We start from the raw sequence: 57,060 nt of genomic DNA, 5'->3' as shown, positions 1-57,060 counted from the left end.
CTAGCGACAATCTTACTGGGTGGCTTGGCGTATTCAGAGCTTCCTATCAAATCATCATCGATGCTTCCTAAAATGCATCGCCCACTTGATTTCGTTATCGAGCCACTGCCTAACCACCTATTTACACGCGATACTTCGTGTTGGGTTTATGGCGGTGTGTCGCTAAACCCAATGATGAAGCCAGCACGTCAACGTGAGACAAACCATCTACGCGCTATCTATCGCTGGCACCCTGTGTTTGCAGGACAAGACTTCATTAAGTACTTTGGTGATGAGGACCTTCATTACGACAACGCCAACATTGAAGGTGGCGATGTACTGGTTATTGGTAAAGGCGCGGTACTTATCGGTATTTCTGAGCGTACCAAACCACAAGGCGTTGAGAACTTAGCGGCGAGCCTATTTAAGTCAGGGCAAGCAACCGAAGTGATCGCTATCGATCTACCGAAGCACCGTTCATGTATGCACCTTGATACGGTGATGACACACATGGATATCGATACCTTCTCTGTTTACCCAGAAATCGTTCGTAAAGATTTAGACACATGGCGCCTAACACCAAAAGAGAATGGTGAGATGCGCGTAGAGAAAGCGGAAAACTACCTGTCAGCGATTGAAGGTGCGCTTGGACTTGATCAACTTAAGATCATCACCACTGGTGGTGACAACTACGAAGCTGAACGTGAGCAGTGGAATGACGCAAACAACGTACTCACAGTGAAACCAGGTACGGTTATCGGTTACGAGCGTAATGTTTACACCAACGAGAAGTACGACAAGGCAGGTATCGAAGTTCTAACGATTCCTGGCAATGAACTGGGTCGTGGCCGTGGTGGCGCTCGTTGTATGAGCTGCCCTATCGAAAGAGACGGTATCTAGGCTGATAGCTCAATAGCGTAAAAATACAATCACTCAACTAGGCCAGTACCGTTGTACTGGCCTTTTTCATAAAATGAATAAAATAAATATTCACAAATATAGCATTTTTATGTTTAACTAAGTTCTTCATTGATTCTATATACGCAAGGAGCGAAAGATGGCCTTTAATCTTCGCAATCGTAACTTTCTAAAACTACTCGACTTTACTCCTAAAGAGATTCAGTTTTTACTCGACCTGTCAGCTGACCTAAAAAAAGCTAAGTATGCAGGTACTGAGCAAAAGAAGCTTACTGGTAAAAACATCGCTTTGATCTTTGAAAAGGCATCCACACGAACTCGATGCGCGTTTGAAGTCGCCGCTTTTGATCAAGGCGCTCAAGTGTCTTACTTGGGTCCTTCGGGCTCTCAGATCGGTCAAAAAGAATCAATGAAAGATACTGCACGCGTATTAGGCCGTATGTACGATGGCATCGAGTACCGTGGCTTTGGTCAGAGCATCGTCGAAGACCTTGGCGCTTATGCTGGTGTTCCAGTGTGGAATGGCCTTACTGATGAATTTCACCCAACTCAGATCTTGGCTGACTTCCTGACCATGATCGAACATGGTCGCGGTAAACAGCTACATCAAATCAGCTTTGCTTACCTAGGTGATGCTCGTAACAATATGGGTAACTCTCTATTAGTAGGGGCTGCCAAGATGGGCATGGATATTCGCCTTGTCGCGCCAAAAGCTTTCTGGCCAGAAGAGCAGCTTGTCGAAGAGTGCCAAGCTATCGCGCAAGGTACCGGCGCTAAAATCACGCTGACTGAAGACGTTGCTGAAGGCGTAAAAGGCTGTGACTACCTCTACACCGATGTTTGGGTATCGATGGGCGAAGCGCCAGAAGCTTGGGACGAACGTGTGGCAGTGATGAAACCATATCAAGTGAATATGGATGTGATTAAGCTAACGGGCAACCCTCAAGTGAAATTTATGCACTGCTTACCCGCTTTCCATAATAATGAGACCGTCATCGGTCAGCAGGTGGCTGACAAATATGGTATGAACGGTTTGGAAGTGACGGATGAAGTGTTTGAATCTGACTACTCTATCGTGTTTGATGAAGCGGAGAATCGCATGCACACCATCAAAGCTGTCATGGTCGCAACACTCGGTTAATTGAGAATAGTGAAATTAAAAAAAAGCTTGATGTAATCGCTTGCGCTCACAAATTGAAAGCGTATAATTCTCGGCAATTTGTCTGAGAGTAGTGAAAATGACGCCAACCAATATTGTGATCACACATAATAAAATTGTGAAAACACCTAATATTGCTCGCAAGCTAGCATGCTTGCCAGGCGGTCTATTCTGCTTTTCAGCACTTTTTTAAAGCCTCCCATTATGGGGGGCTTTTTTGTGGCCAATACATTATTGTGGGGAAGAAGATCATGGCGAATTCGCTCTATCAAAAGCACATCATCTCAATTCCAGAGCTTTCTCGTGAAGAGCTAGAATTAATTGTTCAAACAGCTGGTCAGCTTAAAGCAGAACCGAACCCAGAACTTATCAAGAACAAAGTTGTGGCTAGCTGCTTCTTCGAACCTTCAACACGAACTCGTCTCTCTTTTGAAACTGCGATTCAACGCATCGGTGGTGATGTGATTGGTTTCGACAGCGGCGGTAACACCTCACTGGCGAAAAAAGGCGAAACGCTAGCAGACTCAGTACAGGTTATCTCTTCATACGTTGATGCGTACGTAATGCGTCACCCTCAAGAAGGTGCAGCGCGCCTAGCGTCTGAGTTCTCTAACGGTGTACCAGTAATCAACGCTGGTGATGGTGCTAACCAACACCCAACACAAACCCTGCTTGATCTATTCTCTATCGCTGAGACACAAGGCCGCCTAGACAACCTTAATGTCGCGTTCGTTGGTGACCTTAAATACGGCCGTACGGTTCACTCTCTGACTCAAGCACTGGCTAAGTTCGATAACATCTGTTTCTACTTTGTAGCGCCAGAAGCATTGGCTATGCCTGATTACATCTGTGAAGAGCTTGACGAAGCTGGCATCAAATACCAACTCCTGACCGACATGGAAGATGTGATTCCTGAGCTGGATGTTCTATACATGACTCGCGTACAGAAAGAACGCTTTGATGAGTCGGAATACGCACACATCAAGTCAGCCTACATCCTAACGGCTGCTCTATTAGAAAATGCACGTGATAACTTGAAGGTACTGCACCCGCTTCCTCGCGTTGATGAAATCACTGTCGATGTCGATAAAACACCTTACGCTTACTACTTCCAGCAAGCTGAAAATGGTGTTTACGCGCGTGAAGCATTACTAGCCCTTGTTCTTAACGAAACGCTGTAGAGGAGAGATATCATGTCTAAAGAGACTCAATTAAAAGTTGAAGCAATCAAGAACGGTACCGTTATCGACCACATCCCAGCAAACATCGGGATCAAGGTGCTAAAACTGTTTGATATGCACAACTCTCATCAGCGTGTCACTATTGGTTTAAACCTGCCTTCTTCAGCACTTGGCGGTAAAGACTTACTTAAAATTGAGAATGTGTTTATCACCGAAGAACAAGCAAACAAGTTAGCACTGTACGCACCTCACGCGACGGTAAACCAAATCGAAGATTACGAAGTGGTTAAGAAGCTAGCGCTTGAACTTCCAGAGCAAATCAACGATGTGTTTGAGTGTCCTAACACCAACTGCATTACTCACAACGAGCCGGTTGAGAGCAGCTTTAAGATCTTTGAGAAGAATGAAGATATTCGCCTGAAATGTAAGTACTGCGAAAAAGTCTTCTCTCGCGAGATCGTGACAGAAAGATAAGCTTCGCGTAGCACGTGATTAATGTAAAAACTATGAAATACCTCGCCCGTGCGGGGTATTTTGCGCTTTACCTAGCCACGGTTTGTAGGCACACTGAAAAACGATTTTTATCTAATAACTGATGGAATAAACCAATGACTAAAGTACTTCACACAGAATCGGCTCCAGCTGCAATCGGCCCATACGTACAAGGCGTTGACCTTGGCAACATGGTACTGACTTCTGGTCAAATCCCAGTAAACCCAGCAACTGGTGAAGTATCTGCTGATATCGCAGAGCAAGCACGCCAATCTCTAGACAACGTGAAAGCGGTTGTAGAAGCTTCTGGCCTGACTGTAAAAGACATCGTTAAGCTAACTGTATTCGTTAAAGACCTAAACGACTTCGGCACAGTAAACGAAGTTTACGGTAAATTCTTTGATGAGCACGGCGTTGCAAACTACCCTGCACGTTCATGCGTTGAAGTAGCTCGTCTACCAAAAGATGTTGGTATCGAGATCGAAGCTATTGCTGTTCGCAAATAGGTTTCACTCTATTTAGTCAGTGGCTTAGTGCTGAGCTAAGCACTGATGAGATACAAAAAAGGTTGCCAACTGGGCAACCTTTTTTATTATTCGTTTTCTGCGTTTAAGCTACTTCTTATTAAGCTCAATCACTTCTTTGTCTAGCTCTTCCAACTTAGCCGCCATCTGTTCACGAGTTAGGTTTGCTAATTCACGAACATTCGACTTGTCGTAACCTTCGGTATTAATTGGGGCTAACATTTCCACAATCACATGACCATTGTTCCAACGGTTTAGCTTAACGCCACCTGTAGAGCTACATACGATAGGTATAATAGGTAAGCCTGCGCCAATTGCCGCATGGAAAGCGCCAGTTTTAAATGGTAACAGACCACGGCCTCGTGAACGCGTTCCTTCAGGGAACATCCATACCGAAACATCGCTGCCTTTCAGATTATCGACCACTTGATCAATCGTACCAACCGCTTTGCTGCGGTTTGCACGGTCGATTAGAATATTACCCGTCAACCAGTAAAGCTGACCAAACAGAGGCATCCACGCTAGACTTTTCTTACCAACAGTTACCACTTTAGGCGTCACAGCCGATGATACCGTGAACAGGTCCCAGTTATTCTGATGGTTCGCAACATAAACATGTTGACCACGAGAGTAAGCATCTTCAGGGATACGCAGCTCTAGCTTGATACCAAACACTTTCGACATACGACCGAAGTAACGACCAAAGGTAAATACGTGCTTTGGGTTACGTGGGCTAAGTAGACAATAGCCACAGCCGAATACAAACATAAGAATCGCAAATATCGCCAATGCGAAAATACGTAATATTGCTATCATTTTGTTCCTCACAACCGCAAAGCTTACCCACCTATTCACTTTATAATAAGCAAACAGGTTCACTTGCGGTAAATACAACTATAAAAAAGCCGAAACCAAGGTTCCGACTTTTGTGTTTTCATTTTACTGATTCATGAATTAACTAACCTAAGTTAGTTTGAGTCACGAAATCGGGTAATGTTTGCGCCCAGCGCTGAAAGCTTATCTTCAATCTTATCGTAGCCACGATCGATGTGATAGATACGGTCAACGATGGTTTCGCCTTGTGCGATACAACCAGCAATAACAAGGCTCGCTGATGCACGAAGATCCGTTGCCATTACTTGAGCGCCGCTCAACTGCTCGGTTTCACCACAGATAGCTGTATTACCTTCAATCTCCGCTTTTGCACCCATTCGCTGAAGTTCAGGAATATGCATGAAACGGTTTTCGAAGATGGTTTCAGTGATCACACCGCTACCTTTCGCCATCATGTTAAGCAGAGTAAACTGAGCTTGCATGTCGGTTGGGAAACCAGGGTGTGGTGCCGTTACGATTTTCACCGCTTTAAGCTCACGACCTGTCATATCAAGACTGATCCAGTCTTCGCCCGTTTCAACCTTCGCACCCGCTTCTTCAAGCTTCGCTAAGGCAGCTTCAAGAAGATGAGCGTTAGTGTTACGACAAACGACTTTACCGCCAGAAACCGCTGCAGCAACAAGGAAAGTACCCGTTTCAATACGGTCTGCAACCACAGAGTGTTGACCACCACCTAGACGCTCAACGCCCTCGATAGTAATCGTATCTGTACCTGCGCCAGAAATCTTAGCACCCAGTTTGTTAAGGAAATCAGCCGTATCAACAATCTCAGGCTCACGCGCTGAGTTATCTAATACTGTTTTACCTTCTGCGAGTGTTGCTGCACACATGATAGTGATCGTAGCGCCTACGCTTACTTTATCCATCACGATGTGCGCGCCTTTCAAACGGCCATCAACACTTGCTTTCACATAACCATCTTCCAATGTAATGGTTGCACCTAGTTGCTCTAGGCCATGGATATGCAGATCAACAGGGCGAGCACCAATTGCACAACCGCCAGGAAGTGACACTTGGCCTTCACCAAAACGAGCAACGAGAGGACCTAAAGCCCAGATAGAAGCACGCATTGTTTTTACTAAATCGTAAGGCGCACAAAATTCATTAATTTCGCTGCCATCAACATGAACGCTTCCGTTACGTGATACTTTCGCGCCTAAACGCTTTAGCAGTTCCATCGTAGTATCGATGTCACGTAGATGAGGAACGTTACTTACTTCCACTGGCTCTTCAGCAAGAATTGAAGCAAATAGGATTGGTAGCGCTGCGTTCTTTGCGCCAGAGATCGTCACTTCACCGCTTAACGGCTTGTCTGATCCAATAACTCGAAACTTTTCCATCATAAACCTTAAAGTGACATCAGTTTCTTATCACGTTCCCACTCTTCCGGCGTAAATGCCTTAATAGAAAGAGCATGGATGTCATTGCGTTGAATGTATTCCATTAGTGGGCCGTAGATTAGTTGCTGCTTCTTAACTCGATTCATGCCGTCAAAACATGGATCAACCGCAACAACTTCGTAATGACTGCCTTCACCCTTCACGATAATTTCTTGAAGGTTCAGTGCCTCTGCTAATAATTCTTGTACTTTTGTGCTGTCCACAAATAGCTCCTGCCTAATTTTTTATGTGTTCTGCCATCATTGGCTGGATATTGCTCAATTGGAACAACGTTCGTAATTGTTCTGGCACGAAACTGAGCATTATATGACAGTTTTGATTTTTTGCATGCTCTAATAAGTGAATTAGCATCACCATTCCTGCTGAATCGACTCGATTTATATGGCTAAGGTCAATTTCAACGCTCGATTCCGTTGTTTGCCACTTTTCCAATATACGCCAGATTGCAGGAACACTATCTCGGTCGATATCTCCGAGAAGCTGATACTCTTTAGAGCTTAGCGCTTGCCATTGAGATTGGCTCATTATTTATTACTCTCAAAGCGAATCGGTTGTGCAGCCAGTTTTTCTAGCTCGTCAGCAACCGCTAAGATACCGTCTTGACGAATCTTAGTATTCCACTCTGATTGCTTACTCGACAGCAGGCTGATCCCCTCCGCAACCATATCAAATGCTTTCCACTCGCCAGACTTTTTGTCTTTGCGAAGCTTAAATTCAAGTTTGATGTTAGGTCGTGGTGAATCGATGATATCGACCTTGATGCTGGTAATACGACTGTCTGCTTTGATTTTTGGCTCAGGACCAAATTCAATTGTCTGATCTGTGTATTGAGTCAGCACTTGCGCGTAAGAAGAAACCAAGTATTTACGGAATGAGTCGATAAATACACGCACATCTTTTCTATCTGCGCCTTTCAAGTTTGGCCCAAGCAGCTTAAGTGCTGCATATTGAGCATTCACATAAGGCATCAACTCTTCTTCCACGATCACCTTGAGTAATTCTGGATCTTTGTGGATATTGTCTTGTTCGCTCTTCAAACGCTCAAATGCCACCTCAGCGACTTGCGTCATCATTTGGTAAGGCTGCGTTTTATCAATAGTTGCATCCGCAAAAGCTTGAGTTGAAACCAACAAGGCCATTACAGCGAAAAAACCTATTTTCAAGTGTTTCATCGTTTTCAACATCATCTTATTCCTCAGCGTTATTGTCATCAGAGCCGCCAACGCTATACAGCACTTGGCCAATCAAATCTTCGAGTACCAATGCCGATTTAGTGTCTTCAATCGAATCACCATCAACCAACATCTCTTCATCGTCAAAAATGAAGCCTGGAACTAAACTGATGTACTGCTCACCGATTAAACCTGACGTTAAGATTTGAGCACTAGAGGTATCAGGAAACTGTGAGTACTTCGCACCAATCGACATTTCAACCACAGGTAGATAGCTTTCGGTATCAAGCTCAATGCTTTTCACACGACCAACAACTACGCCACCAACCTTCACTGGAGAACGAACTTTTAGGCTACCAATGTTGTCAAAGGTCGCTTTCAGATTGTAAGTATGGTTTGAACCCAGCCCTTTTACGTCAGCGACTTGAAAGATCATGATTAAGATTGCGCAAATTCCGGCTATAACAAAGGTGCCGACCCATAATTCTAACTTTCGAGTTTGTTGCATGATTAATTCCCAAACATCAATGCGGTAAGAACAAAATCTAGCCCTAATACCGCTAGAGAAGAGTGTACTACTGTACGTGTGGTTGCTTGACTAATACCTTCAGAGGTCGGTACCGCATCATAACCATTGAAAAGAGCGATCCAAGTTACGGTGATGGCAAACACCATGCATTTGATCATGCTGTTACCGATATCTCGACCTAGCTCAACAGAAGACTGCATCGCTGACCAAAAGCTGCCGTGATCAATGCCTTTCCAATCAACACCGACTAACTGGCCGCCCCAAATACCGACCGCCATAAAGATCATCGCCAGTAGAGGCATAGAGATAAGCCCAGCCCACAAGCGTGGTGCAATAATGCGCTTTAGAGGATCTACCGCCATCATTTCTAAACTGGAGATCTGCTCCGTTGCTTTCATCAAACCGATTTCAGCCGTCAGTGCTGAACCAGCACGACCAGCAAACAGCAATGCAGTAACCACAGGGCCAAGTTCACGTAACAATGAAAGTGCGACCATTTGGCCAAGGTTGCCCTCAGCGCCGTAGTCAATTAACACGACATAACCTTGCAGGCTTAATACCATGCCAATGAACAAGCCCGAAACTAAAATAATAGCCAATGACTGAACGCCAACGCTATAAAGTTGTTTAACTAATAAAGGGAAGTTTTTTAGTCGCGGGATGCCAAACAAAGCCCCGAATAACATCAGGCTTGCTCGACCAAATGACTCACAGATCGCAAGTGTTCGCTTACCGACACCTGCAATAGTTTTAGCAATCATATTAAAACAAATCCTTTTCAAGACTTTGCGCTGGGAACCTAAATGGCACAGGGCCATCAGCTTCGCCTTGCAAAAATTGTTGCACTCTCGGATCGTCATTGTTGTACAACTCTTCCGGTGACCCAGCAGCAATGATTTTGCCATCTGCGAGTAGGTAAACCCAATCCGCGATACTCATCACCTCAGGAACATCATGAGAAACGACGATAGACGTTAAGCCCAAGGCTTGATTGAGGTTGCGAATGAGCTCAACCAACACACCCATTGTAATTGGGTCTTGGCCGACAAAGGGCTCATCGTACATGATAAGTTCAGGATCCAGCGCGATAGCACGCGCCAATGCGGCACGCCTTGCCATTCCGCCAGACAACTCACTCGGCATTAACTGCGCTGCACCACGTAACCCTACTGCCTCAAGTTTAAGTAACACGATGGTACGAATGAATTTTTCGTTAAGTTCAGTGTGCTCTCGCAGTGGAAACGCGACATTATCAAACACATTGAGATCCGTAAAAAGTGCACCCGATTGAAAAAGCATGCTCATTTTTTTACGTGCTTGATAAAGCTTTCGACGAGATAGAGTTGGGATATTGTCGCCATCAAACCAAACTTCACCTTCATCTGGAGGCAACTGCCCGCCAATCAAACGCAGTAAAGTTGTTTTACCGATCCCTGATGGCCCCATGATGGCAGTAATCTTACCTTGAGGGACCTCTAAACTGATGTCGTCAAAAATAACGCGATCACCGCGTGAGAAGCTAAGGTTCTTAACTTTTACAAGTTCAGTATTCGACATACTCTTGTAGTTTCCTTGCTTTAAAAAACGCCAATTATGGCTGCAATAATAATGAGTCTACTTTAGAATTAAAAGCACTGTTCAATTAATTCATATTAAACAGGAATCTATGCAGGGATTTGAAAGCATTAGAAAATTATCTTTTCAGATCTCTTTCTCAGTCGCTAAGTGGTAATTAATTTGCTGAGTGACTTCCCTTTTATCTACCAACAGGTCAAAATTAGCGGTTAATTCTCCGTTTTTTATTAATTTTTTAGGAATCATCATGCTTGAAGCGATTGCGTTTCTTATTATCGGTCTAGGTTTTTTGGTGTGGAGTGCAGATAAGCTGGTTTACGGCGCCGCAGCTCTTGCTCGCAACTTCGGTATCTCACCATTAGTTATCGGTATGACGATTCTTGCAATGGGCTCTTCAGCTCCAGAAATGATGGTTTCTGCAACCGCTGCACTTGATGGCAAAACAGATACTGCAGTCGGAAATGTTTTAGGCTCAAACATTGCCAACATTGCGCTAATTTTAGGTATCACTGCGCTTATCAAGCCGCTATCAATCAGCTCCGCTGTGATTCGCCGTGAACTACCACTCATGATTGGTGTCACTTTACTAGCTGGCGCACTGCTTTGGGATAACCACTTAGGTTTCTACGAAGGCGTATTGCTATTTGTTCTGTTCGGTGCGTTTTTGTTTGCCATGCTGCAAATCAGCCGCAGTGAGAAAAAGAACGGCGATGCGTTTCTTGATGAACAAGAATCAGAGATTCCAGAGGGCGTTAGTAACCCGAAAGCTGCAATGTGGGTCGTAATTGGTCTTATCATCCTTCCTTTAGCCGCTGATATGCTGGTTGATAATGCCGTGATCATCGCTAAGTTCTTCGGCATGAGCGACCTTGTGATTGGTTTAACCATTATTGCCGTTGGTACCAGCCTACCTGAGCTTGCTGCATCACTTGCTGGTGTAATGAAAGGCGAAGACGATATGGCCGTGGGTAACATCATTGGCTCAAACGTATTCAACATTCTGGCTGTTATGGGTATTCCAGGCATCCTAAACCCTTCGATCTTGAGCGAATTTGCGATGGGTCGTGACTTCTGGGTAATGCTAGGTGTATCTCTGCTGCTTGTTGTGATGGCGCTAGGTAAATCACGCAGTGTGAATCGTATTGAAGGTGGCGTGTTAATCGTGACGTTCGTGGCTTACCAAAGCTACCTACTAATGAACATGTCGGCTTAATTGTTGACTTAACTTTCCGTACTTGGAGTATTTGATGTCTCAGCCATTTGATTATCGCAGTGTTGCCAAACAAGTTTTGGAAACCGAAGTTGCAGGTCTCACTCAATTGGACCAATATTTTAATGATGATTTTTGCAAAGCTTGCGACTTAATCCTAAACAACAAGGGTAAAGTGGTTGTGATGGGCATGGGTAAATCCGGCCATATCGGCAACAAAATCGCAGCAACGCTAGCAAGTACGGGTACATCAGCTTTCTTCGTTCACCCAGGTGAAGCGGCACACGGTGACTTAGGCATGATCGAACCGGGTGATATCGTGATTGCAATATCGAATTCAGGTGAATCAGGTGAAATTCTTAGCTTGTTTCCTGTGTTGAAGCGTTTGAACATCAAGATCATCAGCATGACAGGTAAGCCTGCATCGAATATGGCGACCTTGTCTGATATCCATTTACAAATTTCGGTGCCGGAAGAAGCGTGTCCGCTAGGTTTAGCGCCAACAACCAGCACCACTGCTACCCTAGTAATGGGTGATGCATTAGCCGTTGCACTTTTACAAGCTCGAGGCTTCACGGCTCAAGACTTTGCCCTATCTCACCCGGGTGGCGCTTTAGGTCGTCAGCTACTATTGAAACTAGACGACATCATGCACACAGGCGATGCACTCCCTGTCGTTGCACCTGATGCTCTAGTAAGAGATGCTTTACTAGAAATATCTCAGAAAGGCTTGGGCATGACAGCCATCGTTGATCAAGATGGTCAAATGGCCGGTATTTTTACCGATGGTGATTTACGCCGTATCTTAGATAAACGCGTTGATATTCATAGCACTCAAATTGGCGATGTGATGACGCTAAACCCTACGGTTGCCGATCCGAACATGCTTGCGGTTGAGGGTTTAAACTTAATGCAAGCTAAAAGCATCAACGGCTTGATGCTATGCCAAGATGGCAAACTAGTTGGTGCTCTAAACATGCATGATTTATTGAAAGCTGGAGTAATGTAATGACACAGACAGTCGAAACTCTCTACGGCACTGTTGACTCAGATGTATTTGCTATCGCAAAAGACATCAAACTCCTAATTTGCGATGTAGACGGCGTATTCTCTGATGGTCGTATCTACATGGGCAACAATGGTGAAGAGCTGAAAACCTTTCACACTCGTGACGGTTACGGCATCAAATCACTGATGAACGCGGGCATTGAAATCGCAATCATCACAGGCCGTAAATCTCAGATTGTTGAAAATCGAATGACAGCTCTCGGTATCAAACTTATTTATCAAGGCCAAGACGATAAAGTTAAGGCTTACCAAGATATTTGCGATAAGCTTTCTGTTAATCCTGAGAACACTGGTTACATCGGCGATGATCTGATCGACTGGCCGGTAATGGAAAAAGTTGGCTTGAAGGTTTGTGTAGCAGATGGTCACCCGCTACTTGCACAGCGAGCAAACTATGTGACAACCATCAACGGTGGTCACGGTGCAGTACGTGAAGTCTGCGACCTTATTTTACAAGCAAGAAATGAACTCGACGTGCATAAAGGTTTAAGCATATGAGTTTTACTCGTATTATCTATTTAATACTAATATTTATTGCCTCTTGGTCGACCTACTACTTGTTCGACAAAGAGCAAACATCGACGATACAAGTGGCTCCTAATTTGGAGCTACCTGCTTTTAGCGGCAACAGCCTAAACAACATCAGTTACGATGAATCAGGCATTCGCAGCTACCAAGTTGAATCGACGTATTTAGAACACTTCTCAGTGGTTGGCGACACGCACTTTCAAAACCCTGTTCTCTCGGTATTCCGTGAAGGGCATACGATTGAATGGCAAGTCACCGCTGATCGCGCGATTATGGATGAAAATCAAGTTGTCACTTTTTATGACAACGTTGTGGCAAAGAATCTACTGCCAGGGGCAAGCTTCGATACAATGACCACTGAAAAAATGGTGATTGAGCTGAAAAGCCGAGATTTTTATTCAGATACTCCGGTCCATATGATCGGTACATTTTTTGAAAATGAGGGTCAAGCAATAAAAGGTAACTTCGGTACCAACAATGCGACTCTCTTTAATTCTGTTCAAGGTAGATATGAAACTCTTACACCTTAGTTTATTCGCTTTGACTCTTGCGGCACCAAATGTCTACGCCCTATCTTCGGATAGTGAGCAACCTGTCTACATTGACTCAGACAGCCAGCAATTGGATATGAAAAGTAACCAAGTAACCTTCATTGGTGATGTAAACCTGAAACAAGGCAGCATCAATATCAATGCCGATAAGGTGATTGTTACCCGCAATGCCGTAAATGGTGAGATTGAAGAGATTCAAGGCTTCGGTAAACCAGCGACCTTCTCTCAACTGACTGATGATGGAAAGACGCTCTACGGTGAAGCTGACGACCTACATTACCAGCTTGTTGCTGACAAACTGATCATGACCAAGAATGCGATGCTATCTCAAGATGGCAGTATCATCCGAGGCTCTAAAATCACTTACCAGATTGGCTCTCAGAAGCTAGTCGCTGACAGTGGTGAGAACAAACGAGTATCAACGGTTTTACAACCAACGGAAGTGAATAAGTAGCCATGGCCGTTCTAAAAGCACAAAACCTAGCGAAAACATACAGCAAACGTAAAGTAGTGACTGACGTAAGCCTGCAAGTTGAGTCAGGCCAAATTGTCGGCTTGCTTGGTCCTAATGGTGCCGGTAAAACGACTTCTTTCTACATGATTGTAGGCTTAGTTGCACGTGACGAAGGTACCATCAGCATTGACGACCGAGATATCAGTATCTTACCAATGCATAGCCGTTCGCGCCTTGGTATCGGTTATCTGCCTCAAGAAGCGTCTATCTTCCGCAAGCTGTCTGTAGAGAACAACATCATGGCGGTGTTACAGACCCGTGATGAGATGACCAATGAGCAGCGTCAGGATAAGCTAGAAGACCTTCTAGAAGAGTTCCACATCCAACATATCCGTCACAGTAATGGTATGGCCCTATCGGGTGGTGAACGTCGTCGTGTTGAAATCGCTCGCGCTCTTGCAGCAAACCCTCAGTTTATCTTGCTAGACGAACCGTTTGCTGGTGTTGACCCGATCTCGGTTATCGATATCAAGAAAATCATCGAACACCTGCGCGATCGCGGTTTGGGTGTTTTGATTACCGACCACAACGTTCGTGAAACATTAGACGTGTGTGAAAAGGCCTACATCGTGAGCCAAGGAAACCTGATCGCAGAGGGTACTCCTGAAGATGTTCTCAATAACGAACAAGTTAAACAAGTTTATCTAGGCGAACAATTCCGTCTATGATTATATAGAGAGTATCGAGAGTTCTAAGAATAATAACTAGGTAAGTAACACTGAATGAAACCCTCATTACAACTTAAGCTAGGCCAACAGTTAGCAATGACTCCTCAATTGCAGCAAGCGATTCGTTTGCTGCAATTGTCTACTTTAGATTTGCAACAAGAGATCCAAGAAGCACTTGAATCTAACCCACTACTCGATGTCGAAGAAGGCAATGAAGAAACGCCATCATCGGAAGAAAAGCCTAGTCGTGACGAGAAAGAAACAGTTGAAGTCGCAGAACAAGACTTACCTGACAGCTCAGACTTAATCGAAAAATCAGAGATTGGAAACGAGCTCGAGATCGACACAACTTGGGAAGATGTCTACAGCGCAAATACAGGTAACACTGGTATTGCTATCGATGACGACATGCCTGTATATCAAGGTGAAACCACCCAAAGCCTGCACGATTACCTACTTTGGCAACTCGACCTCACACCATTCACAGAAACAGACCGAAGCATTGCATTCGCGCTAATCGATGCCATCGATGACTATGGCTATCTCACCGTATCTTGTGAAGACATCCTTGAAAACTTCGACAGTGAAGACGTAGAGCTTGATGAAATCGAAGCTGTGCGCAAAAGAATCCAACAGTTTGACCCATTGGGTGTTGGTTCACTAAATCTTCAAGATTGCTTACTGCTACAACTGGCGACTTTCCCACAAGACACACCTTGGCTTGAAGAAGCTAAGTTAGTGCTTACTAGCCATATTGACCAACTCGGTAACCGTGATTACAAACTCGTGATCAAAGAAACTAAGTTGAAGGAAGCAGAGCTACGTGAGGTTCTGCAGCTCATTCAACAACTGGACCCACGACCTGGCAGCAAGATTACGCCAGACGAAACCGAATATGTGGTTCCTGATGTGTCGGTATTTAAAGACCTAGGTAAATGGTTAGTGACCATTAACCCGGACAGTGTGCCAAAGCTGAAAGTCAATCAGCAGTACGCTGACTTAGGCAGTAAAGGCAACAGCGCCGATAACCAATACATTCGCTCGAACTTGCAAGAGGCGAAGTGGTTAATCAAAAGCTTAGAAAGCCGAAATGAGACGCTACTCAAAGTTGCGCGATGCATTGTTGAACATCAGCGCGATTTCTTCGAACATGGCGAAGAAGCGATGAAGCCAATGGTACTCAACGATGTTGCTTTAGCCGTTGATATGCACGAATCCACGATCTCTCGTGTGACGACTCAAAAGTTCATGCATACGCCTCGTGGCATCTTCGAACTGAAATACTTTTTCTCGAGCCATGTCAGTACTGACAATGGCGGTGAATGTTCATCGACAGCAATTCGAGCACTCATTAAGAAGCTTGTTGCGGCAGAAAATACCGCTAAGCCTCTCAGTGATAGCAAGATAGCTGCTTTACTGGCTGACCAAGGAATTCAGGTAGCTAGACGTACGATAGCGAAATACCGTGAGTCTCTGGGCATTGCCCCATCGAGTCAGCGTAAACGCCTGCTATAAGCTAATTTAATAGCTTTTTGTTTAATAGCTATTATCAGGCACCAACTGAAAAGGAAAGTCTATGCAAATCAATATTCAAGGCCATCACGTTGATCTTACCGATTCAATGCAAGACTATGTTCACACCAAATTCGACAAACTTGAGCGCTTCTTTGATCATATCAATAGTGTTCAGGTTGTATTAAAAGTTGAGAAAATCAATCAAATTGCAGAAGCGACCCTTCATGTAAATCAAGGTGAGATTCATGCAACAGCAACAGATGAAAGCATGTATGCTGCGATTGATTCATTGGTTGATAAACTCGTCCGCCAACTCAACAAGCACAAAGAAAAGCTAAGTAGTCACTAACATGCAATTAAGCGAAGTACTTTCATTGGACTGCACCAAAAGTGCAGTCCAATGCACAAGCAAAAAAAGAGCCCTTGAGCTCATCAGTCAAATCGCAGCAGAGAGCTGTGGTCAAGATTCAACAGAGCTATTTGAGTGCATGTTGAGCCGCGAGAAGATGGGCAGTACCGGTATTGGTAATGGTATCGCCATTCCTCACGCTCGTATGAATGTCAGTGATAAAGCCATCGCTGTATTGCTGCAATGCCAAGATCCGATCGAATTTGATGCGATTGATAACCGTCCTGTCGACCTACTATTTGCCTTGCTTGTTCCTAGCGAACAGTGCAAAGAGCATCTAAAAACCCTTTCTTGTATGGCAGAACGACTAAACGACAAGCAGACTCTTAAACAGCTGCGTAATGCTCAGAGCGATCAAGAGCTTTACGACATCATGATTCAAGTGCCAACTTGCGAGCAATAACATGCGATTAATCGTGGTTAGTGGCCAATCAGGGGCCGGTAAAAGTGTTGCGTTACGAGTCCTAGAAGACTTGGGGTATTACTGTGTCGATAATCTACCAGTAAACCTGCTCAACAACTTTGTCGAATCGGTACGCGAAAGCAACCAAAACGTTGCGGTAAGTATTGATATACGTAACCTACCGAAAGAGCCTCAGTTAGTCACCGACACGCTCGAGCAACTCGAGTCAGCTACAAACATCGATATTGATGTATTGTTCCTCGATGCCAGCAAGCAGACACTCCTGAAGCGCTACAGCGAAACCCGAAGAATCCACCCTTTATCAATTGGCCAAGAGAAACTTTCTCTAGAGCAGGCTATTGATTTAGAAAAGACACTTCTCAGCCCTCTAGCAGAGCAAGCCAGCATTGTTATTGATAGCAGTGACTGCAACCTCTACGAGTTGAGTGAAAAAGTGCGCTTTAAAGTCGAAGGCAAAGAGAAGCAAGAGCTAATCATTGTCTTTCAATCTTTCGGCTTTAAATTTGGTCTGCCAAGCGATGCCGACTACGTGTTTGATGTTCGCTTCTTACCAAACCCTCACTGGGAACCTGACTTACGACCAATGACAGGCCTTGATGCTCCGATTCACTCCTTCCTAGAGCAGCATCAAGAAGTGATTGAACTCAAACAACAGATTCAAGGCTTCGTTGAGCAGTGGCTACCAATGTTAGAGAAAAACAATCGCAGTTACCTAACGGTAGCCATTGGTTGTACTGGTGGTAAGCACCGCTCGGTGTATCTAACGCAGAAAATTGGCGAATACTTCGAACAACTTGGTCATCAAGTTCAAATCAGACATGCCTCTTTAGAGAAGCACCAACAGGGCTAACCATGGAATTAACTCGAACTGTACTGATCCAAAACCGTTTGGGTCTTCACGCTAGAGCGGCCGTAAAGTTGGTTGAGCTTGCACAAAGCTTTGATGCCACTATCACAATTCATAGTGAAGAAGATAAAAGTGCCACCGCAGACAGCGTGATGGGACTATTGATGCTGGAGTCAGCCCAAGGCCAACACATCACGATTCAAGCTTCGGGCACTGATTCACAACAAGCACTTGATGCCGTTTGCCACCTTATCGAAGATAAATTTGATGAGGGTGAGTAGCCAAGACGCTTAACTCGTAACGCCGCAAACTCAAACGGTAAACCAACCTATATTAAATCTTAGTTCTACCTAAGTTTATGATTTAAATAAGCCCTAGAATTAAGTTACTATTCCAAGCATTGTAAGAATAATGAGATAGGAGGAAAATATGGCAGAGCAATTAGAATTCGACCAAGCTCACCAAACCCTCCAAGAAGTCAGCGAAGCCCTAGAAAACGGCCGATTTGTTCACGTACGCCGACAACTTCAGGACATGGAACCTGAGGATATTGCACACCTTTTAGAAGCCTCCCCTCGCAAAAGTCGTGACGTACTCTGGCAACTCACCGATCCAGAAGACTACGGTGAAATTCTTGATGAACTAAACGAAGACGTCAAAGATGCTCTTGTGTCAAAAATGGCACCAGAGACCTTGGCCGAAGCAACCGAAGGCATGGAGACCGATGACGTCGCGTACGTACTTCGAAGCCTGCCCGACGATGTTTCTCGCGAAGTCCTTTCTCAAATGGACTCCGCCGATCGTGCACTAGTTGAAACCGCCCTGTCGTACCCAGAAGATTCTGCCGGTGCGATCATGAATACCGACGTAATCACGATTCGTGGTGATGTCGATGTCGATGTTGTACTGCGTTATTTGCGTATGCGTGGCGAACTGCCTGATGCAACCGATGCTCTGTATGTCATTGACGAAGAAGAGCGTCTTATTGGCAACTTGTCACTGACGACACTGATTACGACTCAGCCTGATATTGCAGTTTCAGAAGTGATGGACGATGCAGATGAAGCCATCTCTGTAGAGACCAGCGCTTCAGATATCGCTAGCTTATTTGAACGTCGTAACTGGGTTTCAGCACCGGTTGTCGACAGCAACCAACATCTCGTTGGTCGTATCACCATCGATGACGTGGTTGATGTTATCCGTGAAGATGCCGAACACTCAATGATGAGTATGGCGGGTATGGATGATGACGAAGATACCTTCGCACCAGTCGTAAAATCGGCTCGTCGTCGTAGCGTCTGGCTTGGTGCTAACGTTCTAGCAGCGCTTGCTGCCGCATCTGTTTCCAACATGTTTGAAGCAACGCTCGACCAAATGGCTGCGATTGCGGTTCTGATGACGATTGTACCGTCGATGGGTGGTGTTGCTGGTAACCAAACCGTTGCTCTAGTGATTCGTGGTTTAGCACTTGGTCACATCGGTGACAGTAACAAACGCGAACTACTATTCAAAGAGGCAGCTATCGGCTTCCTCAACGGCGTTCTATGGGCCGTTATCATTGGTGGTATTGTGGTAGCTTGGAAAGGCAATTGGATACTGGGAGGCATCATCTCAGCCGCAATGATGACCAACTTGATAGTGGCTGGTATCGCCGGTGTAACCATTCCAGTGATGCTTAAGAAGATGAATATCGACCCAGCATTAGCCGGTGGTATGGCACTGACAACAGTAACCGATGTTATTGGCCTATCGGTGTTCTTAGGCTTAGCGACGATACTTATCTAAGTTTTCGTCATAAGCTACTTTAACTACGAAACACTGCATACAAAAAAGGGAGCCATCGGCTCCCTTTTTTAGTTCTTTAGGTTGGCGTTAAGTGAATTACTCGCCTGCCACTTTCATAGACTCAAGCAGGATAGAACCCGTCTGAATTTGAGAGCGTGTTTCAACGTCGTTACCCACTGCAACGATCTGGTTGAACATGTCTTTTAGGTTACCCGCGATCGTCACTTCCGATACTGGGTATTGGATTTCTCCATTCTCAACCCAGAAACCTGCAGCGCCACGAGAATAATCACCCGTTACGGTATTCACGCCTTGCCCCATCACTTCAGTTACGAGGAAGCCAGTACCCAACTCTTTAAGCATCTGCTCAAAGTTTTGACCTGTCGACTTAACGAACCAGTTATGAATACCACCAGCATGACCTGTCGGTGTCATATCCATTTTACGTGCTGCGTAACTCGTTAGTAGATAAGTGGCTAAAACACCGTCAGTGATGATTTCACGATCTTGAGTGAACACACCTTCGCTATCAAATGGGCTTGAAGCCAAACCACGCAGGATATGAGGGCGCTCAGAGATGTTGAACCAATCTGGCAAGATTTTCTGACCTAGATGATCCAATAGGAAGGATGCTTTGCGATACAGGTTACCACCGCTGATCGCCATCACTAGGTGACCAATAAGGCCAGTCGCTACATCATTGGCGAACATGATCGGGTATTGACCTGTTGCTAGCTTTTTAGCATCTAAGCGGCTAATGGTCTTTTCTGCTGCTTCTTGACCTACGCGCTCAGGCGTCCATAGCTCATCACGGTGACGTGCAACGGTATAGCTGTAGTCACGTTCCATTTCACCATTAGCACCCTGACCAATCACGCAACAGCTCGTGCTATGACGGCTAGATGCATAACTTGCTAGCAAACCGTGGCTGTTACCATAGACCTTAACACCGTAGTGGCTGTCGTAACTCGCGCCATCACTTTGTTTGATCTTGTCGCTATAAGCTAATGCTTGCTTCTCAGCAGCAATCGCAATCTCAGCGGCATAGTCTGGGTTTGGTTCATCAGGGTGAAAAAGGTCCAAGTCTGGAATCTCTTTCACCATGTATTCTTTTGCTGCAGGGCCTGCGAACGGGTCTTCTGAGGTGTACTGAGCGATATCGAGTGCAGCTGCGACTGTTTGAGCAATCGCTTTTTCACTCAGATCAGATGTAGATGCACTGCCTTTTTTCTGGCCGCGATAAACAGTAATGCCTAGCGCACCATCACTATTAAATTCAACGTTTTCCACTTCACACATGCGTGTTGAAACACTCAAACCCGTTGACTTAGTAATAGCGACCTCAGCGGCGTCGGCACTCACAGAGGCCATGTCCAACGCTTTTGCAACTGCGGCTTCTAGATCAACTCTTTGCTGGGCGACTTGCTGTTTTACATCCATATCTATTCTAATTTTGTAGGTCAATATTACGTAGGATAACAAGAATTTCGCTTTCTCCCCAAGATTCTTGCTAAAATAGGCAATATATTCGTTTGAGATAGTGACATAGGCAGAAAAGATGGCTCGCAAAAACCAAAAAGCTCCATGGGAACCAGAAGAAGAAATCATCTGGGTAAGTAAAACCGAAATGAAAACGGACATGGAAGCCCTACAGAAACTAGGGGAAGAACTTGTTACCCTAAAGCCATCAGTATTAGAGAAATTCCCTCTGTCTGAAGATTTGGCACTCGCGATTAAAGACGCACAACGCTTTAAGAACGAAGCAAAACGTCGCCAGCTTCAATACATTGGTAAGATCATGCGTAACATCGACCCAGAGCCGATTCAAGCGGCTTTGGACAAGGTACGTAACAAGCACTCACAAGCAACAGCTGAGCTACACAAGCTTGAGCAACTGCGTGACCGTATCGTTGAAGAAGGTGATGCTGCTATTTCAGAAGTCATGGAAATGTATCCTGAAGCAGACCGTCAACGTCTTCGCCAATTGGCGCGTCAAGCTAACAAAGAGAAGAAAGCAAACAAGCCAGCAAAGGCTTTCCGTGAGATCTTCCAAACTCTGAAAGAGCTAAAGCAAGACGATTAATCCGTCATCGTGTTATCAGCTCCCTAAAAAAAGACCTAGCACACGCTAGGTCTTTTTTGATTCTGTTGTTCATTGAGTACTACTCGCCAGCTCTAACAAACGAGCTGAGCTCTGGCTGAGGGTGGTCGACAGTGAGTACCTCAATTGAATCCTCAACCAATACCTTCCCCAAAGCAACGAACACAAATTTATTCGCAATGCTACGCGCATCACCTAAATGGTGCGTCACCATCAAAACCGTAATATTTCGCTCTGCCGCTAATCGCTTCACTAAGCTAAGCATCTCTTCTCGCAGCAAAGGATCAAGTGCAGAGAAAGGTTCATCAAGTAGCCAAATATCATGAGGCTGAACGAAACAACGCGCTAAGGCGACACGTTGGCGTTGACCGCCAGATAAGTGCTCAGGCAATCTATCCAAATACTCAGCAACACCAACTTGCGCTGCGGCTTGTTCCACAGATTGCTTTTGGGTTGCGGTAAGCTTTAACCCAGGATGCAACCCTAAACCAATATTTTCACGTACCGTGAGGTGAGCAAATAGGTTGTGTTCTTGAAACAGCATTGCCAAAGGTCGCTGATGTGCTTCTTTGCCAATAAGCGACTGGCCGGCCACTGAAATCTCACCCGATGTTGGCTCAATAAACCCAGCAACCAATGCGAGTAGGGTTGATTTACCCGCGCCGCTTGGTCCCATCAAAGCAACAATATCACCCTGCTCGGCTTGGAAATCAAAACTAAACAACTCTTGGTGGTAGTGGTAATCCACATCTTTCATCACTAACATCATAGGTTCCTTAACTCTTTAGCTTTGAGCTTTGAGCTTCGAGTAAACAAAAATTCAATCAGACTAAAGCTGCCAACACTCAGCAACAGCAAACTCACTGACACCACAGCAGCCGCTTCCATTTGATAGCTACCTAACAATTGGAATAGATACAAAGGCAGAGTTCTAAAGTCTTGGCTACCAAACAAGGCAATTGCACTTAAGTCGCCCATCGCCAGCATAAAGCTGATTGAGAAAGCCTGCGCCATCGGTTTACGCAATGCACGCCACTCCATTAACCTAAAGCGAGTAAAGCCAGTCATACCTAAACTGGCACACACATATTGATATTGCTGAGACAGATGCAACATAGGTTGGGCAAGTGTCTTAATCACATAAGGCAGCGCCATTAGGCTATTTACGGCAATCACAATAAAGAAAGCCAAACTGAACACATCGGTAAATGAACGTAGCAATAAGAAGATACCTGTGCTGATCACTAATCCCGGCGTCACCAAGATAATAGTGCCGATCAGCTCGATTTTATCGGCTCTGATCGTCTTGTTTTGCAAGCGCCACGCACGACTGGTGAGCAATATAGCGATACCTATGCCAACAGCAATAACACTCGCCAATAAAGCGACTCTCACCGAAGTCATCAGCGCCGCCCAAAATGGCTCACTGCTGAGTACCGTCAAAGCTTGAGCGTTAATACCACTAACAAGCACCATCAACAGTGGCGGTAATACGAGTATTGATACCATGATGATCCAAAAGCTATCCCAAGCTTTTGACCACCAGCTGTCTTTAACCAAATACTTCTCTTCCGACAGCTGACTCGCCGTCACTGAGATCGGCTTAGATAGGCGCTGAATACTCACAGCTAACACGCCACATAACAGCATTTGCCATATCGCCAGCAAAGCCCCCGCTTGCAGATCAAAGTCGAATTTAATCGCCTGATAAATAGCGAGCTCGATAGTGGTTGATTTAGGTCCACCGCCCAGCGCCATCACAGTTGCAAAGCTGGTAAAGCACAGCATGAAGACTAAGCCACATACATGGGGTAGCTGTTGTCTTAAGCGAGGCCATTCAACCCATTTGAATTTATTCCAATGACTCATACCTAAATGCGCACACAACTTGTGCTGCTCAGCAGGCACGGTATCTAAGGCTTGCAGAAGTAAGCGACTAGCATAAGGCAGGTTGAAGAAGACGTGTGCCAACAAAATACCATTCAGGCCATAAATCGAGAATGGGAGCTCAATGTCGAAGTTCGCCAAGGATTTAGCTAACCACCCACTGTTGCCGTAAATCGCTAACAAACCGAATACACCGACCAACACAGGCAGAACTAAGGTCGACGCAAAGAGCCTTAACAGTAGTGCTCGCCCAAAAAACTGTCTGCGACACAGGGCGTGTGCAATAGGTATAGCAAAGCCAACACTCAGCACCGTTGAGAGTGTCGCTTGATAAAAACTGAACTTCGTTACATGCAAATAGTAGGGATCGGACCATACTTGGCTGATATCAAGAGAAGGGGCATTGCTAAACAATGCCCCTACTGCTGAAACCACGAAGGCGGTAATGAGTATCGCGACCCAAATACCGACCTTAGGCGTTTTCTTTATCATAAATTGATTATTACCGTAAAAAGTCCATTCCAAACATAAAGAATGGCTTTAAATACAGGTCGTTCATTCTTTTAAAAGTAAATTAAAAAGTAAGCGCACTCTGCCATTCACGAATCCAAGGCTTACGCTTCTCGGCGATCTCTTCAGAGCTAAAGCTTAACGCTTGCTGAGGTACCGTCAGTTGTTCGAAACCTTTAGGTAGCTCAACATCTGTCACTGGGTACATCCAGTTGCCTGTCGGCATCGCCGATTGGAATTCATCACTTAGGATAAACGCCATAAACTCATCAGCAAGCTTTTCATTCTTACTGCCTTTGACCTTTGCTGCCACTTCCACTTGAGTGTAATGCCCCTCTTCAAAGTTCGCAGCAGCATACTTAGAATCGTTCTCCGCAATGATGTGGTAAGCCGGAGAAGTGGTGTATGACAATACTAAATCAGATTCACCCTCTAGGAACATAGAGTAAGCTTCAGACCAGCCTTTAGTTACCGTCACCGTTTTCTGAGCTAGCTTCTTCCACGCCGCTGTAGCTTCATCACCGTATACCGATTTCATCCAAAGCATCATGCCTTGGCCTGGGGTTGAAGTACGTGGATCTTGGTAGATAACCTTCAGGTCTTCACGTTGCTCAACCAACTCTTTCAGACTTTTCGGTGGGTTTGCTAGCTTCTCTGTGTTGTAGACAAAAGCGAAGTAGCCAAAGTCGTAAGGTACAAATGTATTATCGTCCCAGCCATTTGGCAGTGTTACTGATGATGTATCAACATTATGCTCAGCCAATAAGCCTGTCGCTTTCGCTTCAGCCATTAAGTTGTTATCTAAGCCCAAAACGATGTCAGCTTTGCTGTTGCCGCCTTCAAGACGTAAACGGTTCAGGATAGAGACGCCATCTTCGAGCGCGACAAAATTCACATCACAGCCACACTTTTCTTCAAACGCTTTCTCGACGGCAGGACGTGGGCCCCAATCCGCAGCAAAAGAGTCATAGGTGTAGACGGTTAACGTATCGTCTGCAGCAAAGGCAGAAAAAGAGATAGCTGTAGTAACAGCAAGGGTAGTTAATGTGAATTTCACTGGACGCTCTCCATGGTCTGAGCGGCACAGGTTTGAGGGAGGAGAACGATGGAGGTTGTTCCTAACTCAATTCCTACGCCAGCATTATCTGGTTCAGGTTTACGGGTCCCAAGCACCTGCTTGATCTCAGCTCGCATTCATTATTTGAATGGTTTGCTCCCCGATGAGTGTTCAGAATTGTAATTCGATTTTTAACAATAAGCTATCAAGTTTGGATCAATTACGTTGATCGTAGCCCCATCTAGGCACTAAACCTTGGTCAATACCTAGATGGTCCAGAATGCGCGCCACCATAAAATCGACCAGGTCTTCTATTGACTTAGGTTGGTGATAAAACCCCGGAGCGGCTGGCATGATGGTTACACCCATCGTCGATAGCTTGTGCATGTTCTCTAGATGTAGCGTTGAGAATGGCGTTTCACGAACCACCAATAACAGCTGACCTCGCTCTTTCATCACCACATCTGCTGCGCGCTCAATCAGGTTATCCGATAATCCATGGGCAATCGATGCCAAACTGCCCGCAGAACATGGGCACACCACCATCTGCTTCGGCGCAGCTGAACCTGATGCTACTGGAGAGAACCAGTCATCTTTGCCGCATACCACCAGCTTTTCTGGATCGCAGCCCAAGTGCTTAACCAAGGCTTGCTTTGCCGCATCCGGTCCGGCAGGTAACTTGAGCTCATGCTCTGTTGCCAACACCACTCGCGCTGCCGACGAAATCAGCAGGTAGACCTGATAGTCTGCTGCCAACAAGCATTCGAGCAAACGTAGTCCGTAAGGCGCACCAGATGCGCCAGTAAAAGCAAGAGTTATCGCTTTATCGTGTTTTGTCATGTTCTCAGTTACTTCAAATTATAAGGTCGTGGATTGGATTAACCTTTAAGGGCTAACGCATCCAACAATTTTTGGTGAATACCACCAAAGCCACCATTACTCATTACCAGAATTTGGTCTCCTGCTTGCGCCTCTGAGACAATTTTAGCAACAAATACATCCATATCATCACTAACATGTGCAAGCTGATGACAAGCGTCTGCGACATCCTGCACCGACCAATCAATGTTGTCCGGTTGGAATAAGTAGGTGGAATCCGCTTGTTTAAGCGAATCAGCCAAGGTTTCTTTATGCACGCCACGCTTCATGGTGGCGGAACGAGGCTCTAAAACGGCAATGATTTTTTTCGATTCGACCTTATTACGTAAACCGCCGAGCGTAAGTTCAATCGCCGTTGGATGATGAGCAAAATCATCATAAACAGACACACCAGCGACCTCGCCTTTAAACTCTAGACGACGTTTGGTATTGATGAATTTCGCTAACGATTCGCACGCTAAATCTGGCGTCACACCCACATGTCTTGCCGCAGCAATCGCCATAAGAGCATTGTTGACATTATGATCACCAACCAAGTCCCAATCTACTGTACCAACACACTCACCTTGGAAGTAAACTTCAAATTGAGAGCCATCTTTGACAAGCTTTTTGGCATCCCAATCGCCAGCTTCGCCACTTGATTCTGTCTCACTCCAGCAGCCACGTGATAAAACATCTTGAATAGCGGTATCTTGCTTGGGTGAGAAAATACGACCATTGCCTGGCACAGTTCGCACTAAATGGTGGAATTGACGTTTTATCGCTTCAAGATCGTCAAAGATATCTGCATGATCGAACTCAAGGTTATTCATCACCAAGGTTCTTGGGTGGTAATGAACGAACTTAGAGCGTTTGTCGAAAAAAGCACTGTCGTATTCGTCGGCTTCTACGACGAAGAACATGCTTTCACCTAAGCGAGCGGAGATACCAAAGTTACCCAATACCCCACCAACTAAAAAGCCGGGCGCATAACCGCAATCTTCTAAAATCCAAGCCAGCATGCTGGAAGTTGTAGTTTTACCGTGAGTGCCGGACACCGCAAGAACCCAGCGGTCGTGCAGCAAGAACTCTTGCAGCCATTGTGGACCAGAGGTGTATCTAAGGTTGTTATCCAAGACATACTCAACACATGGGTTACCACGGCTCATGGCATTACCAATAACCACCAGATCAGGCCTAGGCTCTAGTTGGCTTGGGTCGAACCCTTCAATAATTTCAATCCCTTGCGACTCCAACAACGTACTCATTGGAGGATAAACATTCGCGTCACTACCGGTAACCTTGTGACCTAATTGACGAGCCAATACCGCAGCACCGCCCATGAAGGTGCCACAAATTCCTAAGATATGAATATGCATAAATTGCTTCCAAACGCTTGGCTAATATAAACAGTGCCTAATTAAAACGGCTTGTACTCATTATCATTAAATGACGCTTAAAAGCGAGCAGCAATGCAAAACAAATTGAGTCGACATAGTAAGTGAGATCTGTGTCGCTTAGTTCATTACCATTAAAAAGATCTAAGCCTTAGAATTTAGGTAAGCGTCTAGATGAATAAAGCCCACTTAAGAGGCAAATTCTATGGTGCTCAAATCCCCCCTAATATTCAGAGAAGTTTAAGGAAATAACATGTCTGAGATGCGCACCCTTGGTGAGTTCATTGTTGAGAAACAGAGTGACTTTCCCCATGCAAGTGGTGATCTATCATCCCTTTTGTCATCAATTCGTCTTGCTGCAAAAATTGTTAACCGTGAAATCAACAAAGCAGGTCTTGTCGACATTACTGGCGCTGTTGGTACAGACAACGTTCAAGGTGAAGAGCAGCAGAAGCTAGACCTTTATGCGAACGACAAATTTAAAGCGGCTCTAGAAGCTCGTGACCAAGTTTGTGGTGTAGCAAGTGAAGAAGAAGACGAAGCGGTTGCCTTCAATAAAGAGCTCAACAAAAACGCAAAATACGTCGTGTTGATGGACCCACTTGATGGTTCATCAAATATCGATGTAAATGTATCGGTTGGTACGATTTTCTCTATCTACCGCCGTGTCTCTCCAATCGGAACACCACCGACTCAAGAAGACTTCCTGCAACCAGGTCACAAACAGGTAGCTGCCGGTTACGTAATTTACGGTTCTTCAACCATGCTGGTTTACACAACTGGTGCTGGCGTAAATGGTTTCACCTACGATCCATCTCTGGGTACTTTCTGTCTATCTCATGAAAACATGATGATTCCAGACGAAGGCAAGATCTACTCGATCAACGAAGGTAACTACATCCGCTTCCCAACCGGTGTTAAGAAGTACATCAAATACTGTCAGGAAAGCGAGCCAAGCGATAACCGCCCTTACACGTCACGTTACATTGGTTCTCTTGTGTCTGATTTCCACCGTAACTTGCTAAAAGGCGGCATCTACTTGTACCCAAGTACAGAGAGCCACCCTCAAGGTAAATTGCGTTTGCTTTATGAATGCAACCCTATTGCTTTCCTTATGGAGCAAGCTGGCGGTATTGCATCAGACGGTGCACAACGTATTATGGATATCAAACCAACTGAGCTACACCAACGTGTGCCTTTCTTCGTTGGTTCAACAAAAATGGTACGTAAAGTAGAAGAGTTTCTTGAGCTGAACCCTGAGTAACCCTCTCATTTCATTCTCAAACTAACGCTATTAAAAAAGCCAGCACCTCAGTGCTGGCTTTTTGTTGTCTCGTAAGGTGATTAACTAGTTAGGAATCATTGTTCCGCTGACACCAGTCACCCGAAAGTATTTCTTTATTAGCTGTTAGATCAAGCTGATACAAATATACCCATGCTAACCCAAATATAGTCTCTATTTGCTCGCGACGATACTCGACAGGCACATCTTCTAGCCGATCGAGCGACGCCAAGACTTCATCGTTAATCATAAATACTTCCCCAGCGACACTTTTCTTTCCAAAAATCATCGCGGGATAGGCATCTAGGTCAAAAAGAGCGTATTCCTCAGGAGTATCAAATCGCCCAAGTAAATCACAGCCCTTCAAATAATGATGATTCGATTGACCCTGTCTCAAGGTTCCATAAACAAAAACAAGATGCTTCATAAATCCCCCACAAGCCATTCATCTCTGCTATTCAATGAATGGCTAAACACTCTCGACCTAAACCGCTCTATTCGGAATCAAACTGTTCTACTCGAACTCAAACTGATAGAGGAGGTCTACCGCGCTGTCGAGACCCGAAACGGCTTCAACGTAGAGATCCTGCATCAATCGGTAACGAACAGTAAACTCACCAAGCGAATTGAAGATACCCACACCATACTTCACCTGTAAGCCTGGCAGAATGTAACCACTTACCGTTACTTGTGAGTCATCGCCAGAGCCTGCGGTATCCAGTTGTAGATCTTGTACACCAAATGCTTCACCGATTTCGCCAACAACCTTACCGCTCTTCGCTAAACTCAAACCAATTAAGGTCGTCGTCATCGAACCATTCGACTCACCATCAATATCTTGGCCACGTAAAATATAAGACAGCGCGTTGGCTTGCGGCATTGCAGGGTCAGAATAAATCTCAATCGTCGGCTCTGTCGCAGGGCCTGTCACTCGAATACCAGCTGTCACATCATCTTGAGTATTGTCAGGGTTACGAATCGCATTGATCGCAACGTATGGCTGATCCGGAGGCCCATTCATTAAGATTTTTCCCTCTTCGATAAGCAGGTCTTGTCCAAACGATTGGTAGGTACCGTTAACGATGTTGACCTCGCCCGTCACAAACGGGCCTTGGTCTTTTTGAGCCACATTCAGTTTACCGACCAATTCACCTTCAAGGCCGAAAGCGGACAATTTGAAGTCATCACCGATTGAAATATTAATATTGGTCATCACATTAAATGGAATGGTCGATTCGCCTTCAGGTTGCAGGTCTTTATTCAAAATAACCTGATCAGAAGAAACACCAACTGCAGACGGTGGCAAGTCTTCAACGACAATGCGGCCCCACGGTAATGCAATGTCACCAGTAATTTTTGCAAGCTCAGGCGTAACGTCTATGGTCATATCAGGAACGACCTTAACCTTGACCATAGGTGGAACAACCACCATCAACTCATCAGCAAACACCCTAACGTTCGAATGCCATGCTTGAAGATCTTGCCACTCACCAGAGCCTTCGATATCCAACTGACCATCTGGTGTTTCCACGTTAGCGTCAAGCTTGGCGCTATAACCATTAAAGTCGAGATCAATGCGGCCATCTTTCACATCAATCGGAGTTACATCACCTTTGACTTGAATTCCATCCACAGAGAATTGACCAAAGACTTGAGGGTGCATCAAAGAACCTTTCACCTGCAGGTCACTCGCTAGGTCGGCTTTCAACAAGCTATATTCACCTAAAATTGGCTGTAAGAAATCCAAATGGAAGGTCGTCAACTTAATCGCAGCATCGACCATTTTATCTTGCGCAAGAACATCAGGCAGCGACACGGTACCAGACAGGTCACCGTTATCGGAAACATCCAGTTTGAAGTCTGCATCTAGCTTGTTGTCTTTCAATTGAGCATTAAGGGCAATGCTCTCCCAACCAATTGTGATTGGCTCACCGACTTGCTGTACAGCCTGACCTTTTGGCATATCAAGGTTTACTGTTACCTCTGGCTGGTCTTGTTCCGACCACTTAGCATGAGCTTTAACATTTACTAAGCCTTGTAGCTCAGTCTCTTTTGGAACAAAGGCTTTAATCTGATCGAAGTCGAACTGATTGATTGCAATCTTAGCCTCACCCGACTTCCCAGCACGGATGTCTTCGTCCAGACACACACTCGAACCAGCTTGCTTCCAACAGTGCGCTTGAACATCAGCAAACTGCTTGTCGACATCCGCCTTAATAGAAACGGGTTTATCAAGCACCCAAGGGCCTTGTTGAGTTGTGATTTTTACTCGGTCTAACGAGCCATCCCAAATGAGAGAAGGCTTCTGAATCAACTCGCCAGAAATTGCTAGGCTTGTAGAGACAATGTCAGATATCACATCTAGAGTCACAGTGTGCTTTTTCTCACCGCCACTCACGGTCAAATCAATGCTTTCGACGTTTTGTTCTTGATAAGTTAAATTTTTAGCCTTTAAAGCAAGGTCAGCTTGCGCTTCGGGTAACGGAAGTGGGACCACAGAACCATTAAGTGATAATGACTCAAGCGTTGCCTCGTTATTCCAGTCCACCTTATTTACATTCAGTGTCAGGTCGACCTTAGGCTCTTGAGTTGGGCCGCTAAGTTGGATGTTACCAATCACTTGTCCTTTCAAATCAGGAACACTTTTCACCAGCTCAGGGAAATAAATATCAACACCCATATCCCACTGTTTATCAAGCTGCCCCTGAGCCTTAATCGAGTTCACACCGTGCGCCAAACTCAAACCACTGGTTTTCAGTTTAGGCTCACCGCTGGCGCTGCGATCAGATGCCGACAACTGACCTTCGATATCTAACGGGTAATCACGCAAGATACCTTCAATATCAAGCTTAGGTAGCTCAATGGCCCAGCCCCCAGCCTCAGTCAATTCACCCGATGTGACTAAACTACCGCTAATATTGCCCTCAGCTTCTGGCCACTGCAGACCAGGTTGAATATCTTTAAGGGTCACATCCGCTTGCCAATTAACGAGCTTTGCCCAGTTAGCTTTGACCGCACCATTGAGCTCACCGCCCAAGGTGTTCAGTTTCAGTCGCTCAAGCTCTATTTGCTCAGTGGTACCTTTACCTTGTAGGTCGATGACTAGAGCTGGGATTTCATTACCATCGGCTTCGCCCTTGAGCTGAACATTAAAGCCATCTAATGAGCCATCAGTCTTAAAGCGCTCAATTTCGGCTTGGTAATCACTTTTACCAGTTAGGGGCCATTGTGCTTGTCCATCTTCTAACAGTAAATCAAATGGCAGCGTCGGCTCTAAAGGTTGAATTTCTCCAGAGAGCTTGGCTTCTATCAAGTCAGAAAACTGCGAGTCGAGCTGCAGCTTAGCCACACTCCCCTGTGCTTTCAGTGATAACTTCTGACCAGCGAGGTCGGTGTCCTTCACCTTAGCATCCAATGAAAGCTCTAAAGGATAGCCATCTTTCAGCTCAACCTTAGTAGAAAGGTTCGCGCTCGCCTGCGGCATATCGAGCTCAAGTGTTGAAACATCCACTTTATGCCCGCCCGCTTGAGCTTCGAGTCCAAGATGATTGACAACTATTGGGGTTTCTTGCACTAAGGTGAAGTGATTTAAATCAAAGCGCTCTAACACAATCTGTAACGGAATCCAGACCTCAGGCAGCTCAATTGCTGTTTTCACCGCAGGCTCTGGTTCGACAGGTTCTGCCTGTGGTTCTTCCGTCGATTCAGCAAGTTTTACTTTAAGGTCATTGAACAGGGTTGGCGATACCGTCAGCTTTTCACCCTGCATACTCAAAGCAGTTGAAAACAAACTCCATTCAATCTCATGACCCAAGATATTCAGTTTGATATCAGACAAAGCAATACGATTGATCACGATTGGTAGCGGTGTTTTCACCGATGTCACTGGCGGAGTCGGCTCTGTCTCTTCTGCAGAAGCTGGAGGTAATTCCGTAAATGCGAAGTCCAAACCTTGAATCGCTAAGCGGTCGACACACAACTTAGGGTCGAGTAAACAGCGAGGATTAATAGCCAATACCAGCTTTTCCACTGTGGTATCGATATGGAGGCTATCATCTTTGAATTGAACATTATTAAGTGTGAAGTTCGGGAACAGAGCACCTTTTGTGCTCTCCACTTTAAGTTGTGGCAGAGCTTTTTCAGCGCCCCACAACACAGTGTTTAAGCCAGGGTTTGTAAACAGTACAAAACCGAGCAGGGCTATCAACAACAGCAAAATAGACGTCAAGGAAATCGACGTCCATTTTATGCATTTGCCCATCACTTTGATCATAATTCTGGCCCTAAACTAAAGTGCAGTTGGAACTCGTCACCTTTCTTCGCATCTAGGCCCCAAGCAAAATCTAAACTGACAGGGCCAACCGGCGATGCCCAACGAACACCGACGCCGGTACCGTGCTTCCATTCTGGCGTATCATTGAATGCATCACCAATATCGTAGAAAGCCGCTCCCCACCAATTTCCAACCAAACGGTATTGATACTCAAATGAACTGGTTGCAATGAACTTTGCACCGGTTAGTGCACCACTTTCATCTCGAGGAGAGATCGACTCATAGCCATAACCTCGAATACTGTTATCACCACCAGCAAAGAATCTGAGCGAGGGAGACAGTTTCTCAAATTCATCGGCAAAGTTACCACCAAATTGAAGGCGGGTTAGACCACGATGATTATTACCAATGCTACGAATCCAAGCCGTTTGTCCTTGAAAACGTACCACCTTGGTTTCCGACAATAAGGTATCATCAGCCGCCTCAACCATGATGGTTTGTTTATCCCCCCACATTGGCATCGAGCCACCACGAGTTCGAGTTCGTGAAAACGAAATACCCGGCAAGACGAATTGCGCCAAATCGTCTTGTAAACCTTGCTCATAGTTTTCAACCAAGTATCGAATGAACACGGTGCGCTGCCAGCCATTATCAAGGCGCCAATACCTTTCTAACGCTAGGTTCGATTCCAAACTTTTGGTGTCACGGTTATCCAAGTTTTTCATACCGTACTTAACTTGATAGTAGTCGTTCAGCACGTCATCCAGAGGGATTTTATAGGTAGCGGTAATCGTCTGTTCAGGTTTAGAAATCGACAGGCTGCTATTGAAGCTATGGCCTTGTTCATTAACCCAAGGTTTTTTCCACTTCAGGGTGCCTTTTACGCCAAGGTCGGTGGATACACCGATACCCGTTTCAATTTGGTTACGCGCTTGAGGAGCAAGGCTAACCTTCATTGGAATTTCTCGACCTTCACCCAGTTGACTTAAATCTGGTTCAACAAAAACCGAAGAGAACCAATCGGTATTGGACAGGTTTTGGTTGTACTCGCCAACCTTAGTAATCGAGTAAGGTTCACCATCTTTAAACGGCTTGAGCGATTGAACCCTATCATCTTCTATTTGGCTGCCCGTTACCGTGGTAGTGCCAAAGTGATAACGAATACCACTGTTGTAGTGAAGGCGAATGTAAGCTCGATTCAACTCAGGAGCCACTTCTAGCTTACTGAGCTCATACGAGCCGTCGAAGTAACCTTTGGCTAATCCAAGGTTGCGCATCGATGATTTCAAAGAGTCGTAGTTACCATGATTGAGAATCGAACCTTTGGATAGCTTACTCTTAGCAATCAAGGCTAAAAAATCTGGATCATCTTTGGCTTCCCCGCTCAGCACGATGTCTGATTCGTAAATAAGAACGGGCTCTCCCCGATCAACAGTTACAGTCAGTTCAGTTTCATCTTGGGAGTGAGAAAAAGTGATAGTCGGTTGGTAGTAACCTAACGCATTGAGTGCTTCTTTAATCATAGATTCCACGCGAGACTGGAACCTTAATGAAATCGCATATTCTTCTTCAGGCACAGCACTTAGATAAGCATCAACATTATCTTCTAGCGCTCCATCAAGCCCTTTAATCTCAAGGGAAACGTCAGCAAAAGCGAGCGTCGATGACAATAGAGTGCCAAACAGAACTGGTAAAGTTTTTCTTATCATGCTTAATTGGTGAAGAAGTTATCAATACGTTAATAATCAAAAAGAAATAATACCGCTAAAAAGGCATTGAGTCTGTAAGAAATCCTGTAATAACACGGTCTAATTTAAAGACTTATTTAATACGAACCAAGAGCTAAATACGCCTACAGTTACAAAAGCCGACACGGTAAACGTATGCGAAAAGGAATATAACATGCTAAACAAACAACAACTGGTTTCCGCAGCAACCGCATTACCGGGAAATGCCGCTCCAATTCAAATGACTGAGCGCCATTTCGTTAACCAAACGGACTTACTCGCCGCTCCTTCTGGTTCCCAACAACAAGTGTTATTAGGTATGGGATGTTTCTGGGGCGCTGAGCGCCTGTTCTGGCAATTGGACGGTGTGGTTTCTACATCAGTGGGCTACGCTGGCGGTTACACAGTAAATCCAACCTATGAACAAGTGTGTACCGGACAAACTGGCCACACTGAAGTCGTTCGTGTCATTTTTGATAGCGAGAAAACGTCTTTAGCACAACTACTTGAGACCTTCTGGGAGCGTCATGACCCAACTCAGGGGATGCGCCAAGGTAATGATTTAGGTACACAATACCGCTCGGCTATCTACACCTTCAGTGAAGAGCAACAAGCCATTGCTGAACAATCTCGCCAAGATTACCAAAGAGCCATTACCGATTCTTTAGGCAACGAAATCACAACGGAAGTTCTGCCTGCAGGGAAATATTTTTTTGCTGAGACCTACCACCAGCAATATCTAGCCAAAAACCCTAACGGCTACTGTGGATTGGGCGGAACAGGCGTTTGCTTCCCACCACAATAAAGGGCAGTCAGGCTGTACTACCTTAAACGATATCCATAAAAAAGGGCTTCCATTCGGAAGCCCTTTTCGCTGTTAATCTATTTGAAGCAATACCAATCAATAAAGCTTAATTACATCGGCATAGCAGCAATCGTGCCGTTAACTTCTTTAAAAATAGTGAGCTTTTGTTTATCTGAAACTTCAGGGAGCAGCACTTTACCATGGTCGAAACGGAACTCTCCGACACCTTCGATGGCAAACTGGCCTTTGAATAGGACTTTAACGAAACGCGCCACCTGATGTGGGCGGTAAGTAGAAAATTTTCTTAACATATTACAACCTCAATTCCATTTGAGTACTACTGTCACGCACCTGAACACGACCGTATTCTAAGCACATTTAATCGCTAATTCCTTTAGCAAACAGCAAGATAATCTGTTGTTTATCTTGATATCGTTGCATTATACCCTTTGGTAACAAGCCTGCAACTTATTTCTACATCGTACGATAAAAAAGTTAAAGAGGCATTTTTCAAATTTCATATTATACTTCCAATGCAAACCAACAAGCGGAACAAAAATATAATGAAAAACAAAACTCTACTGGCTTTATTAGCCGCAGCCTCTCCACTCTTCGCCAATGCTCACAACTTATCTGTAGGTTCAACTCTTCCTGCCGTTGATGTTAGCAACTATGGTGAAATCGTACTAAAAGACGGAGCTACAGGATATCAAGCTTGGGCAACCAAGGATCTTCTGGGTAAAGTCCGTGTCGTTCAAGCTATCGCAGGCCGCAGCAGCTCTAAAGAGCTTAATGCACCACTGATGGCAGCAATTACAGCATCCAAATTTTCAGAAGATAGCTACCAAACCACCACCATTATCAACCAAGATGATGCAATTTGGGGCACAGGCTCTTTTGTAAAATCATCAGCTGAAAGCAGCAAAGAAGAATTTCCATGGTCGTCTATGGTTCTTGATGAAAATGGCACCGTTGCTTCGTCATGGGCTCTAAAAGAAGAGAGCTCAGCAATTATCGTGCAAGACAAACAAGGTAAAATCTTGTTTGTGAAAGAAGGCGCACTTAACGAATCAGAGGTAACGCAAGTTATTGAATTGATTAAAGCGAGCCTTTAATCAGATATTCGCGTCTTTTTCGAGACCTTATCAAAGGATATTGTTATATTGTAACAGTATCCTTTTTTAATTCTGTGGTTAATCATCCTCATGTGGCAAAACACCCCCAACAATGTGAAACGCAAAACAAGCTTCTTGCTTGGGCTTATGCTCATGCTAAGCGTGTTGGCAGCAACACATATGGTGGATATTGACCCAGAGCATCACACCTCACACCACTGTGAGCTGTTTTCCATAAATCAGTTCATTACCTCGCACTCGTTACCACAAGTTCCAGAGTTTCATTCAGAGTTTACTGTTGTTATCACGGAGTCAGTAACCTCACTACAGCGCCTGTATTTCGCTTATCTAGCGCGCTCTCCTCCTGTCAAAATTACTTAATTACCACTACTTTTTAATTAACCTTTATTCAGGAAAAAAACATGAAACCTTCTATTTTAGCCGTTGTTATCGGCATGACTGTCTCTACTAATGTTCTAGCTAACGAAGAATTCCGCTCTCACGGTGCACACGTACATGGTCAGGTTGAAGTAAACATCGCTCAAGACGGACAAGAACTGCTTGTTGAAGTGACAGCCCCGGGTGCTGACGTAGTTGGCTTTGAGCACGCTCCAGAAACAGCAGAGCAAAAGAAAGTGTTTGAACAAGCTATCGCGCAACTAAACAAGCCAGACGAGCTATTTAGCTTTAACAACGCGAACTGTACTCTGAAATTTAAATCAGTGTCGAACACGTTAGAAAGCGATCATGATGAGCATGAAGGACATGACCACGAAGGCCATGACCACGCTGAGCACGATCATGATGACCATAAAGACCATGACCACGCTGAGCACGATCATGACGACCACAAAGACCATGACCACCACGATCATGAAGGTCATGACCACTCTGAAGGTGGCCACGGTGAGTTCACGGTTGAGTACCACTACCAATGTTCAGATGTAGCTAAGCTAGACACAGTTAACACTCAGTGGTTCTCTAAGTTCAGCAACACTGAAAAAATGACGGTGAACCTACTAACAGATACCGCTCAAGTACAAGAAGTTCTTAACGCAGAGCGCATTAGTTTTCGATTCTAACCACTCCTAGATCGGATTAAACGTAAATAAGCAGCCAAGTAAGTACCTACTTACTTGGCTGTTCAAATCGGTGTGCTCTAAGGAATTTATGCTTCTAATTGCTGTCCAGTAGATACACCGCTTTAATTATTGGAGCTCGCATGTCTTCTGACACTTCATCACTTGTGGTCAAACTCGAAAATATTAGCTTTCGTTGGAAGCCTGAATTACCACCAACACTAGAGATCCCTTCTCTGCAGATCCAAGCTCAAGAGCACCTTTTCATAAAAGGGCCAAGTGGTTGTGGCAAGTCTACATTGCTAGGGCTGCTGACTGGAATCAACCAAGCCGAGCAAGGTGAAGTCTCTATTTTAGGTCAAGATCTGACTCAGCTTACACCTCGTCAAAGAGACAAATTCAGAGCCGACCATATAGGTTATATCTTCCAGCAATTTAATCTGCTTCCTTACCTATCAGTAATCGATAACGTGACGCTTCCTTGCCAGTTCTCAACTATTCGCAAGCAACAAGTCACAGAAAGTAAGAACAGCCTACAAGCCACTGCTCAAGATTTATTACTACGACTAAAGCTGCCTCAAGCCCTAATGGATAAACCTGTTACTGAGCTGAGTATTGGCCAACAACAACGTGTCGCCGCAGCCCGTGCCCTAATTGGCCAACCTAAAATCATCATTGCAGATGAACCAACATCCGCATTGGATCATGACAACCGAGAAGCCTTTATCGAACTGTTGCTAGAACAAGCTAACCAAGCTGGTTCTACTCTTATCTTTGTGAGTCACGATCCAACACTCGAAAAATTGTTCACTCGAACCATAGATTTAAAAACCGTTAACCAAGCTAAGGTTGTCGTATGAAAGTAATTACTCACTTAGCCTTAAAAAGCGTACTCAATCGTAAAGCCACAGCTATTCTGACCATTCTTACCGTGGCAGTGTCTGTCATTCTATTGCTCGGCGTAGAGCGCGTGAGAACCGAAGCCAAGAGCAGCTTTGCCAATACTATTTCAGGTACTGACTTGATCGTCGGTGGCCGTTCTGGCCAGGTAAACCTTCTGCTTTATTCTGTATTTCGAATTGGCAATGCGACCAACAATATCGACTGGAAAAGCTATCAAGAATTTAGCCAACACAAAGCCGTAAAGTGGGCGATCCCTATTTCATTGGGTGATTCTCATAAAGGCTTCCGTGTGATGGGTACTAACCATAGCTACTTTGAAAACTACCGCTATGGAAGTAAGCAACCACTTACTTTCCAGCAAGGTAAAGAGTTTAATGAGCTATTTGATGTGGTGATTGGTGCCGATGTCGCGAAAAAGTTAGATTACAAGATTGGCGATCAAATCATTCTTGCACACGGTATCAGTGATGTGGCGTTCAGCCGACACGATAACCTACCCTTCAAGATTGTCGGAATACTCGCACCAACAGGAACGCCAGTAGACAAAACCGTGCATGTATCGTTAGAAGCGATCGAAGCAATTCACGTTGGTTGGGAGTCGGGTGCCAACCTAGGGCATACCCCAGATGCCGAAACCTTGAAAACCTACGATTTCCAGCCTCAGCAAATCACCGCGATGATGCTTGGTTTGAACTCAAAGATTCAAACCTTCGCACTGCAAAGAGAAATCAATAACTACCGCCAAGAACCGTTAAGCGCAATTATGCCGGGCATTGCTCTGCATGAATTATGGGGCATGATGGCCGTAGCAGAGCAAGCATTGCTGATTGTTTCAGGGTTTGTAGTGGTTGCCGGTTTACTAGGAATGCTGAGTAGCCTACTAACGAGCTTGCAAGAAAGACGTCGCGAGATGGCTATCCTGCGTGCAATGGGCGCAAGGCCTCGCCATGTATTTGGTTTGCTGATTAGTGAAGCCAGTGCTCTGACCTTCTTAGGCATCACATTAGGCGTTGCAGTGTTGTTTGCTCTAATCGCAGTAGTTGCTCCTATTGTGCAACAAAGTTATGGTATCAACATATCGATATCCGCAATCACACCACACGAGTGGAAATTGCTTATGCTGGTGCAAATTGCCGGAATAATTATCGGCTTCATTCCCGCTTTCAGGGCTTACCGCCAGTCATTGTCTGATGGCATGACGATTCGAATCTAAAATAGGAACCTACGATGCAACGCAAATTCCTACTGATACTTGGGCTAATGATGTTCCCATTTATCAGTACAGCTCACGCTGAAACACCTCAGAATGAGGAATCGGTATTAACACTCGAATGGATTGATTTGATTCCAGAATCAGAGCGCGCTCAACTAGATTCGTTTGGCATGCCGATGGTTGACCATAACAGTATGGAAAAGCCTCAACAGTCGACACTTGGAGCGGTTCGTCCGGAGTTAAACGGCAGTAAGGTTAAGATCCCAGGGTTTGTGATTCCATTGGAAGGCGATGAGAATATGATCACTGAGTTTCTGTTAGTGCCGTACTTTGGTGCATGTATCCATGTTCCACCACCGCCACCGAACCAAATTATTTACGTTAAGTTCCCTAAGGGCGCGCCAATCCAGCAATTGTGGGATGTTATCTATTTGGTAGGTACGCTGAAAACAGAATCTATCAGTCACGATCTAGCGCAAACGGGCTATCTGATTGAAGGTACTGCAATTGAAGAATACGACGACATGTAGTCGTTTGGAGGGTGGCTCAGCGATGAGCCGCCGTCACTGAATAAACCAAGTTATTCAATAACAGTTTAATAACGATATTGTTCCTCTAAATTACGCAATGTAATTAGATAAATAAGCTAGCACACCCACATAAGTCGCGAGTAATAAACCTATACCAAGCTGCTTTTTCAGCTTGTTATCATTGACTTGATTCATAACTCCTCCTTGATAATTACAACAAATTTAACATTTTATTATCATTATCAAAAGTAAAATTTTGTTGAAGTCTTCAACTCTGCACGCAAAATCTAGCCACCAATCAGATAAAGAGTTACATTTTAGACAGTTATACCAATCTCAGTAAGTCAGTGATCTGCAATAGCGTAGGGAAAAGCCTTGAGAGCAATGACTACGATTGGTATTGATTCGTCTCCTAACGGTACTCTTATGTCAGAAACCAAACAGCCAGTGATCATTGAGCATGCTAGCGACACACAGCACAAGCATGAGAAAAAGCCTCATATTGCCGACAGTGCCAGTCGAATGCTGCACATTGCCCAAAGCTTCGGTTTAGATTCCTTAATTAGTCATAGCGAAAAAACGAACGATAAAGCCGCTAGCACTCTGATTGAGCGAGCGTTATTGCGAGAGAAGAAACGTAAGGAGCTGCGCCAGAAGAACCTAGAGCAGATCCTGAAACTGGCCCACTCTTCATGTAAAGATGAAGCTGCTGGCGACCCGGATCAGGACTGGTTATATCGCTTTTTCGATATGGCACAAGAGATCCACAATACCTCGATGCAAAGGCTCTGGGCTCAGGTATTGAAAAGAGAAGTCACCAACCCAGGCTCTACGTCGATGAAGGCGCTGCAAATCCTAAAAGATATGACACCAAAGGAAGCACTGACCTTGCAGAGAGCTGCTTCACTGGGTTGTAGCTTTGGTAGTGACAACAGTAAAAAGCTGTTGCTTGGTTTTAAGTCTCACGCAGGGCTGTTCAGTTTTGGTAAAAGAGACACCACCAACACCATTAACCTTGGTGGGCATAACCTGCCCTACTCTAGTCTTCTCCACTTGATTGAACTTGGCATTATTCTAGGCACGGAGCTAGAGTCTGGAGAGATCGACTTCGACCCTGCATTGCATCTGACGTATCAAGGTAAGAGCATGTCACTGGCGCCGTTATCAAAAGGCGTGAAGTTGGTGTACTACCGATTCAGCCCTACTGGCAACGAACTGTGTACCTTGCTTGGCAATAAACCCAACATGCCTTATTACGACCAATTGATTGCGCTATTGAGCCAAAAATTCACGGTGCAGACAGAAGTGAAAAGCAGTGTGAACTACACCGTCTAGATAATAGACGGTGTAAAAACTGAAAAATATTGAGAAGAAAAAAGAGAATCTAGAGGATAGGTTTCTTGTCTCGGTAGAGTAAGGCTGCACTGCTTTTAGCGGGCAAGCAGACATACTGATGGGCAGCCTTAGTCATACCAGCGGTCTCAATTGGCTAAAATGTTACGCTTCTCTAACGCATCAATGCACAACTCTACCAATTCATCGATCGTCTTCTCTCCTGCAGGTAGATCAATCTCAGGATTCTGTGGCGCTTCGTAAGTCGAACTAATCCCCGTGAAATTAGGAATTTCTCCCGCACGTGCTTTCTTATATAAGCCTTTAGGGTCACGCTGTTCGCACACCTCTAATGGTGTATTCACAAACACTTCAAGAAACTCCCCTTCAGGCAATAAGTCGCGTACCAGCTGCCTTTCAGCTTGGTGAGGAGAAATAAACGCAGACAGTACAATCAAACCAGCATCAGCCATCAATTTAGCTAACTCACCGATACGACGAATATTCTCTCGACGGTCTTGCTCAGAAAAGCCAAGGTCACTACACAAACCATGACGAACATTATCACCGTCCAGTAAATAGGTATGGTAACCAAGTTGCGCTAAGCGATTCTCAAGTGCTCCAGCTACTGTCGATTTACCAGAACCAGATAATCCAGTAAACCAAAGCACAGCAGGCTTTTGTGATTTCAGATCCGCGCGGAATCCTTTATCAATCGAGTGTTGATGCCACACAACATTCTCATCTTTGTGTTTGAGTACTGCGGTCATAAATAGTCCTTTAAATAAACAGCATTAAAATGGGAAAAAGTAAGGAATTAGGGTCAGTACCAAGCCCGAGTAAACAATCGAGATTGGGATACCGATGCGCAGATAATCTGTGAGGTGATAATTACCTACGCTATAAACAAGTAAGTTAGTCTGGTAGCCGTATGGCGAAATGAAACTGGCACTCGCACCAAACAATACCGCCATGATGAATGGCATTGGGTCAACGCCATAGCCTACCGCCATGCTGTAGCCGATCGGGAAAGAGAGTGCCGCTGCGGCGTTATTGGTGACTAACTCTGTCAGAATCAGAGTCATCAGATAAGTCGCGACCAAGGCACCAAATACGCCCCAGCCATTAAAGGCCTCCATAAACATCTGCCCCATACGTTCAGATAAGCCAGATGAAATCATCAGTTGAGCAATAGAGAGTGCAGACCCAACAATCACAACAATATCAACCGGAAAGCGGCGGCGAAGCTCACTCAGCTGCACGATACCAAATGCTACCAGCAACAATAAGAACCCAGCTAAGCCTTTAATTATCGGCACCATATCAAGCAGCGCTAAGCCAATCACACTGGTGAAACCGAGTAGCACGAGTGCCGATTTATCTGCATCAAGCTTGGCACTCGAATCCAAATCATTCATCAACACAAACTCTTTGTTGTGTTGCTGGCGCTGCTCTTCAAAACGTTTGCCAGGCACCAGAATTAAGGTATCACCTGCCGTCAGCGTGATGTTACCCAAACCACCTTCAAGACGTTCATGGCCACGACGAATCGCCACGACCACCGCATCAAACCGGTCTCTAAACTGGCTGGTTTTCAATGTTTTATTACAGAAGCTTGCCGACGAGCTCACCACTACTTCAACAAAGCTCTGTCCGTTGAGGTGGTGCTGACCAAATAGGGTTAAACCTTGGATTTCTTGTAGTGTTGCCACGCTCTCTACATCACCACAAAACAGCAAGCGATCTCGAGCCTGCAATACAAAATCAGGGTCAATCGAGGCGGTGGTTTTACCGTCACGAATCACTTCCGCTAAGAAGAGTTTTCGCAATGCTCTTAAGTTGTTTTCACTAACACTACGACCAACCAACGGAGAGCCTGGCTCAACTCTGGCTTCTAAGAAATAAGGTAGATCATCTTGCGATCCATCATCGTAGCTAGGTAAGAAGTAACTCAGAGGAATAAGGATCAACACGCCACCAGCCAAGACCGCTAAACCAATCAAAGTGGGTGTAAAAAAGTTTAGGCTCGGCAATCCTGCATCTTCAACAAAGCTATTGATGATCAAGTTGGTTGAGGTGCCGATCAATGTCAGTGTTCCACCCAAAATAGCGGCGTATGACAAAGGAATAAGTAACTTAGAAGGCGCGTGCTGCTGATTACGTTTGATCGCACCGATCAAAGAGACCACTACAGCCGTGTTATTGGTAAAGGAAGAAAGCAGCGCTGTAGAGATACCCAACTTTGCCACCACTGTGCCTAGCCTACCTTCAGAGATATTACGGCTAACCCAGCTGATCAAGCGAGTTTTCTCCAACGCACTCGATGCGAGGATCAAAAGAATTAACGTCAGTAACGAAGAGTTAGTGAAGTTATTGGCTAAGCTCGAAAGGTCGATCATCCCGCCCATAAAAGCTATAAACGCCGCGCCAGCAAAAATAAAGCTTGGCTTAATACGGGTAACGAGCAGGCAAGTAATAATGCCGAGCAAAATCGCTAATACAAATCCTTGTTGCCACATATACCCGTCCTTTATGGCGGAAACGATCAGTTTCCGCCTGATTCAATAAGCTGTTACTCAGTCGTTTATGACTTCAGTAGTTGGCTTAAATCTTTGGCATCCCAATGCGGGAAGTGCTTGCGAACCAATGCATTAAACTCAAGTTCAAATGCAGAGAAGTTACCGACTTGCTGTTCAACAGAGTCCAAACGGTCTCGAATCAAACCCGCACCAACTGTCACGTTGGTTAGGCGGTCAATAACGATGAAGCCACCGGTATCGGCACTTTCACGGTACTTATCCAGTGCGACAGTCTCGTTCAATGACCACTCACACAAGCCAATACCATTCAGTGGCAACTCATCGACTTCGTGAGTCGAGAGGTTGTTGATATCGTATTGGTGACGAACCGTTTCAACCTGACCAACAGTCTTCTTACCGGCGATCTTGATATCGTAAGCTTTGCCCGGTTGCAGTGGTTGCTCTGTCATCCACACGATGTCTGCCAATACGTGGTTAGTTGATTCAATCTGAGCGTTTTCCAACACTATCAAATCACCACGACTGATATCGATTTCATCTTCAAGGGTCAGCGTTACCGCCAAGCCCGCCTGGGCAGATTCCAAATCACCATCAAAGGTTACGATACGTGCAACCTTAGAAGTTTTTCCTGATGGCAACGCCTTGATTTCATCACCAACGCTGACACGGCCAGAAGCCACAGTACCGGCAAAGCCGCGGAAGTCTAAGTTAGGACGATTCACATACTGCACTGGGAAACGGAACTCACCCGCAGAACGTTTTTGGTCAATATCAACGTTCTCTAACACTTCCAATAGAGATGGGCCTTCAAACCATGCTAGCTCTTTACTTGGTGCAGCAACGTTGATGCCTTCAAGCGCCGAAACCGGCAAGATCTGAATGTTAGTTTCGCCTTCTAGGTTTTCTGCAAACTCTAGATATTCATCGCGAATCTCTTCAAAACGATCTTGTGAATAATCCACGAGATCCATCTTGTTCACTGCAACGATGAAATGCTTCAAACCAAGCAAGTTAGAAATAAACGAGTGACGACGCGTTTGATCCAGAACGCCCTTACGAGCATCAATCAAGATCACCGCCAGATCACACGTTGAAGCGCCTGTTGCCATGTTGCGCGTGTACTGCTCATGCCCTGGGGTATCAGCAATAATGAATTTACGTTTTTGCGTCGAGAAGTAGCGGTAAGCAACATCAATGGTGATGCCTTGCTCACGCTCAGCCTGCAAGCCATCAACAAGCAGTGCTAAATCAGGCTTCTCACCTGTGGTACCCACTCGTTGGCTATCCGAGTGAACCGCTGCTAACTGATCTTCATAAATCTGTTTTGTATCATGGAGTAAGCGACCGATTAGCGTACTTTTTCCATCATCCACCGAGCCACAAGTTAAGAATCTAAGCATAGATTTATGCTGATGCTGACTCAGATAACCTTCAATCCCTAGTTCAGCCAATTCGGCTTCTACTGCACTATTCATTTTTCTTTCCTTAGATTCTTAGAAATAACCTTGGCGCTTTTTCAGCTCCATTGAGCCCGACTGATCATGGTCAATCGCTCGACCTTGACGCTCACTGGACGTCGCCACCAGCATCTCTTCAATAATGCCTGTTAGCGTATTCGCCTCAGATTCAACCGCTCCGGTTAGTGGGTAACAGCCTAAAGTACGAAAACGAACGCTTTTCTCTTCAATCACTTCACCTTCTTGCAGCTCCATACGATCATCATCAACCATGATCAGCATGCCATCACGCTCAACCACCGGGCGTTTATCTGAAAGGTAAAGTGGAACAATATCGATGCTCTCTAGATAGATGTATTGCCAAATATCCAGCTCAGTCCAGTTTGATAGAGGGAATACACGGATGCTTTCGCCCTTGTTAACCTGACCGTTATAAGTGTGCCAAAGCTCTGGACGCTGGTTCTTTGGATCCCACGTGTGGTTCTTATCGCGGAAAGAGTAAACACGCTCTTTCGCTCGAGATTTCTCTTCATCACGACGAGCACCACCAAAAGCAGCATCGAACCCATACTTGTTTAACGCCTGCTTAAGGCCCTGAGTTTTCATGATGTCGGTATGCTTAGAAGAGCCGTGCACAAATGGGCTACACCCCATTGCTAGACCTTCAGGGTTCTTATGTACCAAAAGGTCAAAACCGTACTTTTTGGCTGTGCGGTCACGGAACTCAATCATCTCGCGGAATTTCCAGTCCGTATCAACGTGTAACAGCGGGAATGGAATCTTACCTGGGTAAAACGCTTTGCGAGCTAAATGAAGCATCACAGAAGAATCTTTACCGATGGAGTACATCATTACTGGGTTATCAAACTCAGCCGCCACTTCACGGATAATATGAATACTTTCCGCTTCTAGCTGTTTTAGGTGGGTTAAACGTTCTTGGTCCATTTCAGTGCTTCCTTTAAGGCTCGCGTTACGAGCAATTCATTACTTGGTCTCACCAAGCAAGGGATTTAGCTCATCCACTTAGTGAATGGGAGTATTGGCACTAGAAGAAAACAGAAGCTTCGATTGAGCTGTCCTTGCTATTCATCTGCCTGATACGTCCTTGATATAGGCATTATGACGAGCCGCTCATATTACTGGAAATTCTAAAATTTCATTTTTTATTCGAAAAGCTGATAAGGCGTGTAATAAATAGATAACCAGGTGAAATGAATGGACTAATCTTATCGATATCATTTGTGCATGGATTGAGCAGCTTTGGGAGGCATCTTGCAGAACACCATAAAGTAATCGATCTAAGTCACGAATTAACATTCGTTGTAATCATTGTTTCATTCCATTTTGTTACATTACGCAACGAATTTTCTTCTATCCACTTTGGAGCTACAAAATGAAAGTTGCAATGAAACCTTTATCATTGGCTGTACTTGCAGGTCTTGGTCTGACACTCGCAGGCTGCACAACAACACCAGATACCGATGAAGTGATTAAACTACGTGTCGTAGAGACAACTGACATCCATACTAACCTAATGGATTACGACTACTACAAAGACAAGCCATCACAAAAAATTGGCTTAGCACGTACTGCAACTCTAGTAAAAGAAGCTCAAAACGAAGTAACAAACAGCGTATTAGTTGATAACGGTGACCTACTGCAAGGTAGCCCAATGGGTGACTACATGGCAGACAAAGGCATCGTTGCCGGTGAAGTTCACCCTGCTTACAAAGCAATGAACCAGCTAAGCTATGATGCAGCGAACATCGGTAACCACGAGTTCAACTACGGCCTAGAGTTCCTAGAAGAATCTATCAACGACGCTGATTTCCCATACATCAGTGCAAACGTTTACGATGCTGAAACAAAAGAGCACTACTTCACGCCTTACATCATCAAGACACACACGTTCGCAGATACAGCTGGCGTAGAGCACGAGATCAAAGTGGGTTACATCGGCTTTGTTCCACCACAAATCATGACGTGGGATAAAAAGAACCTTGAAGGTAAAGTGATCGCTCGCGACATCGTTGAGACAGCGAACGAGCTAGTACCTCAAATGAAGGCTGAAGGCGCAGACGTTATCGTTGCGATCCCTCACTCTGGCGTATCTCAAGACCCATACAAAGCAGGCGAAGAGAACTCGACGCTTTACCTATCTGAAGTAGAAGGTATTGATGCGATTGCATTCGGTCACTCTCACGCCGTATTCCCAGGTAAAGGCTTCGACAACATCCAAGGCGTTGACAACGAAAACGGCACTATGAACGGTGTTGCGGCAGTAATGCCAGGTCGTTGGGGTAGCCACGTAGGTGTTATGGACCTAACACTGGCGCAAAAAGACGGTAAGTGGGAAGTCGTAAAAGGCCAATCTGAAGCTCGCCCTATCTACGACAAGATCGAGAAGAAATCACTGGCTGCAGCAGATGAAGGCATCGTAACTGCACTAGAAAAAGACCACCAAGGTACTCGTGATTTTGTAAACCAACCAATTGGTAAAGCAGATGACGTGATGTACAGCTTCCTGTCTCTAGTACAAGACGATCCAACCGTACAGATCGTTAACCTTGCACAAAAAGATTACGTTGAGCAATTCATCCAAGGCGACCCTGATCTAGACGGTACACCAGTACTTTCTGCAGCGGCACCATTCAAAGCAGGCGGTCGTAAGAATGACCCAGCAAACTTCACTGAAGTGGAATCTGGTCAACTAACATTCCGTAACGCGGCTGACTTGTACCTTTACCCGAACACGCTAGTTGCGATGAAGGTAACGGGTCACGAAGTAAAAGAGTGGCTTGAGTGTTCTGCTGGCCAATTCAACCAAATCGATGTGAACTCAACAGCACCACAACAGCTGATTGAGTGGGATAACTTCCGTACTTACAACTTCGATGTTATCGACGGTGTGAATTACCAAATCGACGTAACTCAGCCTGCGAAATACGATGCAAACTGTAAAGTGGTTAACCCTGATTCTCAGCGTATTGTTGACCTAACTTACCAAGGTAAGCCAATCGACATGAAGCAAGACTTCCTGATCGCAACCAACAACTACCGAGCTTACAGCGCTAAATTCCCAGGCACAGGTGAAGACTTCATCGCATTTGATGCACCAGATGAGAACCGTACTGTACTGGCGAACTACATCTCTCGCGTAAGCAAAGAGCAAGGCCAAGTGAGCCCAACAGCTGACAACAACTGGTCATTCGCACCAATCAAAACGGATAAAAAGCTAGATATCCGCTTTGAAACGTCGCCAAGTGAGAAAGCGGCACAGTTCATCAAAGAGAAGGGTCAATACCCAATGAAACGTGTTGCCACTGACGATGTTGGTTTCGGCGTTTACCAAATTGATCTAACTAAATAGATTACTCTAGTAATCAATAGTTAACCTTCTAAAAGGCTGAGTTTAACGACTCAGCCTTTTTCTTTTCTTATCTAAATTCTCAGTGTAAAGCCTTAACTTGCGAAGCTTAAACTCCTGCTCATTCTTCGCCTAATATCGCACACCTCAAATCACCTATTAAATCCAATCAACGTAAAAAAGCAGCAATTCGCTGTAAGTTTTTCTCAGCTCCTCCTGTCTATTTAATTTACTACACTCAATGAATGGTCGATAAGCCATTCATCTATAGGATAGATAAGGACATTTGATGAGCACCGTCGAGAGCATTCAAGCATGGTTAAATTCAGGGGAGGAGTCGCTGCTATGGCTGATGCTTGGCATTATCGCGCTTTCTTACCTGCTTGAAGATCTGGCGATTGTTACGGCGGCTGGTTTAGCGACTCAAGCACTCATCCCACCGCAATATGCGTTACTTGCAATTTTCATTGGCATTGCCACCGGGGATCTTGGTCTTTATTACCTTGGTAAATCAGGGCGTTATTTTAGAGGCGTTCGTTATAAGGCACTCACCAATCGATACTTTCGTGCACTTCGCACCAAATTACGTCAAAACGCATTCAGCAGTCTTTTTGTTATCCGCTTTATTCCTGGGCTACGCACGGTTGGTTTTACCTTAAGTGGTTTTTTCGCCATCCCTCTCCCTACTTTCTTGTTTGCCGTGATCGGCGCCACCGCGTTATGGACTGGCATTGTCTTCTCTGCCATCTACTATTTAGGGACATCAGCGTGGCTGCAAGCCTCTGAATATCAATGGATCGTCATCCCGTGTGCCATCGCTTTGTTGTTTGTCGGTAATCGATTAATGAATAAAACCTACTCTAGAGGACTATCATGAGTTCACCGCAAGATATTCACATCATTCCAGCACATCAAATTAATGCAGGTATGCCTCTGCTTGAAGAAGATACTGTGCGTAGTGTCTCTCCTTATGAGTTTCTTCCAACTTGGTTTTTCTACACGCCAGTGGTCATTCAAAGCCTGATGCAAGGGTTACGGCATTTTAATTGGGCGCTGCCGCTGATCGCTAATCCGAGCATCAAACTCAGTGGCATGGTCGGTGAGTCAAAACACGAGATACTGAGCCTTGCCGGATCGTCAAGCCAGCACTGGATCTCGCCGTTTATCACCCTCACCAAAACCGATCTCAGCAGTAAGAAACAAGCAGAAGATGCGCGCAGTGCACTCATCCAATCGGATCTTGATTTCCCTATTGTGGCGAAACCGGATCTTGGTTGCCGAGGTGTGGGCGTCAAGCTGCTCAATAACCAAGATCAACTTGAGCAATATATTGAATCCTTCCCAAATCATGCTCGCTTTTTGCTGCAAGAAAAGGCGCCTTATCAAGCTGAGGCTGGTGTTTTTTATGTTCGTTACCCGAATAGCAAACAAGGCGAGATCATTTCGATCACTCTCAAATATTCGCCAATGGTGACTGGCGATGGCACTTCGACACTCAAGCAATTAATAGAAGATAACCCGCGAGCTGGGCAGCTCAGTCACCTGTATCTACCAAGACATGAAAATAAGTTGGATCAAGTACTCGCAGAGGGCGAAGAGTTCCAGCTTGCGTTTGCAGGTAGCCATAGCCGTGGCTGTATCTTCCGAGATGGTAATCAATACATCACTCAGGCTCTAACCGAACGTTTAGATGAAATATTTGACGACTTCGATGGCTTCCACTTTGGTCGACTCGACGTCAAGTTTAAGGACATGCACAGCCTAATGAGAGGTGAGGATTTCACTATCCTTGAAGTCAATGGTGCAAGCAGCGAGGCTGGACACATATGGGATCGCAACACCCCACTGCGAGAGATATTTTCTACTCTACTTCGACAATACCGCATTCTTTTTGACATCGGCGCTCAACAGAAACAGCGAGGCCACCAGCCTCCATCTTTTAAGAGCCTATTTAACGCGTGGCAAGAAGAGCGACGCCTTGTTCAACAATATCCGACCACCGACTAACTTTATACGAGGAACATGCATGAACCCGATAGCCCAGCCGAGCGCCTTTGCCGCTGTATCTCCGAGTATCAAGGGAGCGGTAGAGATACTGAATCAAGGCCTAGAGTTTCTGACAGCGATTTCTGATAGCGATTATCTAACGAGTGCTAAGCCACATGTCACTAGCTCTATTGGTGAGCATACTCGCCATACGCTGGATCTTTTTCACGCTTTGATTTTGAAAGAGGATGCGACCATTGATTACAACACTCGTCGTCGTGGTCACCCAGTCGAATACGATAGGTCGATGGCAATCAAAGAGATCCACTACGTGATCAATTGGCTGGAGCGATTAGACCATCATGATCTAGAAGCACCTATCACGATCCAAACTGAGGTTTCGATGGATACTCAAGTGTTTGCTAGCCTACCTTCAACACTAGAAAGGGAGATAACCTTTGCAGCGCTGCACGCTAATCATCATTACGCGATGATCAAAGTGATCACCACCTTCCTTGATGTTGAAACCTGTAACACCTTTGGTTATGCCCCTACCACTAGCAGCTATCTGAGGGAGCAATAATCATGTGTTCAGTATCTTGGTTGCTTGAAGAAAATGGCTATCAGGTCTTTTTTAATCGTGATGAACAAAAGACCCGAGCATTGGCGATGCCCCCTAAACAATACCAGGTTAACGGTGTCGATATCATCATGCCACTCGACCCAACGGGCGGTGGTAGCTGGATCAGCATTAACGAGTTTGGGCTTTCACTATGCTTACTCAATAACTATCAAGGCATGGTGCCAGTCGGCCCATTAGTCAGCCGTGGTTTGTTACTGAAGAACCTATCATCGAGTCGTAATATCAGTCAGCTTTCAGAGGCTTTTAATCGACTCAACCTACACTCGTTTGCCCCATTTACCCTACTGGCTTTTGCTCCAAATTTGACGCAGAACAATGGTGTGGTGATTGCCTATATGTGGGACGGCATCCAACAGAAAATAGTGGAAACCGACTCACCACTATTCTCATCCGGTGTTGATTTAGAACGAGTTCAAGCATACCGACAAGCCCAATACGATCAACTCGTCGCAACAGAGAAAAATCAGCGAAACCTACTTAAGTTTCACTCTCACCATCACAATGAGCAGCCCCATTTAGCAACCTGTATGCATCGTGAAGACGCACACACAGTCAGCTTTACCCATTTACGTAATCTGCATGGTCATGCCTCGATGTTTTATGCACCCGGCTCACCTTGCGAACCAATCAAACCATGCCAGATAAATCAGCAGCGTTTTACCTTCGATTTATCACCAGCAATCAATCTATAGATGGAGTCCATCATGAGAAAACTAATCACTATGGTCATGCTACTTGTTAGCCCGTACGTATTTGCCGCCGATGAAATCTATACCGGCTTCTTTAGCAGCAAGGCTCTCGATGGCTACGATACCGTGGCTTACTTCACCTCAGGTAAGCCTGTTGAAGGCAGTAAACAATTCAGCACTGAATACAAAGGCGCGGATTGGTATTTCTCTTCTGAAAAGAATCTGACTTTATTTGTTAATAATCCTGAAAAATATGCCCCTCAATATGGTGGTTATTGCGCATGGGCCGTTTCAGCAAAAAACGACTTTGCACCAGGTGATCCGCAATATTGGACCATAGTGGATGACAAACTTTACCTGAACTACGACCAAGAGATTCAAGAAACTTGGGAGAAAGACCGTGCACAGCATATTCAACAAGCCGATAAAGCTTGGCCGAAGCTGATTAAGTAAGGGAATAACCATGACATTCACTCCTGCTAAACATCTCCCGGCAGCATTTATCGCTTTTGTGTTCATTCAGTCGTTGTTTTTTAAATTCACCGGCTCATACGAGACAGAGCATATATTTGGCACGCTCGCGACATGGTCAGGCTTAAGCTGGTTCGGTTCGTTTGGCGGCTATTTGATAGGCATCGCTGAATTGATTGCTGCCATTCTACTGTTCACTCGCTGGCATGGCCTGGGTGCCATTCTGAGTATGGGGATCATGAGTGGAGCAATCTTTTTCCACCTGTTTACACCACTCGGTATTCAAATGCCTGAGTTCAATGCAGCAGGCGAGATAGTCGGTTACGACGGCGGGTTATTGTTTGGCATGGCATGCCTGGTTTGGTTATGCGGAGCGTTTTTAATTGTGAAAGATTTCAAGAGTCAAGACGGTTTCTTAAACAACTTTAGTCAATAAGGTAGCTTCATTATGATTGATAGTCCTTTTCGTTTACCACGTTACACGCCTTTTGGCTTGGGTGAGTCTGTTGTCGAGTGGGCAACTGGGCTATCTAAGCTAGACCGACTCTATCAAGATCGACAAGACGAGTTATCTAGCTTCGAATTCATGAATTACACCTTGTCAGCACTCAATATCGACTACTCTATTGCATCGGGAAGCACGGAAAACATTCCTGAAGAAGGCCCTGTTGTGATTGTAGCGAACCACCCACTCGGCGCGATTGAAGGAGTGATCCTAGCTGATCTCGTAGGATCAGTAAGGAAGGATGTGAAGGTGTTGGCGAATGAGTTACTCAAACGGCTACCTGAACTGGATGATCTTTTCATTGGTGTTGATGTCTTTAATGGTAAAGAATCAAAAAGGACCAATGCCAAAGCCATTCGAGATGCCAATCATCACCTAGCTGATGGTGGGCTGCTGATCGTGTTCCCAGCCGGAGAAGTATCCAGTTACCGCAAAGGAGCAAAAACACTTACCGACATCGAGTGGAGCAAGTCAGTTGCTAAGTTTGTTAAGCGCCATCAAGCGACGACGGTTCCAATCTTTATCAATGGCAAAAACAGTGAGCTTTTCTATCAAGCGGGTCGTGTACATCCACTGTTGAGAACCGCTCTACTCGGGCGTGAACTTCTTAATAAACAAGCGACAACTATCTCTATCTCGATTGGCTCATCGATTCCGTATTCAGAGATTAAATCGTTTGAAAAAGAGATGGATATCGTCAACTACCTACGACTTAATACCTACCTAATGAGTCAACAAGATAGTCCGAACACGCCAATCCACGCACCCTCTTTCGATACCCAAGTGATAGCGCCAATATCACCCGAAGTATTGGCAATAGAGATAAGCTCACTCCCTGAAGAGATGAAACTGCTCGAGCAAGGTGACTTCGAGGTCTACTGCACGCCAAGCCAATCTATTCCCAACTTAATGCGTGAGATTGGTCGAGTCAGAGAAGAGAGTTTCCGTGAAGTTGGAGAAGGCAGTGGGCTTGCCTGTGACTTGGATGAGTATGACCTTTACTACCATCAATTGTTTGTGTGGAGCAAAGCTAAGGCCGAATTAGTCGGAGCTTATCGACTGGGTATGGTCGACAAGTTAATCGCAGAGCACGGGTTGGACCAACTCTATTCTCGAAGTCTGTTTAACTATAACCAGGAGTTCATCGATACGTTAGACAACAGCATTGAGCTTGGTCGCTCTGTCGTGAGTAAACCTTACCAAAAGAGCCTTAATTCACTGTTACTGCTATGGAAGGGCATTGCGACCTTTGTGTCTCGACATCCTCAATACACTCATCTATTTGGCCCGGTCAGTATCAGCAATGATTACAGCCACAATGCGCGCTTGTTGATCGCGACTACCTTATCGATTCACCACTATGATGAGGAAAAGGCAAGTCTGGTTTCCCCTTCTTCACCGCTCAATACCAGTAGTCATGTGTTCTGGCAGAATCATCTATTATCGTCACTGGCGAGTGTGCCTCTGCTCTCTAAAGTGTTAGCACGCATGGAGCAAGGAAAAGGCCTACCAGTATTATTGCGCCAATACCTTGGAATGAATGGCAAGCTGGTGTGTTTTAACGTCGACCCATCGTTTAATGATGCGCTAGATGGTTTGATTGTGGTGAACCTTAAGAAGGTACCATTGAAAACCTTAGGTAAGTACATGGGTCGAGAGCTTGCTCAAGATTACCTAGAGCAGCACACCCAACGCTGATTTAGCTCGAACTGTACCTACACTCAAATAAGTGCGATGATTTCAGCACTTATTTGGGTTAGGTTATATTCATGCACACCTCTTTTATCGAACAACTGCAAAGCTTCGACTTCTCAGAAAGTCAGATTGAATCGCTCGTCGCTGTCGCCAAGCCTCTTGAGCTACCAACCAGACACATCCTTATTAACCAAGGAGAGATGGCGGGCTCAATTTACTTCGTGCTTGAAGGCTTATGCCACGCTTGTTACCTCACTGATGAGGGCAAGCAATACAGCAAAGAGTTCTACTGGGAGCAAGACTGGATCATCGGCTTTGAAAGCTTGATAAAAAACCAAGCGTCCCCTTACCTGCTTGAAACCCTCACGCCTATCACGCTATTAGAACTGCCAATGAAGGCCGTGATCGAGTGGCGCGCCTCTAATAATCCTTTGTATTTAAAGTTGTTAGAAACCCAGCTGATGCACAAGGAAAACAAAGAGCGTTTCATGTTGCTCTATACCCCAGAGCAACGTTATCAGCTTTTCTGCGAGCACTACCCAGACCTAGAACAACGCCTCAACGACAATCAAATCGCTGCCTACTTAGGAATAACCGCGATAAGCTTGAGTAGAATTAAAGGTCGAATTAACAATAGTTAATGCCAACAGTCAGTGTGCATAGTACATTCAAAGCATCGATAATCTCTGGATGTAAACATGATCACTTGGCACTCTATTCCCTTTTCTAAACTTTCAACACAGCAGCTCTATCAACTGCTGCAACTACGAGTCGATGTATTTGTGGTTGAGCAAACTTGCCCTTATCCAGAGCTCGATGGCAAAGATAACCTTGAAGGTGTTCAGCACCTAATGGGCTATGCGGACGGAGAACTCATCGCTTGTGCTCGTTTATTACCACCTGGCACGACTTATGACAATGCCAGTATTGGCCGAGTTGCCACCAAACTATCAGCAAGAGGCAACGGTTTAGGGCATAAATTACTGGTAGAAGCATTAACTCGCTGTGAGGCATTATGGCCGAACACGACCATCGATATTGGTGCACAAGAACACCTAGAAAGCTTCTACGCTAACCATGGATTCAAGACGATATCTGAAATGTACTTGGAAGATGATATTCCGCACGTAGACATGAGATTAGAGAAGTAATGTCGAATATCACTGTCGGTATCCTATTGTTGATTGCGGGCAACCTGTTTGCCTCGCTCTCTGACGTAGCGGTAAAATTATTGAATGGTGAAGTACCGCCTCTTCAGTATATTTTTTTCCGTCAGTTGATATCCCTAATGCTCATTACCCCTCTGTGGCTGAGCCAAAGCAAAGCACAACGCCGCTTACAGCAAGCTAAAGTCACCTTAGTCCGAGGACAGCTGATCCTAATCGGCAGTGGGTGTATGGTGGTCGCGATCACCCATATGTCCTTAGCGACAGCTAACGCGGTATTTTACGTAGCCCCATTGTTGATGCTGCCTCTGTCAGTACTTCTACTCAAAGAGCAGCCTGCGCTTGGCAAAGTCATCGCCACCACTGTCGGCTTTATTGGCGCGCTAATCGTTTTACGGCCATCGCAATTTCACTGGGCAGCACTGTTTGCATTGGGGACTGCACTAACGCTTGCCCTGTTCAATGTATTGGTACGAAAGCTCCCTAGTGAACAATCTGTGGTGACCACGTTGTGGTGGACAACCCTCTTCTCTATCCCAGCCTCGTTACTACTGTGCTTACTGTATTGGCAACCGGTATCTTTAGAACATCTTGGATACATAGCACTAAGTGCAACGCTAATACTGAGCTACAACGGGCTTGCGGTCGCAGCCTACCAAAAAGCGCACTCAAGCCAGATTGCTCTCGCTGAATATTCAGGCTTGGTGTTTGTCGCGTTAATTGGCGCCATATGGTTCGATGAGGTCCCTGATACGCTAACCTTCATTGGTATTATGTTGATCATCTTACCGCTCGCGCCTTTCAAGCGACCAAAAAAAAGAGCTAATGCTTAGCTCTTTTTTGTCTCGTTCGTACTGTTGAGTTCGTAACTCACGCAAGATACCTATTTGCTGCGGCCAAAACCACCATCAGATAAACGGAAGAACATAACTGATGTGTCGCCCTTCTCTAATTGCAGGATATCAAGTTGTCCGGTTTCAGCTAATTTGAATCGAACTAATTGACCTTTGCGGATCTGGCTGAGTGGCTTGTCTGCGCCTTCAATACGCACTAGCGCATTTAAATCAGACAGTGGTAGATCGTTGTTTCGAAAAACCTGAGCCAAGGTATCACCTTGCTTAACTAGGTAT

61 protein-coding genes and 1 riboswitch (2 of these 62 running past the window's edge) are annotated in these 57,060 nt (G+C 45.2%); of the genes, 38 read left to right on the top strand and 23 right to left on the bottom strand.

The genetic code is table 11. From position 1 onward, the window contains the following. From arcA to OH460_RS11655, 5 genes are all read left to right on the top strand, one after another. A protein-coding gene (arcA, locus tag OH460_RS11675; RefSeq protein WP_269997196.1) for an arginine deiminase crosses the window boundary here: on the top strand, window positions 1-879 show its 3' portion. 342 nt of this gene lie to the left of the window's left edge; 879 of the gene's 1,221 nt are visible here — the last part of the coding sequence; its start codon lies off the left edge, out of view; its stop codon occupies window positions 877-879. A 157-nt stretch (window positions 880-1,036) separates the two neighbouring features. Next, entirely contained in the window at window positions 1,037-2,038 is a 1,002-nt protein-coding gene (locus OH460_RS11670; RefSeq protein WP_105057612.1) for an ornithine carbamoyltransferase, read from the top strand. A gap of 269 nt (window positions 2,039-2,307) precedes the next feature. After that, window positions 2,308-3,237, top strand: coding sequence for an aspartate carbamoyltransferase (gene pyrB, locus OH460_RS11665; RefSeq protein WP_004738679.1), 930 nt, complete (start codon window positions 2,308-2,310; stop codon window positions 3,235-3,237). 12 nt (window positions 3,238-3,249) lie between these two features. Next, window positions 3,250-3,711 (top strand): aspartate carbamoyltransferase regulatory subunit, encoded by a 462-nt coding sequence (gene pyrI, locus OH460_RS11660; protein ID WP_004738681.1) that lies wholly within the window; start codon window positions 3,250-3,252, stop codon window positions 3,709-3,711. A 134-nt stretch (window positions 3,712-3,845) separates the two neighbouring features. Continuing rightward, window positions 3,846-4,235, top strand: coding sequence for a RidA family protein (locus tag OH460_RS11655; RefSeq protein ID WP_004738682.1), 390 nt, complete (start codon window positions 3,846-3,848; stop codon window positions 4,233-4,235). A 108-nt stretch (window positions 4,236-4,343) separates the two neighbouring features. Here the strand turns inward: OH460_RS11655 and OH460_RS11650 are convergent, their stop codons facing one another. The 8 genes from OH460_RS11650 to mlaF form a co-directional block, all read right to left on the bottom strand. After that, complete coding sequence (locus tag OH460_RS11650; protein WP_061033899.1) at window positions 4,344-5,069, bottom strand: 1-acylglycerol-3-phosphate O-acyltransferase; 726 nt, start codon at window positions 5,067-5,069, stop codon at window positions 4,344-4,346. Window positions 5,070-5,221: 152 nt separating this feature from the next. After that, window positions 5,222-6,487: a UDP-N-acetylglucosamine 1-carboxyvinyltransferase gene (gene murA / locus OH460_RS11645; RefSeq protein WP_008220410.1), complete on the bottom strand. Its 1,266-nt coding sequence runs from the start codon at window positions 6,485-6,487 to the stop codon at window positions 5,222-5,224. An 8-nt stretch (window positions 6,488-6,495) separates the two neighbouring features. Continuing rightward, window positions 6,496-6,750, bottom strand: coding sequence for a BolA family iron metabolism protein IbaG (gene ibaG, locus OH460_RS11640; RefSeq protein ID WP_004738686.1), 255 nt, complete (start codon window positions 6,748-6,750; stop codon window positions 6,496-6,498). A gap of 13 nt (window positions 6,751-6,763) precedes the next feature. Continuing rightward, on the bottom strand, window positions 6,764-7,072 hold the full coding sequence (locus OH460_RS11635) for an STAS domain-containing protein (protein WP_102361390.1): 309 nt from the start codon (window positions 7,070-7,072) through the stop codon (window positions 6,764-6,766). Further along, complete coding sequence (locus OH460_RS11630) at window positions 7,072-7,686, bottom strand: MlaC/ttg2D family ABC transporter substrate-binding protein (protein WP_116872052.1); 615 nt, start codon at window positions 7,684-7,686, stop codon at window positions 7,072-7,074. Before OH460_RS11630 ends, OH460_RS11635 begins: the two co-directional genes overlap by 1 nt. A gap of 49 nt (window positions 7,687-7,735) precedes the next feature. Beyond that, window positions 7,736-8,227 carry an outer membrane lipid asymmetry maintenance protein MlaD gene (mlaD, locus tag OH460_RS11625; RefSeq protein ID WP_269997188.1) on the bottom strand — a complete coding sequence of 164 codons (492 nt, stop codon included), beginning with the start codon at window positions 8,225-8,227 and terminating at the stop codon, window positions 7,736-7,738. A 2-nt stretch (window positions 8,228-8,229) separates the two neighbouring features. Continuing rightward, a complete protein-coding gene (gene mlaE, locus OH460_RS11620; RefSeq protein ID WP_008220420.1) occupies window positions 8,230-9,009 on the bottom strand; it encodes a lipid asymmetry maintenance ABC transporter permease subunit MlaE in 780 nt (259 codons plus the stop codon). A 1-nt stretch (window position 9,010) separates the two neighbouring features. Next, entirely contained in the window at window positions 9,011-9,805 is a 795-nt protein-coding gene (mlaF, locus tag OH460_RS11615) for a phospholipid ABC transporter ATP-binding protein MlaF (protein ID WP_269997184.1), read from the bottom strand. Window positions 9,806-10,070: 265 nt separating this feature from the next. On the opposite strand from mlaF, the gene OH460_RS11610 reads away from it, so the two are divergent. From OH460_RS11610 to mgtE, 12 genes are all read left to right on the top strand, one after another. Then, window positions 10,071-11,036, top strand: coding sequence for a calcium/sodium antiporter (locus OH460_RS11610; RefSeq protein WP_008220425.1), 966 nt, complete (start codon window positions 10,071-10,073; stop codon window positions 11,034-11,036). 34 nt (window positions 11,037-11,070) lie between these two features. After that, window positions 11,071-12,042, top strand: a complete 972-nt coding sequence (kdsD, locus tag OH460_RS11605) for an arabinose-5-phosphate isomerase KdsD (protein ID WP_008220426.1) — start codon at window positions 11,071-11,073, stop codon at window positions 12,040-12,042. Then, complete coding sequence (gene kdsC / locus OH460_RS11600; protein ID WP_061033902.1) at window positions 12,042-12,599, top strand: 3-deoxy-manno-octulosonate-8-phosphatase KdsC; 558 nt, start codon at window positions 12,042-12,044, stop codon at window positions 12,597-12,599. Before kdsD ends, kdsC begins: the two co-directional genes overlap by 1 nt. Beyond that, a complete protein-coding gene (lptC, locus tag OH460_RS11595; protein WP_008220430.1) occupies window positions 12,596-13,159 on the top strand; it encodes an LPS export ABC transporter periplasmic protein LptC in 564 nt (187 codons plus the stop codon). Before kdsC ends, lptC begins: the two co-directional genes overlap by 4 nt. Then, complete coding sequence (lptA, locus tag OH460_RS11590) at window positions 13,140-13,634, top strand: lipopolysaccharide transport periplasmic protein LptA (protein ID WP_004738701.1); 495 nt, start codon at window positions 13,140-13,142, stop codon at window positions 13,632-13,634. Before lptC ends, lptA begins: the two co-directional genes overlap by 20 nt. 2 nt (window positions 13,635-13,636) lie before the next feature. After that, complete coding sequence (gene lptB / locus OH460_RS11585; protein WP_269997178.1) at window positions 13,637-14,362, top strand: LPS export ABC transporter ATP-binding protein; 726 nt, start codon at window positions 13,637-13,639, stop codon at window positions 14,360-14,362. Between the two features lie 54 nt (window positions 14,363-14,416). Beyond that, the gene (locus OH460_RS11580) at window positions 14,417-15,877 is read left to right on the top strand and encodes an RNA polymerase factor sigma-54 (protein WP_269997176.1); all 1,461 of its coding nucleotides are present in this window, start codon (window positions 14,417-14,419) and stop codon (window positions 15,875-15,877) included. A 61-nt stretch (window positions 15,878-15,938) separates the two neighbouring features. After that, complete coding sequence (gene hpf / locus OH460_RS11575; protein WP_008220435.1) at window positions 15,939-16,226, top strand: ribosome hibernation promoting factor; 288 nt, start codon at window positions 15,939-15,941, stop codon at window positions 16,224-16,226. Window position 16,227: 1 nt separating this feature from the next. Next, on the top strand, window positions 16,228-16,689 hold the full coding sequence (ptsN, locus tag OH460_RS11570; RefSeq protein WP_004738707.1) for a PTS IIA-like nitrogen regulatory protein PtsN: 462 nt from the start codon (window positions 16,228-16,230) through the stop codon (window positions 16,687-16,689). Between the two features lies 1 nt (window position 16,690). Then, entirely contained in the window at window positions 16,691-17,560 is an 870-nt protein-coding gene (rapZ, locus tag OH460_RS11565; protein WP_269997170.1) for an RNase adapter RapZ, read from the top strand. Between the two features lie 2 nt (window positions 17,561-17,562). Continuing rightward, window positions 17,563-17,838, top strand: a complete 276-nt coding sequence (locus tag OH460_RS11560) for an HPr family phosphocarrier protein (RefSeq protein ID WP_008220439.1) — start codon at window positions 17,563-17,565, stop codon at window positions 17,836-17,838. Between the two features lie 148 nt (window positions 17,839-17,986). Then, window positions 17,987-19,342, top strand: coding sequence for a magnesium transporter (gene mgtE, locus OH460_RS11555; protein ID WP_004738711.1), 1,356 nt, complete (start codon window positions 17,987-17,989; stop codon window positions 19,340-19,342). 96 nt (window positions 19,343-19,438) lie between these two features. Here mgtE and pmbA read toward each other — a convergent pair whose 3' ends face one another. Further along, window positions 19,439-20,782 (bottom strand): metalloprotease PmbA, encoded by a 1,344-nt coding sequence (gene pmbA, locus OH460_RS11550; protein WP_105057617.1) that lies wholly within the window; start codon window positions 20,780-20,782, stop codon window positions 19,439-19,441. A 118-nt stretch (window positions 20,783-20,900) separates the two neighbouring features. On the opposite strand from pmbA, the gene yjgA reads away from it, so the two are divergent. Further along, the gene (gene yjgA, locus OH460_RS11545; protein WP_269997164.1) at window positions 20,901-21,425 is read left to right on the top strand and encodes a ribosome biogenesis factor YjgA; all 525 of its coding nucleotides are present in this window, start codon (window positions 20,901-20,903) and stop codon (window positions 21,423-21,425) included. Window positions 21,426-21,504: 79 nt separating this feature from the next. Here the strand turns inward: yjgA and thiQ are convergent, their stop codons facing one another. From thiQ to mpl, 5 genes are all read right to left on the bottom strand, one after another. After that, the gene (thiQ, locus tag OH460_RS11540; RefSeq protein WP_116871611.1) at window positions 21,505-22,209 is read right to left on the bottom strand and encodes a thiamine ABC transporter ATP-binding protein; all 705 of its coding nucleotides are present in this window, start codon (window positions 22,207-22,209) and stop codon (window positions 21,505-21,507) included. After that, on the bottom strand, window positions 22,209-23,822 hold the full coding sequence (gene thiP / locus OH460_RS11535; RefSeq protein ID WP_269997161.1) for a thiamine/thiamine pyrophosphate ABC transporter permease ThiP: 1,614 nt from the start codon (window positions 23,820-23,822) through the stop codon (window positions 22,209-22,211). The genes thiQ and thiP overlap by 1 nt, the downstream gene beginning before the upstream one ends. An 82-nt stretch (window positions 23,823-23,904) precedes the next feature. Beyond that, window positions 23,905-24,897, bottom strand: coding sequence for a thiamine ABC transporter substrate binding subunit (gene thiB, locus OH460_RS11530; protein ID WP_063522568.1), 993 nt, complete (start codon window positions 24,895-24,897; stop codon window positions 23,905-23,907). Between the two features lie 53 nt (window positions 24,898-24,950). After that, window positions 24,951-25,070, bottom strand: a riboswitch (TPP riboswitch). A 43-nt stretch (window positions 25,071-25,113) separates the two neighbouring features. Beyond that, on the bottom strand, window positions 25,114-25,737 hold the full coding sequence (locus tag OH460_RS11525) for a flavin prenyltransferase UbiX (RefSeq protein ID WP_004738720.1): 624 nt from the start codon (window positions 25,735-25,737) through the stop codon (window positions 25,114-25,116). A 38-nt stretch (window positions 25,738-25,775) separates the two neighbouring features. Beyond that, the gene (gene mpl, locus OH460_RS11520; protein ID WP_269997156.1) at window positions 25,776-27,134 is read right to left on the bottom strand and encodes a UDP-N-acetylmuramate:L-alanyl-gamma-D-glutamyl-meso-diaminopimelate ligase; all 1,359 of its coding nucleotides are present in this window, start codon (window positions 27,132-27,134) and stop codon (window positions 25,776-25,778) included. A gap of 271 nt (window positions 27,135-27,405) precedes the next feature. Between mpl and fbp the strand changes: the two genes are divergently transcribed. Then, entirely contained in the window at window positions 27,406-28,416 is a 1,011-nt protein-coding gene (gene fbp, locus OH460_RS11515) for a class 1 fructose-bisphosphatase (protein ID WP_008220458.1), read from the top strand. 88 nt (window positions 28,417-28,504) lie between these two features. Here fbp and OH460_RS11510 read toward each other — a convergent pair whose 3' ends face one another. From OH460_RS11510 to tamA, 3 genes are all read right to left on the bottom strand, one after another. Then, the gene (locus OH460_RS11510) at window positions 28,505-28,861 is read right to left on the bottom strand and encodes a gamma-glutamylcyclotransferase family protein (protein WP_239963085.1); all 357 of its coding nucleotides are present in this window, start codon (window positions 28,859-28,861) and stop codon (window positions 28,505-28,507) included. Window positions 28,862-28,948: 87 nt separating this feature from the next. Next, window positions 28,949-32,707: an autotransporter assembly complex protein TamB gene (gene tamB, locus OH460_RS11505; RefSeq protein WP_269997154.1), complete on the bottom strand. Its 3,759-nt coding sequence runs from the start codon at window positions 32,705-32,707 to the stop codon at window positions 28,949-28,951. Then, window positions 32,704-34,416: an autotransporter assembly complex protein TamA gene (gene tamA / locus OH460_RS11500; protein WP_116871606.1), complete on the bottom strand. Its 1,713-nt coding sequence runs from the start codon at window positions 34,414-34,416 to the stop codon at window positions 32,704-32,706. Before tamA ends, tamB begins: the two co-directional genes overlap by 4 nt. 193 nt (window positions 34,417-34,609) lie before the next feature. On the opposite strand from tamA, the gene msrA reads away from it, so the two are divergent. After that, a complete protein-coding gene (gene msrA / locus OH460_RS11495) occupies window positions 34,610-35,239 on the top strand; it encodes a peptide-methionine (S)-S-oxide reductase MsrA (RefSeq protein ID WP_269997150.1) in 630 nt (209 codons plus the stop codon). A gap of 110 nt (window positions 35,240-35,349) precedes the next feature. Here the strand turns inward: msrA and OH460_RS11490 are convergent, their stop codons facing one another. Then, the gene (locus tag OH460_RS11490) at window positions 35,350-35,550 is read right to left on the bottom strand and encodes a DUF1107 family protein (RefSeq protein WP_008220470.1); all 201 of its coding nucleotides are present in this window, start codon (window positions 35,548-35,550) and stop codon (window positions 35,350-35,352) included. Between the two features lie 252 nt (window positions 35,551-35,802). Between OH460_RS11490 and OH460_RS11485 the strand changes: the two genes are divergently transcribed. From OH460_RS11485 to OH460_RS11455, 7 genes are all read left to right on the top strand, one after another. After that, window positions 35,803-36,354, top strand: a complete 552-nt coding sequence (locus tag OH460_RS11485; protein WP_061033934.1) for a YtfJ family protein — start codon at window positions 35,803-35,805, stop codon at window positions 36,352-36,354. Window positions 36,355-36,444: 90 nt separating this feature from the next. Then, window positions 36,445-36,735, top strand: coding sequence for a DUF2607 domain-containing protein (locus OH460_RS11480; protein WP_269997146.1), 291 nt, complete (start codon window positions 36,445-36,447; stop codon window positions 36,733-36,735). Window positions 36,736-36,776: 41 nt separating this feature from the next. Further along, window positions 36,777-37,436 carry a zinc uptake protein ZrgA gene (gene zrgA / locus OH460_RS11475; protein ID WP_269997144.1) on the top strand — a complete coding sequence of 220 codons (660 nt, stop codon included), beginning with the start codon at window positions 36,777-36,779 and terminating at the stop codon, window positions 37,434-37,436. A 140-nt stretch (window positions 37,437-37,576) separates the two neighbouring features. Next, window positions 37,577-38,293 carry an ABC transporter ATP-binding protein gene (locus OH460_RS11470; RefSeq protein ID WP_269997142.1) on the top strand — a complete coding sequence of 239 codons (717 nt, stop codon included), beginning with the start codon at window positions 37,577-37,579 and terminating at the stop codon, window positions 38,291-38,293. After that, entirely contained in the window at window positions 38,290-39,549 is a 1,260-nt protein-coding gene (locus OH460_RS11465) for an ABC transporter permease (RefSeq protein WP_008220483.1), read from the top strand. Before OH460_RS11470 ends, OH460_RS11465 begins: the two co-directional genes overlap by 4 nt. A 14-nt stretch (window positions 39,550-39,563) precedes the next feature. Continuing rightward, on the top strand, window positions 39,564-40,079 hold the full coding sequence (locus OH460_RS11460; protein ID WP_061033917.1) for a DUF3299 domain-containing protein: 516 nt from the start codon (window positions 39,564-39,566) through the stop codon (window positions 40,077-40,079). Between the two features lie 426 nt (window positions 40,080-40,505). Beyond that, entirely contained in the window at window positions 40,506-41,414 is a 909-nt protein-coding gene (locus tag OH460_RS11455) for a TIGR03899 family protein (protein ID WP_032498533.1), read from the top strand. A 146-nt stretch (window positions 41,415-41,560) separates the two neighbouring features. On the opposite strand, the gene cysC is transcribed toward OH460_RS11455, so the two are convergent. From cysC to cysD, 4 genes are all read right to left on the bottom strand, one after another. Then, entirely contained in the window at window positions 41,561-42,181 is a 621-nt protein-coding gene (gene cysC, locus OH460_RS11450; RefSeq protein WP_008220490.1) for an adenylyl-sulfate kinase, read from the bottom strand. A 24-nt stretch (window positions 42,182-42,205) separates the two neighbouring features. Then, a complete protein-coding gene (locus OH460_RS11445) occupies window positions 42,206-43,930 on the bottom strand; it encodes an SLC13 family permease (RefSeq protein ID WP_008220492.1) in 1,725 nt (574 codons plus the stop codon). A gap of 65 nt (window positions 43,931-43,995) precedes the next feature. Beyond that, window positions 43,996-45,426, bottom strand: a complete 1,431-nt coding sequence (gene cysN, locus OH460_RS11440) for a sulfate adenylyltransferase subunit CysN (RefSeq protein WP_061033918.1) — start codon at window positions 45,424-45,426, stop codon at window positions 43,996-43,998. Window positions 45,427-45,444: 18 nt separating this feature from the next. Beyond that, window positions 45,445-46,389: a sulfate adenylyltransferase subunit CysD gene (gene cysD, locus OH460_RS11435; protein WP_258166798.1), complete on the bottom strand. Its 945-nt coding sequence runs from the start codon at window positions 46,387-46,389 to the stop codon at window positions 45,445-45,447. 412 nt (window positions 46,390-46,801) lie between these two features. On the opposite strand from cysD, the gene OH460_RS11430 reads away from it, so the two are divergent. The 11 genes from OH460_RS11430 to OH460_RS11380 all read left to right on the top strand — a co-directional run bounded on the left by OH460_RS11430 (window position 46,802) and on the right by OH460_RS11380 (window position 56,763). Then, on the top strand, window positions 46,802-48,778 hold the full coding sequence (locus OH460_RS11430) for a bifunctional 2',3'-cyclic-nucleotide 2'-phosphodiesterase/3'-nucleotidase (protein ID WP_269997133.1): 1,977 nt from the start codon (window positions 46,802-46,804) through the stop codon (window positions 48,776-48,778). A 286-nt stretch (window positions 48,779-49,064) separates the two neighbouring features. Then, window positions 49,065-49,652 carry a DedA family protein gene (locus OH460_RS11425; protein WP_269997132.1) on the top strand — a complete coding sequence of 196 codons (588 nt, stop codon included), beginning with the start codon at window positions 49,065-49,067 and terminating at the stop codon, window positions 49,650-49,652. Beyond that, a complete protein-coding gene (locus OH460_RS11420; protein ID WP_269997131.1) occupies window positions 49,649-50,782 on the top strand; it encodes a D-alanine--D-alanine ligase in 1,134 nt (377 codons plus the stop codon). The genes OH460_RS11425 and OH460_RS11420 overlap by 4 nt, the downstream gene beginning before the upstream one ends. Before the next feature lie 19 nt (window positions 50,783-50,801). Further along, complete coding sequence (locus OH460_RS11415) at window positions 50,802-51,344, top strand: hypothetical protein (RefSeq protein WP_269997130.1); 543 nt, start codon at window positions 50,802-50,804, stop codon at window positions 51,342-51,344. A gap of 2 nt (window positions 51,345-51,346) precedes the next feature. After that, a complete protein-coding gene (locus OH460_RS11410) occupies window positions 51,347-52,096 on the top strand; it encodes an NRDE family protein (RefSeq protein ID WP_269997129.1) in 750 nt (249 codons plus the stop codon). Between the two features lie 12 nt (window positions 52,097-52,108). Next, a complete protein-coding gene (locus OH460_RS11405; RefSeq protein WP_102425663.1) occupies window positions 52,109-52,546 on the top strand; it encodes a YHS domain-containing (seleno)protein in 438 nt (145 codons plus the stop codon). A gap of 10 nt (window positions 52,547-52,556) precedes the next feature. Next, a complete protein-coding gene (locus OH460_RS11400) occupies window positions 52,557-53,000 on the top strand; it encodes a hypothetical protein (protein ID WP_269997128.1) in 444 nt (147 codons plus the stop codon). Between the two features lie 12 nt (window positions 53,001-53,012). Next, window positions 53,013-54,767: a lysophospholipid acyltransferase family protein gene (locus tag OH460_RS11395; RefSeq protein WP_269997126.1), complete on the top strand. Its 1,755-nt coding sequence runs from the start codon at window positions 53,013-53,015 to the stop codon at window positions 54,765-54,767. 71 nt (window positions 54,768-54,838) lie between these two features. Then, entirely contained in the window at window positions 54,839-55,405 is a 567-nt protein-coding gene (locus OH460_RS11390; RefSeq protein ID WP_008220511.1) for a Crp/Fnr family transcriptional regulator, read from the top strand. Between the two features lie 57 nt (window positions 55,406-55,462). Next, entirely contained in the window at window positions 55,463-55,915 is a 453-nt protein-coding gene (locus OH460_RS11385; protein WP_269997124.1) for a GNAT family N-acetyltransferase, read from the top strand. Further along, entirely contained in the window at window positions 55,915-56,763 is an 849-nt protein-coding gene (locus OH460_RS11380) for a DMT family transporter (RefSeq protein WP_269997123.1), read from the top strand. Before OH460_RS11385 ends, OH460_RS11380 begins: the two co-directional genes overlap by 1 nt. A 50-nt stretch (window positions 56,764-56,813) precedes the next feature. On the opposite strand, the gene OH460_RS11375 is transcribed toward OH460_RS11380, so the two are convergent. Beyond that, window positions 56,814-57,060: the 3' end of a LysM-like peptidoglycan-binding domain-containing protein gene (locus tag OH460_RS11375; RefSeq protein ID WP_008220517.1), read on the bottom strand. It continues 338 nt past the right edge of the window; only the last 247 of its 585 coding nucleotides appear in the window; the start codon falls outside the window, past its right edge; it ends in the stop codon at window positions 56,814-56,816.

The sequence above is a fragment of the Vibrio sp. Makdt genome, assembly GCF_027587015.1.
GTDB lineage: Bacteria > Pseudomonadota > Gammaproteobacteria > Enterobacterales > Vibrionaceae > Vibrio > Vibrio chagasii_B.
The sequence above is the reverse complement of the archived record's forward strand: the minus strand, read 5'-3'. Positions and strand labels throughout refer to the sequence as shown.

Coding starts and splice junctions, on each gene's coding strand:
- tamA (WP_116871606.1), bottom strand. CDS start 34,416: ATGATAAGAAAAACTTTACCAGTTCTGTTTGGCACTCTATTGTCATCG.
- OH460_RS11560 (WP_008220439.1), top strand. CDS start 17,563: ATGGAATTAACTCGAACTGTACTGATCCAAAACCGTTTGGGTCTTCAC.
- OH460_RS11445 (WP_008220492.1), bottom strand. CDS start 43,930: ATGTGGCAACAAGGATTTGTATTAGCGATTTTGCTCGGCATTATTACT.
- zrgA (WP_269997144.1), top strand. CDS start 36,777: ATGAAACCTTCTATTTTAGCCGTTGTTATCGGCATGACTGTCTCTACT.
- OH460_RS11390 (WP_008220511.1), top strand. CDS start 54,839: ATGCACACCTCTTTTATCGAACAACTGCAAAGCTTCGACTTCTCAGAA.
- ptsN (WP_004738707.1), top strand. CDS start 16,228: ATGCAATTAAGCGAAGTACTTTCATTGGACTGCACCAAAAGTGCAGTC.
- thiP (WP_269997161.1), bottom strand. CDS start 23,822: ATGATAAAGAAAACGCCTAAGGTCGGTATTTGGGTCGCGATACTCATT.
- cysN (WP_061033918.1), bottom strand. CDS start 45,426: ATGAATAGTGCAGTAGAAGCCGAATTGGCTGAACTAGGGATTGAAGGT.
- kdsC (WP_061033902.1), top strand. CDS start 12,042: ATGACACAGACAGTCGAAACTCTCTACGGCACTGTTGACTCAGATGTA.
- mpl (WP_269997156.1), bottom strand. CDS start 27,134: ATGCATATTCATATCTTAGGAATTTGTGGCACCTTCATGGGCGGTGCT.
- OH460_RS11670 (WP_105057612.1), top strand. CDS start 1,037: ATGGCCTTTAATCTTCGCAATCGTAACTTTCTAAAACTACTCGACTTT.
- mlaD (WP_269997188.1), bottom strand. CDS start 8,227: ATGCAACAAACTCGAAAGTTAGAATTATGGGTCGGCACCTTTGTTATA.
- fbp (WP_008220458.1), top strand. CDS start 27,406: ATGTCTGAGATGCGCACCCTTGGTGAGTTCATTGTTGAGAAACAGAGT.
- OH460_RS11395 (WP_269997126.1), top strand. CDS start 53,013: ATGATTGATAGTCCTTTTCGTTTACCACGTTACACGCCTTTTGGCTTG.
- hpf (WP_008220435.1), top strand. CDS start 15,939: ATGCAAATCAATATTCAAGGCCATCACGTTGATCTTACCGATTCAATG.
- cysC (WP_008220490.1), bottom strand. CDS start 42,181: ATGACCGCAGTACTCAAACACAAAGATGAGAATGTTGTGTGGCATCAA.
- murA (WP_008220410.1), bottom strand. CDS start 6,487: ATGGAAAAGTTTCGAGTTATTGGATCAGACAAGCCGTTAAGCGGTGAA.
- pyrB (WP_004738679.1), top strand. CDS start 2,308: ATGGCGAATTCGCTCTATCAAAAGCACATCATCTCAATTCCAGAGCTT.
- OH460_RS11455 (WP_032498533.1), top strand. CDS start 40,506: ATGTCAGAAACCAAACAGCCAGTGATCATTGAGCATGCTAGCGACACA.
- OH460_RS11430 (WP_269997133.1), top strand. CDS start 46,802: ATGAAAGTTGCAATGAAACCTTTATCATTGGCTGTACTTGCAGGTCTT.
- mgtE (WP_004738711.1), top strand. CDS start 17,987: ATGGCAGAGCAATTAGAATTCGACCAAGCTCACCAAACCCTCCAAGAA.
- OH460_RS11580 (WP_269997176.1), top strand. CDS start 14,417: ATGAAACCCTCATTACAACTTAAGCTAGGCCAACAGTTAGCAATGACT.
- OH460_RS11460 (WP_061033917.1), top strand. CDS start 39,564: ATGCAACGCAAATTCCTACTGATACTTGGGCTAATGATGTTCCCATTT.
- OH460_RS11510 (WP_239963085.1), bottom strand. CDS start 28,861: ATGAAGCATCTTGTTTTTGTTTATGGAACCTTGAGACAGGGTCAATCG.
- mlaE (WP_008220420.1), bottom strand. CDS start 9,009: ATGATTGCTAAAACTATTGCAGGTGTCGGTAAGCGAACACTTGCGATC.
- OH460_RS11630 (WP_116872052.1), bottom strand. CDS start 7,686: ATGGCCTTGTTGGTTTCAACTCAAGCTTTTGCGGATGCAACTATTGAT.
- lptC (WP_008220430.1), top strand. CDS start 12,596: ATGAGTTTTACTCGTATTATCTATTTAATACTAATATTTATTGCCTCT.
- lptB (WP_269997178.1), top strand. CDS start 13,637: ATGGCCGTTCTAAAAGCACAAAACCTAGCGAAAACATACAGCAAACGT.
- OH460_RS11655 (WP_004738682.1), top strand. CDS start 3,846: ATGACTAAAGTACTTCACACAGAATCGGCTCCAGCTGCAATCGGCCCA.
- rapZ (WP_269997170.1), top strand. CDS start 16,691: ATGCGATTAATCGTGGTTAGTGGCCAATCAGGGGCCGGTAAAAGTGTT.
- OH460_RS11610 (WP_008220425.1), top strand. CDS start 10,071: ATGCTTGAAGCGATTGCGTTTCTTATTATCGGTCTAGGTTTTTTGGTG.
- lptA (WP_004738701.1), top strand. CDS start 13,140: ATGAAACTCTTACACCTTAGTTTATTCGCTTTGACTCTTGCGGCACCA.
- OH460_RS11410 (WP_269997129.1), top strand. CDS start 51,347: ATGTGTTCAGTATCTTGGTTGCTTGAAGAAAATGGCTATCAGGTCTTT.
- tamB (WP_269997154.1), bottom strand. CDS start 32,707: ATGATCAAAGTGATGGGCAAATGCATAAAATGGACGTCGATTTCCTTG.
- OH460_RS11465 (WP_008220483.1), top strand. CDS start 38,290: ATGAAAGTAATTACTCACTTAGCCTTAAAAAGCGTACTCAATCGTAAA.
- OH460_RS11480 (WP_269997146.1), top strand. CDS start 36,445: ATGTGGCAAAACACCCCCAACAATGTGAAACGCAAAACAAGCTTCTTG.
- OH460_RS11425 (WP_269997132.1), top strand. CDS start 49,065: ATGAGCACCGTCGAGAGCATTCAAGCATGGTTAAATTCAGGGGAGGAG.
- yjgA (WP_269997164.1), top strand. CDS start 20,901: ATGGCTCGCAAAAACCAAAAAGCTCCATGGGAACCAGAAGAAGAAATC.
- OH460_RS11635 (WP_102361390.1), bottom strand. CDS start 7,072: ATGAGCCAATCTCAATGGCAAGCGCTAAGCTCTAAAGAGTATCAGCTT.
- pmbA (WP_105057617.1), bottom strand. CDS start 20,782: ATGGATGTAAAACAGCAAGTCGCCCAGCAAAGAGTTGATCTAGAAGCC.
- OH460_RS11415 (WP_269997130.1), top strand. CDS start 50,802: ATGAACCCGATAGCCCAGCCGAGCGCCTTTGCCGCTGTATCTCCGAGT.
- OH460_RS11650 (WP_061033899.1), bottom strand. CDS start 5,069: ATGATAGCAATATTACGTATTTTCGCATTGGCGATATTTGCGATTCTT.
- msrA (WP_269997150.1), top strand. CDS start 34,610: ATGCTAAACAAACAACAACTGGTTTCCGCAGCAACCGCATTACCGGGA.
- kdsD (WP_008220426.1), top strand. CDS start 11,071: ATGTCTCAGCCATTTGATTATCGCAGTGTTGCCAAACAAGTTTTGGAA.
- thiQ (WP_116871611.1), bottom strand. CDS start 22,209: ATGTTAGTGATGAAAGATGTGGATTACCACTACCACCAAGAGTTGTTT.
- pyrI (WP_004738681.1), top strand. CDS start 3,250: ATGTCTAAAGAGACTCAATTAAAAGTTGAAGCAATCAAGAACGGTACC.
- OH460_RS11490 (WP_008220470.1), bottom strand. CDS start 35,550: ATGTTAAGAAAATTTTCTACTTACCGCCCACATCAGGTGGCGCGTTTC.
- OH460_RS11380 (WP_269997123.1), top strand. CDS start 55,915: ATGTCGAATATCACTGTCGGTATCCTATTGTTGATTGCGGGCAACCTG.
- OH460_RS11385 (WP_269997124.1), top strand. CDS start 55,463: ATGATCACTTGGCACTCTATTCCCTTTTCTAAACTTTCAACACAGCAG.
- mlaF (WP_269997184.1), bottom strand. CDS start 9,805: ATGTCGAATACTGAACTTGTAAAAGTTAAGAACCTTAGCTTCTCACGC.
- OH460_RS11485 (WP_061033934.1), top strand. CDS start 35,803: ATGAAAAACAAAACTCTACTGGCTTTATTAGCCGCAGCCTCTCCACTC.
- OH460_RS11470 (WP_269997142.1), top strand. CDS start 37,577: ATGTCTTCTGACACTTCATCACTTGTGGTCAAACTCGAAAATATTAGC.
- OH460_RS11525 (WP_004738720.1), bottom strand. CDS start 25,737: ATGACAAAACACGATAAAGCGATAACTCTTGCTTTTACTGGCGCATCT.
- OH460_RS11405 (WP_102425663.1), top strand. CDS start 52,109: ATGAGAAAACTAATCACTATGGTCATGCTACTTGTTAGCCCGTACGTA.
- OH460_RS11420 (WP_269997131.1), top strand. CDS start 49,649: ATGAGTTCACCGCAAGATATTCACATCATTCCAGCACATCAAATTAAT.
- OH460_RS11400 (WP_269997128.1), top strand. CDS start 52,557: ATGACATTCACTCCTGCTAAACATCTCCCGGCAGCATTTATCGCTTTT.